Raw genomic sequence first — 57,671 nt, forward strand, 5'->3', positions numbered from 1 at the left:
CCTCCAACGTGAAGTGCGACGGCGCCAAGGGCCAGCTCCTGGCCTCCGGCTCCTCCGCGCAGAAGAACGCCATGGACCTCTGGGTCAAGAACTACATGGCGGCGTGCAAGGACGCGCAGGTCAACTACAAGTCGTCGTCCTCCGGTGAGGGCATCGTCGCCTTCACCCAGGGCACGGTCGGCTTCGCGGGCTCCGACTCGCCGCTCAACGCCCAGCAGGTCGCGGACTCCAAGAAGGTCTGCACCGGCGGCGGCCAGGGCATCGACCTGCCGATGGTCGGCGGCCCGATCGCGATCGGCTTCCACGTCGAAGGCGTGGACAGCCTCGTCCTGGATGCCCCGACCATCGCCAAGATCTTCAACGGCAAGATCACCAAGTGGAACGACGAGGCCATCGCCAAGCTGAACCCGGGCGCCAAGCTCCCGGACCTGGCGATCCAGGCCTTCCACCGCTCCGAGGACTCCGGCACCACCGAGAACCTCACGAAGTACCTCAGCGCCACCGCCAAGTCCGACTGGACGTACGCGCCCGCCAAGAAGTGGGCCGCGCCCGGCGGTCAGGCCGCGTCCGGCTCGGCCGGCGTCGCCGCCCAGGTCAAGCAGACCAACGGCGCGATCGGCTACTTCGAGCTCTCCTACGCCTCCTCCCAGTCGATCAAGACCGTCGACATCAACACCGGCGCCTCCGCCCCGGTCAAGGCCAGCTCCGCGAACGCCTCCACCGCCATCGCCGCCGCGAAGATCGCCGGCACCGGCAAGGACCTGGCGCTGAAGCTGGACTACACGACCAAGGCCGACAACGCCTACCCGATCGTCCTCGTGACGTACGAGATCGCCTGCGACAAGGGCAACAAGCCCGCCACCCTCAGCGCGGTCAAGTCCTTCCTCTCCTACGCCGCCAGCGCCGACGGGCAGAAGCTGCTCACCGACGCCAGCTACGCGCCGATCCCGGCCGAGATCAACTCCAAGGTCGTCGAGACGGTCAACTCCCTCTCGTAGCACGACAGTTGAGCCGCCCGGCCGAAGACCCGGCGGCTCGCGTGGGGCGGGGGCCCCGATCCGGCCCCCGCCACACACCATCCGGTGCACCGCCGCCAGGGGACCCGCCCGGTCCCCGCCCACAGACCGGAAAGACCATGGCTTCTTCCATAGCAACGGACACCCCACCACCGCCCGCTCCCGCCTCCCCGGCCCGCCGCAGGCAGTCCACCGGCCGCGCGGGCGACAAGATCTTCCTCGGACTCTCCCGGGGATCCGGCATCTTCCTGCTGGCGGTCATGGCGGCCATCGCCATCTTCCTCAGCGTCCGGGCCGGCATAGCGATCTCGAAGGACCAGGGCAACTTCCTCACCACCTTCGACTGGAATCCGGCCGGCTCCCCGCCGGCGTTCGGCATCGCGGTGCTGCTGTTCGGCACGGTCGTCAGCTCGGTCATCGCGATGGCCATCGCCGTGCCGATCGCGGTCGGCATCGCCCTGTTCATCTCGCACTACGCGCCGCGCAAGCTGGCCGCGTCCCTCGCGTACGTCGTCGACCTGCTCGCCGCGGTCCCGTCGATCGTCTACGGCATCTGGGGCGCCCTGTTCCTGGTGCCCTACCTCGGCGGCCTCAACGACTGGCTCGACAAGTACATGGGCTGGACCTACGTCTTCGAGAAGACCGAGATCGGCGTCGCCCGCTCGATGTTCACCGTCGGCATCCTGCTCGCGATCATGATCCTTCCGATCGTGACCAGCGTCAGCCGCGAGGTCTTCCTCCAGGTCCCGCGCATGAACGAGGAAGCCGCGCTCGCCCTGGGCGCGACCCGCTGGGAAGTCATCCGCCTCTCGGTGCTGCCCTTCGGCCGCTCCGGCGTGATCTCCGCGTCGATGCTGGGCCTGGGCCGCGCGCTCGGCGAGACGATGGCCGTCGCCACGGTCCTCTCCCCGAGCTACGTCCTCTCGCTGCACGTGCTCAACCCGGGCGGCGGCACCTTCGCGCAGAACATCGCCGCGAAGTTCGACGAGGCCAACGAGCTCGGGCGCGACGCCCTGATCGCCTCGGGCCTCGTCCTGTTCGTCCTCACCCTGCTGGTGAACGGCGCGGCCCGCATGATCATCGCGCGCCGCAAGGAGTACTCGGGGGCCAACGCATGACCGCCCCGCTGCCCCAGCCGACGCCCCCCGGACCCCACCTCGACCACCGCCCCGCACGCCGAGCCCCGGAAGGGAGCCCCGCATGAGCCACACCGCCGTACAAGATGCACGGCCGGCCGCTCCGGCCCCCCACAAGGGCAGCCTCAGCGCACGGTCCCTGCCCCGCTGGGCGGGTGCCGGATTCGCGGTGGCCGCCGTCGCCCTCGGCATCGTCATCGGCCTCGTCTTCGACCTGCAGAGCAAGGTCCAGTGGGGCCTGATCGCCGCGCTCCTGTTCATCCTCATCTCGTACGCGGTCACCACGGCCGTCGAGAACAAGCGGCAGGCCAAGGACCGGGTGGCGACCTCCCTGGTCTGGGTCTGCTTCATCCTCGCGGTGATCCCGCTGTTCTCCCTGCTGTGGACGACGATCAGCCGCGGCATCAAGGTCCTCAACGGGTACTTCCTGTCCCACTCGATGGCCGGCGTCCCCGGTTTCGAGGCGGGCGGCGGTGTGTACCACGCGCTGATCGGCACCCTGGAGCAGGTGGGCCTGGCCACGCTGATCTCGGCACCGCTCGGCCTGCTGACCGCGGTCTACCTGGTGGAGTACGGCAAGGGCACGCTCGCCAAGGCCGTCACCTTCTTCGTGGACGTCATGACGGGCATCCCGTCCATCGTCGCCGGCCTGTTCATCCTGACGCTGATGCTGATGTTCCAGCTGGAGCCCTCCGGCTTCATGGGCTCGCTCGCGCTGTCGATCCTGATGATGCCGGTCGTGGTCCGCTCCACCGAGGAGATGCTCAAGCTCGTACCGAACGAGCTGCGCGAGGCCTCGCTGGCCCTTGGCGTGCCGAAGTGGCGCACGATCCTGAAGGTGGTCATCCCGACCGCGCTCGGCGGCATCACCACGGGCGTGATGCTCGCGATCGCCCGCATCGCCGGTGAGACCGCCCCGATCATGCTGCTCGTGTTCGGCAGCCAGCTGATCAACACCAACCCCTTCTCGGGCGCCCAGTCCTCGCTCCCCTTCTACATCTGGGAGCAGTACCGGGTGGGCAGCGACGCGTCGTACGACCGCGCGTGGGCGGCCGCCCTGGTCCTGATCGCCTTCGTCATGATCCTCAACCTGGTGGCTCGCGGCATCGCCCGCTGGAAGGCCCCCAAGCACGGTCGCTGACGCGGCCAACTCAGCGACCGAGTCCGTAACCCCGAAAGAAGCAGTGATCAGTGATGGCCAAGCGAATCGACGTAAGCGGACTGTCCGCCTACTACGGCGCCCACAAGGCGATCGACGACATCTCGATGACCGTCGAGCCGCGCTCCGTGACCGCCTTCATCGGCCCGTCCGGCTGCGGCAAGTCGACGTTCCTGCGCACCCTGAACCGCATGCACGAGGTCACCCCCGGCGGCCGCGTCGAGGGCAAGGTGCTCCTGGACGACGAGAACCTGTACGGCTCCAGCGTCGACCCGGTGGCGGTGCGCCGTACGGTCGGCATGGTCTTCCAGCGCCCCAACCCGTTCCCCACCATGTCGATCTTCGACAACGTGGCGGCGGGGCTGCGCCTGAACGGCAAGTTCAAGAAGAACGAGCTGTCCGACGTGGTGGAGAAGTCCCTCAAGGGCGCCAACCTCTGGAACGAGGTCAAGGACCGCCTCAACAAGCCCGGTTCGGGCCTCTCCGGCGGCCAGCAGCAGCGCCTGTGCATCGCGCGGGCGATCGCCGTGGAGCCGGACGTGCTGCTGATGGACGAGCCGTGCTCGGCCCTCGACCCGATCTCGACGCTCGCGATCGAGGACCTGATCGGGGAGTTGAAGGAGCGCTTCACGATCGTGATCGTGACGCACAACATGCAGCAGGCGGCGCGCGTCTCGGACCGTACGGCGTTCTTCAACCTGGCGGCGGTCGGTCAGCCCGGCAAGCTCATCGAGATCGACGAGACCGAGCGGATCTTCTCCAACCCGTCCGTGCAGGCCACGGAGGACTACATCTCGGGCCGCTTCGGATAACCGGCCCCCCTCGCACGTCTGCGGTGCTGCATGGCGGTGCCACCGCAAGACGAAGGGCCCGCCCCCTGGTTTCAGGGGGCGGGCCCGTTCACGTACGTACCGAAAGGACCGGCGCAGACCGGCCCGCCGGCGGTCAGCCGAAGAACAGCTGCACCACGAGGTAGCTGCCCGCCGCGACCAGCGCGGCCGCCGGCATCGTGATGAACCATCCCAGGACGATGTTCTTCGCGACCCCCCACCGCACCGCGTTGACCCGCTTCGTCGCCCCCACACCCATGATCGCCGAGGTGATCACATGCGTGGTGGAGATGGGCGCCTGGAACAGGAACGAGGACCCGAACATGATCGAGGCACCGGTCGTCTCCGCCGCGAACCCCTGCGGCGGATCCAGCTCGATGATCTTCCGCCCCAGCGTGCGCATGATGCGCCAGCCACCGGCGTACGTACCCAGCGACAGCATCGCGGCGCACGAGATCTTCACCCAGATCGGGATCGCGTCCCCGGCGGACTGAACGTTGGCGATGGTCAGCGCCATCACCACCACACCCATGGTCTTCTGCGCGTCCTGAAGACCGTGGCCGAGCGCCATGCCGGCCGCCGAGACGGTCTGCGCTATACGGAACCCGCGCTTGGCCTTGTGCGGGTTGGCCTTGCGGAACATCCACAGGATCACGCACATCACGAGGTAGCCGACGATCAGACCGACCACCGGCGAGACGAACATCGGGATGACGATCTTGTCGAGCACCCCGGACCAGTACACGGTGGTGCCGCCCGCGAGGGCCGCCCCGACCATGCCGCCGAACAGAGCGTGCGACGAGGACGACGGCAGCCCGAAGTACCAGGTGACGAGGTTCCAGATGATCGCGCCGATCAGCGCCGCGAACAGGATCCCCATCCCCTTGTTGCCCTCGGGCGTGGAGATGAGCCCCTCGCTCACGGTCTTGGCGACCCCGCTGCCGAGGAAGGCACCGGCGAGGTTCATGACGGCGGCCATCGCGAGCGCGGCCCGCGGCGTCAGGGCCCGCGTCGAGACCGAGGTGGCGATCGCGTTCGCGGAGTCGTGGAAGCCGTTGGTGTACGTGAATCCGAGCGCGACCGCGATGGTGACGATCAGTGCAAAGGTGTCCACGGAGGTCAGGACTCCTTGACGGCGATGGTCTCCACCGTGTTCGCCACGTGCTCGAACGCGTCCGCGGCCTCTTCGAGTACGTCCACGATCTGCTTGAGCTTCAGCACCTCGATGGCGTCGTACTTGCCGTTGAAGAGGTGGGCGAGCAGCTTGCGGTGGATCTGGTCGGCCTGGTTCTCCAGGCGGTTGACCTCGATCCAGTACTCGGTCAGATTGGACATCGTGCGCAGGTTGGGCATGGCCTCGGCGGTCAGCACGGCCGCCCGGTTGAGCACCTCGATCTGCTGCTCGACGCCCTTGGGCAGTTCCTCCACGTTGTAGAGGACGACCAGGTCGACGGCCTCCTCCATGAAGTCCATGATGTCGTCGAGGCAGGACGCGAGGTTGTAGATGTCCTCGCGGTCGAAGGGCGTGATGAACGAGGAGTTCAGCTGGTGGAAGATCGCGTGGGTGGCATCGTCCCCCGCGTGCTCCGCCGCCCGCATGCGCTCCGCGATCTCGGCCCGGGACGCGGAATCCGCTCCGAGCAGTTCCATGAGGAGCTTCGAGCCCGTGACGATGTTGTCCGCGGACGCGGAGAACATGTCGTAGAAGCTCGTCTCCCTGGGGGTCAGACGAAAGCGCACGTGGGGTCCTCGGAGTGCTTGGGATTCGGTCAGGCTGATGCTAGGCGCATCATCCGGCCACGGCTAACCGGCGTTCTTCAGTGTCGCCCATCAGGCACAGTGATCAGCACGGGCCCCCACCGGGGAATCCGCAAATTCGGTACCATATACCCACGAGGGGTATCAAGCCCCTTGCCAGGCTTGGCAGACCCGGACCTGGCGGACAACGGGAGGACGCGATGACCACCACCGAGGCGGCCGGCCCCCCGGTCGAGAACCCCGCGACCGATCACGACCACGGCGTGCACGGCTACCACAAACAGAAGGACGAGCACCTCAAGCGGCTGCGCCGCATCGAGGGCCAGATCCGCGGGCTGCAACGGATGGTGGACGAGGACGTCTACTGCATCGACATACTCACCCAGGTCTCCGCGTCCACCAAGGCCCTCCAGTCCTTCGCCCTCCAACTCCTGGAGGAACACCTGCGCCACTGCGTCGCGGACGCCGCGGTGAAGGGCGGCGACGAGATCGACGCGAAGGTGGAGGAAGCGACGAAGGCGATCGCGCGCATGATGCGCACGTGATGCCCACCTGTACGCGCATGTGAGGGTCGCACAGCGGTAGGGAGCGGCGGGGTCGGCAACCCGGCCCGCGCCAACGCCCCCGCAAGCGCCCGTGAACACCCGGGCCCGAGGGGCGCGGCCCGACGCCACCACCCCGGCAACGGCGGCCGGATGCTGAACATGGCGGTGTTCGGCGCCACCATGTCGTATGCCCTGATGGCGCTCTCACGCCCCGCGGCTCACCGCGAGCGGCCCCGCCAAGCGGTCGTCGGTACGCGGGCCCAACCGCCCCACGAACCCCGCCCAGCGCCAGGACCGGTCAGCCACCCCTCGGCCGTCGGCCCCGGGATCCCCGGGCGCGATCCGCTCAGCCGCCCGCAGGGGCCGCTTTCGCCCGGCCCGGCGGGACTTCGGCCAGCTGCACGACGTTCAGCACTTCGTCGATCAGGTCCGGGCTCAGCCGGTCCCCCTCCGCCGCCGACGCCGCGATCATCAATTCACCGCACAGCTCGATCTCGACGAGGGCCACGTGGTCCTGGACGGTCGCACCGCGAAGCGAAGCCACGCACATCACCCTTCCTCGACCTCTTCCCGCCGTGGTCCGCCGTGTCTGCTTGGTCTGCCCTGTCTGTTCTGCTCGTCGTTCTCTGCTCGGCCTCTGCTCTGCCCGGCCTCTGCTTGCTCTTCGCTGTCGGCTTCCTAGCGTAGGGAGCGGAACACGGACCGCGCATGGCACGGACGGACCATTTCCGCCACCGACAGCCCACCTGAGGGGGCCATTTCTGGCTGATTACGGCTGGATCTTCCCGTCGAAGATGTCCCGCCCGGCCGGCAGCCGTACGCTCACCGCCGCCCCGAACCCGTACAGCAGCGTGGTCGAGGCGACCGCGACCGGCCGCCCCTGGTTCACGTAACTGAACTGCTGCCGCAGTTTGCGCAGCCGCCCCTGCTCGTCGAGGTACGCGTCGAACGGAACCGCCCCCTTGGAGAACCCTTTCGTCACCTGTGCGGGAAGCGGCGCACTGCCCCGGTAGTGCCGCACCGTCGTACCCGCCAGGTTCTCCTCACCGACGTACGTCACGCCCTGGGCGCCGCGCAGGAGTCCGGCCGCGGTGTACGGATCGGTGACGCCGCCGGTGACGAGGTTCCCGTCGGCGAGCGCGGCGGTGTCGATTCGCACCCATTTGTTAGCGGGTACTCCGGCACCCCGGTTCTTCATGTACAGCGTGCCGGGCGCGAGGAGTTCGGTGATCGGCGGGTGCCCGGCCGCCCCGGAGGCCGAATTGGGCAGCATCACGGTCAACTGCCCGGTTCTGCGCCGGAAGTCGTACGTGCCCTCGCCGCGAATGGTGACCCGGGTGCCCCCGGTGGCCATCTCCATGGAGGTGGTGGCCCGCGAACTCCCCGCCGCCACCAGCCGGTCGGCGGCCGTCCGCACCGCCGCGGCCGGGTCCTCCGCGGCCCCGCGCGCGACCTTCGTGTCGGCTCCCCCGCAGCCGGCCGCAGTCGCGATCACCCCGCCCACCAGGGCGGCGGCCACCACCGCACCGGCTCGCCCGGATCCATGTTGTCGCATCACCATTGCCGCCAAACCCCCAACGCCCACCTGGCTTTGCCCACTGGGCCTAACGAGCGCAGTACTGCCCCCGTCACGCCCGCAGTACGGTGGTGACGTGCCCCACCAGACCACCATCACGGAACGCGGCAGCTTCGCCGTAGCCCGGTGCACCTGCGGCTGGACGGGCCCGGCCCGAAGAAGCCGGGACAGGGCCCGTACCGACGCGGACATCCACCTCACGCCCGCCCCCACCAGCCCCTCGTGGGAGCCCCTCCCCGGTTCTTGAGGCCTTCGGGAAGGTTGCGGAGCGGGCTGGGCCCGTCAGCGGCTCCGCGGCGCCCCGGTTCGCGACGGGGCGGGGCGGGGAATAAGCCCGCGCAGCCCACCCACCCCCCGGGAGCCCCCATTGCGCCGCCGCACCCTGCTCACCGCAACCGCAGCCGCCCCGGCCGCCCTCACCACCGCGTGCAGCGGCAAGAGCACCGAAGAACACCGACCGTCCCCCACCTCACCCGCCCCCACCCGGACCAGCACGGCACCCCCCGACTGGGCCGCCCTCGCCCGCTCCCTGGACGGCAAGCTCGTCCGCCCCGGCGACGGCGATTACGCGAGCGCCCGCCAGCTCTACAACACCCGCTTCGACAGCCAGAAGCCCGACGCCGTCGCCTATGTCTCCCACGAGGCGGACGTGCAGGAGTGCCTCGCCTACGCCCGCGCCCACCGCGCCCCGGTCGCCATACGCAGCGGCGGTCACGACTATGCCGGGTGGTCCTCCGGCACCGGCCGCCTCGTCATCGACGTCTCCCGCCTGAACCACGTGGGCTCCGACGGCACCATCGGCGCCGGCGCCCGCCTGGTCGACGTCTACACCGCCCTCGCCAAGAGCGGCCGCACCATCCCGGGCGGCTCCTGCCCCACCGTCGCCGTCTCGGGCCTAGCCCTCGGCGGCGGACACGGCGTCACGGCCCGCGCCTACGGGCTGACCTGCGACAACCTGACCTCCGTTACCCTCGTCACCGCCGATGGCCGAAAGCTGACGGCCAGCGAGAAGCAGTACCCGGATCTCTTCTGGGCCCTGCGCGGCGCGGGCAACGGCAACTTCGGGGTGGTCACCGGCTTCGGCTTCCGTACGCACGAGGCCCCGCAGGGTGTCATCGCGTACCTGACCTGGCCGTGGCGGCAGGCGCAGGGGGTGATCGAGGCCTGGCAGGCGTGGGGGCCGGACCAGGACGACGAGATCTGGTCGGCCGCGCATCTGGCCGGGGCGGCGGGCGGCGGCAACCCGACCGTGAACATCGCCGCGTTCTCGATCGGCTCGTACGGCGATCTTCAGAACGCGCTCGACCGCCTCGCCGACCGCGCGGGCGCCCCCGCCGCCTCGGTGTCCCTGCACCGCACCGGCTTCCAGGACGCGATGCTGCTGTACGCGGGCTGCTCGACGTTCAGCCAGTCCCAGTGCCACCTGCCCGGCCCCACCCCGGGACGCACCCCGCAGGGAGTGCTGCAACGGGAGACGTACGCGGCCGCCTCCGACTTCTACACCACGCCGCTTCCCCCTGACGGCATACGTCAACTCCTCACCCGCGCCGAGCAGTTCACCCGCGTCGCCGCATCGGACAACGGGGGCGGCGGCACCATCGTGCTGACCGCGCTGGGCGGCGCGATCAACCGGGTCGCCCCGGACGCCACCGCGTTCGTGCACCGCACCTCGCGGGTGCTCGCCCAGTACATCGCCTCGTGGCGACCGGGCACCTCGGGCGCCACCCAGCAGTCCTGGCTCGCCCGCACCCACGAGGCGATGCGCCCCTACGCCTCGGGGGCGGCGTACCAGAACTACGCCGATCCGTCCCTGGCCGACTGGCGTACGGCCTACTACGGCACGGCCGCACCGCGCCTGGCCCAGCTCAAGAAGCAGTACGACCCGGCCCGGCTGTTCGACTTCCCGCAGGCACTGTGAGCGGGCGGGTCACGTTCCCGCAGGACTGTGACCGCCGCTCACTTTCCCGCAGGTTCGTGACCGGGCCACTCCCGTCCCTGTAGGCACGTTGACCGGGACGGTCACGCCGCGAGGTCGCGCTCCTCGGACTCCGGGCGCTCGACCGCGCCGGGCGCGGCCGCGACCACCGTCAGCGCTTTGCGCGAGTGCACCAGCAGGCCGAGCCGCGGCGAACGGGCGACGGCCGCGACGACCGGGGTGAGCAACAGCTGTGCGAGCGGGGCGAGCAGCAGCACGACGGCGGTGCCGAGCGCGAAGCCGCCGACGACGTCGGTCGGGTAGTGCACGCCCATGTAGACCCGGCAGAACCCTTCGAGCAGGGCGAGCCCGAGGGCGATGAGGCCGAACTTCCGGTTGGCGACGAAGAGTCCGGCGCCGATGGCCATGGCGATGGTGGAGTGGTCGCTGACGAACGAGAAGTCGGACTTGCCGGCGATCAGGACGTCGAGTCCCTTGTGGTCGACGAAGGGCCGCGGCCGCTGCACGAAGCCGCGGATGGGGATGTTGACGAGGACGGCGATGGCGGCGGCCAGCGGCGCCCAGACGATCCCGGCGACGGACGCGACCGCCGAGCGCCGGTCCTCCCCGCGCCGCACGCTCCACCAGCACCACAGGACCACGAGCACGAGGCCGAGCAGAATCCCGTACTCACCGATGAATTCCATGGCGCGGTCGAACCACGACGGGGCGTCCTTGGCGAGCCCGTTGATGTCGTAGAGCAGGCTGACATCGGGATTCGCTCCGTCGAATGCGAGTCCAGCCATGCTGCGGCCCCTTGCCTTGTTCCGTTCTGCTACCAACCCCCGTGGTCAGTACGTACATCAGTCACTGTCCAGGAAACGCCTTCGATGGCCGCCGCGTTCCACTCTCCACTGAATGATCACGCCGACGTTATCGAAGAGTGACTCATCGTCGCAGCTCAGGGCCTTGGCTTCACGGAGAGTTCCAGCCATCGGCAGACCTTGTTCACGCCCCCGGTTTGAACGTCGGCAGCGCTGCCGCGCCGTCCTTGGTGACCCGGGTGGCGCCGAAGTAGTCGGGCGCGTCGATCTTGTCGAAGCGGATGACGGCGCCGGTGTAAGGGGCGTTGATCATGTATCCGCCGCCGACGTACAGGCCCACGTGGTGGATGGCCCGCGAATTGCCGAGGTCGGTCGAGAAGAACACCAGGTCGCCGGGGAGGAGTTCGTTCCGCGCGGGGTGCGGGCCCGCGTTGTACTGGTCGTTGGCGACGCGCGGAAGCGTGATCCCGACGCTCTGGTACGCGGCCTGCGTCAACCCCGAGCAGTCGAACCGCCCGCCCTGCTCGGGCGTTCCCTCCCCGCCCCAGAGGTAGGGCGTCCCGAGCTTCTGCTGAGCGAAGTAGATGGCCCCCGCCGCCTGCTGAGACGGCTGCACCCGCCCAACGGGCCGAGCGAAGCTCTTTTCCAGGGAGCGGATGGTCTTTACGTAGCCCTGGGTCTCCGGATAGGGCGGAACGCCCTGGTACTTGATGACGGCGTAGGCACCGGCGTTGTACGCCGCCAACATGTTGGAGCTCGTGTCGCCGGGCACGTCCTTGACGTATTTGGCCAATTCGCAGTCGTAGGAGGCGGCTGACGGAATGGCATCCGCGGGGTCCCAGATGTCCCGTTTGCCGTCCCCGTTCCCGTCGATGCCATGGGTCTCCCAAGTCGCCGGCATGAATTGGGCGATGCCCTGCGCGTTGACGGGACTGACGGCATTGGGCTTCCAGCCGCTCTCGGAGTACAACTGGGCAGCGAGCATCGCGGGATTGAGACCGGGGCAGAGGTTGCCCCACTTCTCCACGAGCGGCTGGTAGAGGGCCGGAACCGCCCCCTTGGCGAGTTGGACCGCCCCGCCACCCGCCGAGGAAGCCAAGCCGGCTGCGGCCGAGTACGTACCGACGACGAGCAGCGCAACGAAGCTCAGGCACACCCCGAACCCGACCCCGACGACCACCCAGACTCTGCGCACCCCTCAACCCTCCCCCATCGAGGACCGGTTCACCGCTACTTCCCCCGCACTCGTGTCGGGCCCCGGCTCATCCGGCCATGAATCCGTCGCACACGATGCTCTTGTAGTCCTTGACCGCTGTCACATGGCGGTACGTCACCGTCCACTCGCCGGGATCCCGAGTCAGGGGGATCGCGGCCAGCGTCTTGTCACCGGTCCGGTAGGTGAAGTCGTCGGGGTAGGTGAAGTACTTCCAGTCCGTCTGTCCCGGGGCGTACATGTTGGTCACCTTGCTCATGAACCCGAGCTGGCGGTTGTTGCCCCGTGCCGTGGGCCGACCCTGCGCGTCGAGCTCGTGAGGAGGCTTGACCGCCACCGAGACGTAGTACGGGTCCAGCCCGGGGTCCTCGTCCTTGAGCCGGTATCCGATGCGCGCCTTGCCCGGCGGTACATCGTCGTCGGGGTACTCGTCGCCGGTCGTGACCGAATACTGGAACTGCAGATGCGCCGTCTCCTCCGGCGGAAGGTTGCACCGGTGCGCGAGGCCCGACCAGAAGTCGCCCGACGGCGCGGTCTGCTCGATGAACTGCGGCGGGCCCTGCGGCGTCGGCTTTCCGGCACCGGCCGGCTGCGCACTCCCCATCGCCCCTGGCGACGTACTGGCGCCAGGCGTCAACACGGCGCCGGATCCTCCAGCGCCACCACCCTGCGCCCGCCCCCCACCCCCGTCGTCCCGCATCGCGCGCAGTGCCACCGCCGCCGTCACCCCCAGTACCGCCGCCACCGCGATCGTCACCAGCCACAGCGTGCGCGGGGAACGGCGGGCAGGGGCGGCCGTCGGTCCCTGCGGGGCCAGCGTCGGGACGTAACCGGGGTGCGACGGGGCCGGAGCGGCGTAACCAGGGCCCTGGGTGGGCAGTTCGTGCGGGGCTCGCAGCGCGGTGGCGGGGACCTCCTCGGCGAGGCTCGCCAGCGACTGGTAGTGCGGGTCCTCGACCAGCGCGGAGCTCACCGCACAGCGCACGATGACCTCAGCGGGGGCCGGCCGCTCGGCCGGGTCCTTGGCCGCACACGCCCGGATCAACCCCGCGAGCCCCGTCTCGACCCCCTCGGTGTCGATATCCCCATGCACCGCCCGGTACGACACCGCGTCCATCGGTCCCGACCCGAACGGCGCCCGCCCGGTCGCCGCGAACGCGATCGTCGCGCCCAGGGCGAAGACGTCGGCCGCCGCACCGACCTGATTGCTCATCAGGACCTCCGGCGCCGTGAAGCCCGGCGTGCCGGGGGCCAGGCCCGTCTGGGTCAGGGCGGTGTCCGTGGCGCCCTTCGCTATGCCGAAGTCGATCAGCTGCGGGCCCTGGGGCGACAGGATCACGTTCTGGGGCTTGAGGTCGCGGTGGGTGACCCCGTACGCGTGGACGCTCGCAAGGCCCTCCGCCAGCGCCGCGAACAGGCGGCGGCACGTGTCGGCGGGGAACGCGCCCTGCTCGCGCACCGCCTGAGAGAGCGTCGGCCCGGCGACGTACTCCGTGGCCAGCCAGTACGGCGCCGTCTCCAGGGACGCGTCGATGAGGTTCGCGGTGTACGCCCCGCGCACCGCCCGCACGGTCTCCGCCTCGCGCCGGAAGCGCGCCAGGGCCTCCGGATGGTCCGTGATCTCGTCCTTGATCACCTTGATGGCGACGAGCCGGCCGCCCGGCGAACGCCCGAGGTAGACCATCCCCATCCCACCCGCTCCGAGCCGGGCGAGCACCGCATACGTACCGATCCGTTCCGGATCCTGCCGAGGCCTGAGCGCTTCCACCGCTCAACCCTGTCATGGGACGGTGCTCCGTCACATCCGGGTATCAGTTTGTGATCACGGAAGCAGGCACGCGCAGGTGATGGCCTGATCCGACGTCACGTCACCGCCCGCAGCGGCCGGTTCGGGAGCCGCCGCTGGCGTCGGGGACGGCTCGGGCGCCACGGGCCTCGGGTCGCCCGCCGACTCCGCGAGCTTGTACAGCGACTTGGTGTGCTGGCCGAAGACGATGCTGTACGAGACGTCCGGGTCGTCGCCGCCGAACTCGTACCCGCCGATCACCCCCGCGACCGCCCCGCCGTCGACGGCCCACGGGCTGCCGCTGGTGCCGCCGGGGAAGTCCGGGCAGTCGATGCGCTGCTGCTTGTCGCCGTAGGCGTCCGCCGTGTTCGTGCAGACCTGCGGGTACTCGGTGTCGCCCGGGTACCCGGTGACGGTGACCGGCTTGCCGGTCATGCGGCCCGCGAACAGCGGGGCGCCGCCCACCACGTCCTCGACCTTCTTGCCGTCGTCCGAGCCGGGCCCGAGCACCGCGAAGGCGACGTCACTGTCCTGGTCGCCGTCCTCGTTCCACGCGTCGTCCGCGTACACCGTCTCCACCGGCCAAGTCCCGTACGGCGCGGTCCCGTCCCGGTAGGCCGGCACGAACACGGCCTTGCCGCCCTCCGACTCGTCCGGGGGCAGGCAGTGCGCGGCGGTGACGATGAGGTCGCGTCCCGAACTCTGAACGACCGACGCGGTGCAGAAGTGCCCGCCGTCGAGATCCCCCTTGAACAGCGCGCCCACCCGGGCGTTGGCCGCGCTGGCAGGCGCCATGGTGGTCAGGTCCCGCGCGCCCGCGTCGCGGTCCCCGTACATCGGTATGACCATGAGGACCGCCACGGCGGACAGCGCGCCGAATCTTCCGCGCTGGGGCGAGAACTTCATCCCGGAGATGCCAGTGCGCTTCATCGGGGCGGCTCCTGGTGGTCGGCGGGCCAGCGGCGGACTGCGAACACTCTGAACTCTCGCGGGCCCGGCTGAGAACGACCATGAACCTTTTCTGAGAACTTTCTATGAACCGGCCCGTCGCACCCCGCCCCGCCATCAGCTCCGTACCCCATCACGGGCCGCCGACACGACAAGCGCCCCAAGGGTGCAACAACGACAGTCATTGCCCGGAGTCACCCTGCGTGATACACAGAGTGACCATACGCGTTTTCGCATTCAACCGGTTCACCGCAGGTCAGGGCGGTGGTACCGGTTCAGCCGTGCGGGGGCGGGTAAAGAGAGGCGCCAAGGCGTCCTACGCCGACGGTTTCATCAGCGAAGATAGAGCCTGACCCATGCCGTGCGGCAGGGGCTTCGAACTACCCGACAGGGGCGGTGAGTTACATGTACCTGGCAGCCGGAAAAGGCGACATCACCACCATCATCGGCGGAATCGCCCCCAACTGGGGGCCGTTCGGGACGCTCGGCAACGAGGCCCGCATCATGGTCGAGGTGGTGATGGCGGTGGCCATCCTCCTCTGCCTCGGGATCGCGGTCTGGGGCGCGGCCAAACAGCGGATCGGGGCGACGGCGCTGCGTGACACCTTCAGCGCCGAACAGGGCAAGGGCCTGATCGTGGCCGGCCTGACCGGAGTCTTCATCATCGGCTCGCTCGGCACCCTCTTCACCATCGTGTACGGAATGGCCGTCTGACCTCCCATCAGCCGGCCTTCCGCTTCCCTTACCTCCCTCACACCATCCGTCCGTCGCGCCCAACGGCAGAGGTTGCGTCTCCCTGATGTCGAGTCACCACACCGCGCCCGCGCGGGAACCAGCACGGCTACCGTCGTACTACTACTTCGCGGATCCGCACACGGTCGAGGGGGCGCAGACGGCATGAGTTTCGACGACGATCCGGGCCGCGGCGGCGGCGACCCGGCCGACGACCGCTTCAGCACGCTCGGCGGCACGCGCCAGACCCGTACCCGTCTCCCCGAGGGCACCGGCGACCCGTACGGCAGCACCCGCCGCCCCCAGCGCGGCTCCCGCTCCCTGGTGATGGCCGTCGGCGTCGTGGTCCTCCTGGTGGCCGCGATCGCCTTCGCGAACCGGGGCGGCGATTCCGGCTCCTCCACGGACGGCCAGAGCCCGAAGAAGCCGGACGCCCAGTCGACGGCGCCAAGCGGAACGAAGCCGGTGGGGGGGAAGCAGGGGGGGATCGCGTCGGGGTTCGCACAGACGGAGCAGGGCGCGCAGTCGGCGGCCGTCAACTATCTGGTGGCGCTGGGTTCCGACGGCATGTACAACACCGGCCGTCGGCACGAAATTGTGGCCACCGTGTACGCCCCCGACGTCGCTGCGGCCCGACAGGGCGACCTCGACAGGGCGTACTCGGGGAAGGACTTCCTGACCCGCGTCGGCCTCAACCCGGACGGCACGGCACCGGCTGGGCAGGCGTTCATCTCCCGGTTCAACCCAGTCGGCTCCAAGGCGGACAAGTTCGACGGTGCCACCGCGACGGTGTCGGTCTGGTACTCAGCGCTGTTCGGGCTTGCGGGCGAGGGCTCCAAGAACCCGGTGTCCGAGAGCTGGTTCACGAACACGTTCCAGCTCAAGTGGACCGGCGGGGACTGGAAGATCACCGACTTCACGCAGAAGGACGGCCCGGCACCCGTCGGCCGTGACCAGGCCGCCGCTCCGGCCAAGGACATGTCCGACGCCGTGGAGCAGTACGGAGGGTTCACGTATGCCCGGTAAGCCGCCCCGCCGCGCTTTCTCGATCGCTGCCGCGTTCACGGCCGTCCAGACAGCGGCCATCCTGCTCGCCAGCAGGGCGTACGCCGCCCCGTCACCCACGCCGAGCGGAACACCGGGCGGCAGTCCGAGCCCCAGCCCCAGCAACAACGCCTGCGACCTCATTCGTGGCCCCGCCAGGGACTACTGCGAGTCCGGCGCCAGCAAGGGCGGCACCACCCCACCCCCCGGCACCACCGACCCCGCCGACCCCCTGACCTCCCTGGCAAAGGGATGTGCCGATGCCGCCGCCTGGATCATCGGCAAGCTCTCCGACGCGGTGAAGTCGACGGCAACCGTGGACTTCACCAACTCCAGCTTCCGCACCCAGTACGCCGTCGTCTTCGCCGCCGCCACCTTCCTCACCCTCGTGCTGTGGCTCCTGGCCGTGGCCAAGCGCGCCATCCGCGGGGTGCCGCTGTCCACCGCGATCTCCGAAGCCGTCGGTTTCCTCTGGCTGACCGTGCTCGCCTCCGCCTTCACCCCGCTGATCCTCTACACCGTCGTATCGGCGACAGACGCGGTCACCGAGGCCATCGCCAACGCGACCGGCAACCAGTCGGACGTCTTCTTCGGCTCGTTCTCCGCCGCGCTCAAAAAGGGCACCGACATCGGCGGCGGACCCATCATGCTGATCGTCGTCGCCCTGGTCTCGATCCTTGCCGCGGGCGTGCTCTTCCTCGAACTGGTCGTCCGCGCCGCCCTGTTGTACGTCGGCGCCCTGCTCGGCACCGTCGTGTACGCGGGACTCGTCGACAAGAACATGTGGGGCCACGTCCGGCGCTGGGCGGGCATCATGATCGCCGTGATCATGGTGAAACCCGTCATCGTGATCGTGCTCGGGCTCGCCGGAGCTCTCTCCTCCGGCAAGGGCCCGGACTCGTTCTCGGCCGTCGTCTCGGGCCTCGCGATCATCCTGCTCGCCATCTTCGCCTCGGCGATGATCTACCGCTTCGTGCCCGGCTTCGGCGACGAGATCGCCTCGGCCCGCACCAACCGGAAACAGGCCACCGACGGCTCGCAGGCCGCCGCCCTCATCTCCTCGCCCGCGGCCCTCGTCTCGCAGGGCATCAAGACCCACAGCGGCCGGGGCAACCAGGGGGGCGGGTCCGAAGCCCGCCCCGCGAACGCCGTGTCCGGTGGCATGGCCGCCCACAGCAGCCGGGGCTCCGGCGGCGGCGGAGCTGTCTCCTCCGCCGCGCCTCCGCCACGCAGCGGCTCCGGCCCGACCTCCGGCACACCGCACACCCACCGCCGCAACTCCGGCGGCAGCGCAGGTAACAAGAACAGTGGAGGTGGAGGGCGTTGACGACCCAGTCCCAACCGGTCGCGCCCCGCCGTACGTATCTGATCGGCCGCGCCCGGCCGTCGGCCGTCGTCGGCAAGAACCGCGAGACCGGCGAGATCGTACTGATCATCGGCGGCGCCTTCCTCGGCATGATGTGCGGGCTGCTCGTGCCCGTGCTCTCCCTGCGGATCGTGCTCCTGATGGGCTTCCCCTTCCTGGCCCTGGCCGCCGTGTACCTCCCCTACCGGCGCCGCACCTTCTACAAGTGGTTTGAAATCAACCGCAGTTACAAGCGTTCGCTGCGCCGCGGCACCGCCTACCGCTCCAGCGCGGCGGAAGCGGGCGTCGGTCTCGACGGGCGCGAGGTCGAGGTCGGACCGCCGCCCGGCATCGGCCACATCAACTGGCTCGCCGCCCCCTTCGGCCCGGACGAGATCGCGGTCCTGCTGCACGCGGACCGGCGTACGGTGACCGCCGCCATCGAGATCGAGGGCCCCGGCGTCGGCCTGCGCGACAGCGAGGACCAGGAAGCCCTCGTCGACCGGTTCGGCACGCTGCTCAAGCACGTGGCCAACGGCGACGGCTTCGTGACCCGGCTCCAGATGCTGGCCCGTACCCTGCCCGCCGACCCCGACGCCCACGCCAAGGACGTCGCCCAGCGCGGCGACACCAAGGCACCCGGCTGGCTGATGGAGTCCTACGACCAGCTCCAGTCCATGGTGTCCACGTCCAGCGAGCAGCACCGCGCCTACCTCGTGGCCTGCATGCAGTACAGCCGCGAACTCGCCGCCGAGGCCCACGCGATGGCCCGCGCCGCCCACCCGCAGGCGGGCCGCAAGCTCGACCGCGACGCGGGGCTCGCGGTCGTCATGGCCCGCGAACTGACCGATATCTGCGCCCGGTTGGCGGAGGCGGACATCCGCGTACGCCAGCCGCTCGGCCAGAGCCGGCTCGCCTCGCTCGTGCACTCCATGTACGACCCGGACCACCCCATCGACCACATCCAGGCGATGACCAAGCGCAACGCCTGGCCGGCCGAGCTCGACGCCGTGGAGCCCACCTACCTCCAGGCCAAGACCCGCGAGTCCTCGACCCGGGCGCCCTGGTGCCACTCCACGGCGTGGGTGAAGGAGTGGCCGATGACCCCGGTCGGCGTCAACTTCCTGGCCCCCCTCCTCGTGCACACCCCGGACGTCATCCGTACGGTCGCCGTCTGCATGGACCTCGAACCGACCGAAGTCGCGATCGAGCGCATGCTCACGGAGAAGACCAACGACGAGGCGGAGGCATCGCGCGCGGCCAAGATGAACCGCACCGTCGACCCCCGCGACATCGCCGCCCACGGCCGCCTCGACCAGCGCGGCGAGGACCTCGCGAGCGGGGCGGCGGGCGTCAACCTGGTCGGCTACATCACGGTGTCGTCGCGCTCCCCCGAGGCGCTGGCCCGCGACAAGCGGACCATCAGAGCCTCCGCCGGCAAGTCCTACCTGAAGCTGGAGTGGTGCGACCGCGAGCACCACCGGGCCTTCGTCAACACCTTGCCGTTCGCGACCGGCATCCGCCGCTAGTTGAGAGGCAGTACCCGCCATGCGAGATCCGCTGTCTCTCGTCACCGACGCCTTCACCGCCCTGCTGTTCGGCAAGGTGGAGACCACCCGGCTGCCCGTCCGCACCTCCACGGGCCAGGCCCAGGCCGTCTACCTGCCGACCGCCGCCCCCGGCCTCGGCGACTCCGGCGTGATCATCGGGCGCGAGGTGTACAGCGGCAAGGGCTACATCTACGACCCCTTCCAGTTGTACGGACAACAGCTTCCGGCCCCGCACTGGCTGGTCCTCGGCGAGTCGGGAAACGGCAAGTCGGCGCTCGAAAAGACCTATGTCCTGCGTCAGTTGAGGTTCCGTGACCGCCAGGTGGTCGTGCTCGACGCCCAGGGTGAGGACGGCGTCGGCGAATGGAACCTCATCGCGCGCGAGCTGGGGATAACCCCTATCCGGCTCGACCCGATGACGGCCATGGACGGCGGCATCCGGCTCAACCCCCTGGACCCGGCGATCACGACGACGGGCCAGCTCGCCCTGCTTCGAACGATCATCGAAGTTGCGATGGGCCACGGCCTGGACGAACGATCAGGCTTCGCCCTCAAGGTCGCGCACGCCTACGTCAACGCCACGATCACGGACCGCCAGCCGGTCCTGACCGACATCGTGGAACAGCTCCGCCACCCCGAGCCCGAGTCGGCGGAAGCGATGAACGTCGACATAGACGATGTACGCGCCTGGGGCCTGGACGTCGCCCTGGTGCTCGACCGCCTGGTCGACGGCGACCTGCGCGGCATGTTCGACGGCCCCACCACGGTGGGCATCGACCTGGACGCCCCCCTGATCGTCTTCGACCTTTCGCACATCGATCGAAACTCGATCGCGATGCCGATCCTGATGGCCATCGTCGGCGTATGGCTGGAGCACACCTGGATCCGCCCCGACCGGAAGAAGCGCATCTTCCTGGTCGAGGAGGCCTGGCACATCATCAACAGCCCGTTCGTGGCCCAGCTCTTCCAGCGCCTGCTGAAGTTCGGCCGCCGCCTCGGCCTGTCGTTCGTGGCGGTCGTCCACCACCTGTCCGACGTCGTGGACGGCGCGGCGGCGCGGGAAGCGGCAGCGATCCTGAAGATGGCCTCGACCAGGACGATCTACGCGCAGAAGGCGGACGAGGCGAGGGCGACGGGCAGGGTCCTCGGCCTACCGCGCTGGGCCGTGGAAATCATCCCGACGCTGACACCCGGCATCGCGGTGTGGGACGTGAACGGCAACGTCCAGGTGGTCAAACACCTGATCACGGAACGCGAACGCCCCCTGGTCTTCACCGACCGTGCCATGACGGAGTCCGCGGCGACGGACGACATCCTGGCCGCGGAACTGGACTCCCAACTCGAATCGGAGACGGAACGCCGAGCGGCACTGGTCGAACAGCAACTGTCCGCCGCACCCGATTCGTCCGAGTCCACGGTGGCCTGAAATGAGCGGACCCGGCGCCCCCCGGGGCAACCAGCGCGGTATCCCGGACTCGCTTCTGGTCGGCCTCCTGGCCTTCCTGCTCGGCCTTACGGTCCTGGTGTGGACGGCCACGGGTCTGGGTGGCCTCTTCACCCACGGCGCGTGGCCTCCCGGCGTATCGTTCACCCACAGCCCGATGGCGCTGCGCGCCCTGGTCACGGCCCCCCACGACCTCCCCGCCGCCTGGCCCGACACCCCAGCGAACGCCCTGTCGGGCTACGGCTTGTTCTGGGGCCTCCTCATCGGCGAGCTGATGGCCCTGGTGGTCCTGACGGTGTTCGTCCTGGGAACGTTCACCCGGTGGAGAGCGGTAAGAGCGAGAGCCCGGGAGGCTACGCCCCCAACTACCCCCATTTCGGGACTCGTTGAGAGCTCCGCCGCCCCCACCCAGGCTGCGAGAAGCCCCTCACCCCCCGCTGTGGACGCCGCGACACCGCCCCACACCGTGGGCATCGCCCCCGCGCCAACCTCCGCTCCAACCTCCGCGCCGACACGAACCCCGCTCGCCGCGCCGCACCCCGAGCAACCGGTCACCCCCCAGCCGGCACCCGCGCCGGCCACGCCGGTGGAGCAATTCCCCACCCCCCGGGCAGAAAGCCCAGCCCCCCGCCTGCTGTTCGGCCCCCCGGAATCCCGCCGCCCCCCGGCACGGCAGGCGATCCAGGACGCGGCGGGCCCCACCCTGGTGGTCACCTCGGACCCCACCCTGTGGGCAGAGACCAAGGACGCCCGAGCAAAGCTCGGCCCCGTACACCTCTACGACCCAGCCCACCGCTGCGACACCCCCGCGCGCCTCCACTGGGCGCCCACCACCGGCTGCGAAGACCCCGACACCGCGGCCGCGAGAGCTGTCGCCCTCCTGGCCCCCGTCCGCCCCCACGCCCGCATGGACACCGCCATGGCGGACACCGCGGAAACGCTCCTCCGCTGCTGGCTGCACGCCGCCGCGCTGGAGAGCCGCGACAGCAAGGCCACGAAGCAGCTGCACCGCTGGTCCCAGGGAACGGCCGCCCATGAGGCCGTACGCATCCTCCGCACCCACCCCAAGGCGCAGAGCGGCGCCGCCGGCCTCCTGGAGTCCGCGCTCACCGCGTACCCCGAACGCCGGGAAATCGCCCAGCAGTTGACGGCCCGAGCGCTGGCCTGCCTCTCCTCGATCCACATCCGCGACGCCTGCACACCAAACCGAGCGGATTCGCTCGCGCTGGAATCTTTCGTGAACGAGGGGGGCACCCTTTATCTGGTGGGTGAAGCGATCGAGAACCCCCGGTCCGATCCCGCCGCGATGCCCCTGCTCACGGCACTCGCCTCCGACGTGGTCGAGCGCGGCCGCCGCATGGCCGAACGGTCATCTGACGGTCGCCTCGACCCACCAATGACGCTCGTCCTGGACGACATCGCGGCCGTGGCGCCGCTCCCCCAGCTACCGGAGCTGCTGTCGACCGGCCGGGACCGGGGCCTGCCGACCCTGGTCCTGCTCCGCTCCCCCGAACAGGCACGGGCCCGCTGGACCGAAGCCCTTACCTGAGGGCTCCACGACCAAGGCACACACCTCACGGCAGCCGCAGCGCTAGGGCCGCACGACTTCCATCTCCCAGTCGAGGCCGCCGGCCTCGCCCTCGATCGGAGCCGAAACCCCGGTCGATACGAATCCGATCTTCCGGTAGAAGCCCTGCGCGCGGGGGTTCTCCTCGTGGACGTAGAGCCGGATCCGTTCGACGGCCGGCTCCTCCAGCGCCCAGGCCCACTCCATGGCAGCCTCGAAGAGCCGCTCGGTCAGGCCGAGCCCACGGTGCTCGACCCGTACGAACACACCCACCAAGTGCGCCTGCGGGGCAGTGATCTCCCGCCCGAAGATGTCCTTCGCCCCAGGCTGCTCCACCAGCACGACAACCGTGCCGACCAACTCTCCGTCCGGGCCCTCGGCCACGAACTGCCGGGCCGAAGTACCGTGTGAAACCCTCGCCGTACGCTCCTGCCAGAACGCGTCGGGGCGCTCCAGCGCCTGTTCAGTGGTCTCAAGGAAGGCGACGGGCGCGGCCGGATCGGCCAGCGCGACCAGGCGCAGTTCCTTCATCCGGAGCCATTCGTCGGCGCGCACAGGGCGAATCACATAGTCCATGCGCTCATGCTGGCCAGCCGCCCGACCCCCCGCAACGTGTTTTGCCACACGACCCCGGGCGCCCCGGGCGTCCGACCCTCCTGTAAACGCAGAAAAGCCCCGCACCGTGATCCCGAAGGACCATGATGCGGGGCTTTCCCCAAAAATTGTTCGGCGGCGTCCTACTCTCCCACAGGGTCCCCCCTGCAGTACCATCGGCGCTGAAAGGCTTAGCTTCCGGGTTCGGAATGTAACCGGGCGTTTCCCTAACGCTATGACCACCGAAACACTATGAAGTTGAACACCGGAACCCCAAGCAGGGGCTCTGACAGCTGTTCATTGCTTCAGAACAAACACAGTGGACGCGAGCAACTGAGGACAAGCCCTCGGCCTATTAGTACCAGTCAGCTCCACCCCTTACGAGGCTTCCACATCTGGCCTATCAACCCAGTCGTCTACTGGGAGCCTTACCCTCTCAAGGAGGTGGGAACACTCATCTCGAAGCAGGCTTCCCGCTTAGATGCTTTCAGCGGTTATCCTTTCCGAACGTAGCCAACCAGCCATGCCCTTGGCAGGACAACTGGCACACCAGAGGTTCGTCCGTCCCGGTCCTCTCGTACTAGGGACAGCCCTTCTCAATGTTCCTGCGCGCGCAGCGGATAGGGACCGAACTGTCTCACGACGTTCTAAACCCAGCTCGCGTACCGCTTTAATGGGCGAACAGCCCAACCCTTGGGACCGACTCCAGCCCCAGGATGCGACGAGCCGACATCGAGGTGCCAAACCATCCCGTCGATATGGACTCTTGGGGAAGATCAGCCTGTTATCCCCGGGGTACCTTTTATCCGTTGAGCGACGGCGCTTCCACAAGCCACCGCCGGATCACTAGTCCCGACTTTCGTCCCTGCTCGACCCGTCGGTCTCACAGTCAAGCTCCCTTGTGCACTTACACTCAACACCTGATTGCCAACCAGGCTGAGGGAACCTTTGGGCGCCTCCGTTACTCTTTAGGAGGCAACCGCCCCAGTTAAACTACCCATCAGACACTGTCCCTGATCCGGATCACGGACCGAGGTTAGACATCCAGCACGACCAGAGTGGTATTTCAACGACGACTCCACAACCACTGGCGTGGCCGCTTCAAAGTCTCCCACCTATCCTACACAAGCCGAACCGAACACCAATATCAAACTGTAGTAAAGGTCCCGGGGTCTTTCCGTCCTGCTGCGCGAAACGAGCATCTTTACTCGTAGTGCAATTTCACCGGGCCTATGGTTGAGACAGTCGAGAAGTCGTTACGCCATTCGTGCAGGTCGGAACTTACCCGACAAGGAATTTCGCTACCTTAGGATGGTTATAGTTACCACCGCCGTTTACTGGCGCTTAAGTTCTCAGCTTCGCAACCCCGAAAGATCACTAACCGGTCCCCTTAACGTTCCAGCACCGGGCAGGCGTCAGTCCGTATACATCGCCTTACGGCTTCGCACGGACCTGTGTTTTTAGTAAACAGTCGCTTCTCGCTGGTCTCTGCGGCCACCCCCAGCTCACCGAGTAAATCGGATCACCAGTGATGGCCCCCCTTCTCCCGAAGTTACGGGGGCATTTTGCCGAGTTCCTTAACCATAGTTCACCCGAACGCCTCGGTATTCTCTACCTGACCACCTGAGTCGGTTTAGGGTACGGGCCGCCATGAAACTCGCTAGAGGCTTTTCTCGACAGCATAGGATCATCCACTTCACCACAATCGGCTCGGCATCAGGTCTCAGACTATGTGTTGTCCGGATTTGCCTAGACAACGTCCTACACCCTTACCCCGGGACAACCACCGCCCGGGCTGGACTACCTTCCTGCGTCACCCCATCGCTTACCTACTACAGATCCGGGTCACCGGCTCCACCACTCCCCTCAACTCCGAAGAGATCAGGGCGGCTTCACGGGCTTAGCATCGTCTGATTCGATATTGGGCGTTTCAAAGCGGGTACCGGAATATCAACCGGTTGTCCATCGACTACGCCTGTCGGCCTCGCCTTAGGTCCCGACTTACCCTGGGCAGATCAGCTTGACCCAGGAACCCTTAGTCAATCGGCGCACACGTTTCTCACGTGTGTATCGCTACTCATGCCTGCATTCTCACTCGTGAACCGTCCACCACTAGCTTCCGCTGCAGCTTCACCCGGCACACGACGCTCCCCTACCCATCCATACAGGCGTTGGCCCTATACGTATGAATGACACGACTTCGGCGGTACGCTTGAGCCCCGCTACATTGTCGGCGCGGAATCACTTGACCAGTGAGCTATTACGCACTCTTTCAAGGGTGGCTGCTTCTAAGCCAACCTCCTGGTTGTCTCTGCGACTCCACATCCTTTCCCACTTAGCGTACGCTTAGGGGCCTTAGTCGATGCTCTGGGCTGTTTCCCTCTCGACCATGGAGCTTATCCCCCACAGTCTCACTGCCGCGCTCTCACTTACCGGCATTCGGAGTTTGGCTAAGGTCAGTAACCCGGTAGGGCCCATCGCCTATCCAGTGCTCTACCTCCGGCAAGAAACACACGACGCTGCACCTAAATGCATTTCGGGGAGAACCAGCTATCACGGAGTTTGATTGGCCTTTCACCCCTAACCACAGGTCATCCCCCAGGTTTTCAACCCTGGTGGGTTCGGTCCTCCACGACCTCTTACAGCCGCTTCAACCTGCCCATGGCTAGATCACTCCGCTTCGGGTCTAGAGCGTGCAACTCAAACGCCCTATTCGGACTCGCTTTCGCTACGGCTTCCCCACACGGGTTAACCTCGCTACACACCGCTAACTCGCAGGCTCATTCTTCAAAAGGCACGCAGTCACGACTGCATGTGCAAGCACATACAGCGACGCTCCCACGGCTTGTAGGCACACGGTTTCAGGTACTATTTCACTCCGCTCCCGCGGTACTTTTCACCATTCCCTCACGGTACTATCCGCTATCGGTCACCAGGGAATATTTAGGCTTAGCGGGTGGTCCCGCCAGATTCACACGGGATTTCTCGGGCCCCGTGCTACTTGGGTGTCTCTCAAACGAGCCGTTGATGTTTCAGCTACGGGGGTCTTACCCTCTACGCCGGACCTTTCGCATGTCCTTCGCCTACACCAACGGTTTCTGACTCGCCTCACAGCCGGCAGACTGTGAAAGAGAGATCCCACAACCCCGCATGCGCAACCCCTGCCGGGTATCACACGCATACGGTTTGGCCTCATCCGGTTTCGCTCGCCACTACTCCCGGAATCACGGTTGTTTTCTCTTCCTGAGGGTACTGAGATGTTTCACTTCCCCTCGTTCCCTCCACATACCCTATGTGTTCAGGTATGGGTGACAGCCCATGACGACTGCCGGGTTTCCCCATTCGGAAACCCCCGGATCAAAGCCTGGTTGACGGCTCCCCGGGGACTATCGTGGCCTCCCACGTCCTTCATCGGTTCCTGGTGCCAAGGCATCCACCGTGCGCCCTTAAAAACTTGGCCACAGATGCTCGCGTCCACTGTGCAGTTCTCAAACAACGACCAGCCACCCATCACCCCGAACCAACCGGTTCGAGTGCACTGGGGCCGGCGACCGAAGACCAACAGGCAAAGCCCGTGCCTTCAGATACCCAACAGCGTGCCCGGCCCTCTCCATCGCCTCGTTCCGTGTTCCACGCTCCGAAGAGCAGTACTAGCGGCCCGAGTTGACCAAGAGCGCCGAATAGTCAACGTTCCACCCATGAGCTGACCGTGCAGAACATTTGTCTGCAGACGGTGCTGTGCTCCTTAGAAAGGAGGTGATCCAGCCGCACCTTCCGGTACGGCTACCTTGTTACGACTTCGTCCCAATCGCCAGTCCCACCTTCGACAGCTCCCTCCCACAAGGGGTTGGGCCACCGGCTTCGGGTGTTACCGACTTTCGTGACGTGACGGGCGGTGTGTACAAGGCCCGGGAACGTATTCACCGCAGCAATGCTGATCTGCGATTACTAGCAACTCCGACTTCATGGGGTCGAGTTGCAGACCCCAATCCGAACTGAGACCGGCTTTTTGAGATTCGCTCCGCCTCACGGCATCGCAGCTCTTTGTACCGGCCATTGTAGCACGTGTGCAGCCCAAGACATAAGGGGCATGATGACTTGACGTCGTCCCCACCTTCCTCCGAGTTGACCCCGGCAGTCTCCTGTGAGTCCCCATCACCCCGAAGGGCATGCTGGCAACACAGAACAAGGGTTGCGCTCGTTGCGGGACTTAACCCAACATCTCACGACACGAGCTGACGACAGCCATGCACCACCTGTATACCGACCACAAGGGGGCGACTATCTCTAGCCGTTTCCGGTATATGTCAAGCCTTGGTAAGGTTCTTCGCGTTGCGTCGAATTAAGCCACATGCTCCGCTGCTTGTGCGGGCCCCCGTCAATTCCTTTGAGTTTTAGCCTTGCGGCCGTACTCCCCAGGCGGGGAACTTAATGCGTTAGCTGCGGCACCGACGACGTGGAATGTCGCCAACACCTAGTTCCCAACGTTTACGGCGTGGACTACCAGGGTATCTAATCCTGTTCGCTCCCCACGCTTTCGCTCCTCAGCGTCAGTAATGGCCCAGAGATCCGCCTTCGCCACCGGTGTTCCTCCTGATATCTGCGCATTTCACCGCTACACCAGGAATTCCGATCTCCCCTACCACACTCTAGCTAGCCCGTATCGAATGCAGACCCGGGGTTAAGCCCCGGGCTTTCACATCCGACGTGACAAGCCGCCTACGAGCTCTTTACGCCCAATAATTCCGGACAACGCTTGCGCCCTACGTATTACCGCGGCTGCTGGCACGTAGTTAGCCGGCGCTTCTTCTGCAGGTACCGTCACTTTCGCTTCTTCCCTGCTGAAAGAGGTTTACAACCCGAAGGCCGTCATCCCTCACGCGGCGTCGCTGCATCAGGCTTTCGCCCATTGTGCAATATTCCCCACTGCTGCCTCCCGTAGGAGTCTGGGCCGTGTCTCAGTCCCAGTGTGGCCGGTCGCCCTCTCAGGCCGGCTACCCGTCGTCGCCTTGGTAGGCCATCACCCCACCAACAAGCTGATAGGCCGCGGGCTCATCCTTCACCGCCGGAGCTTTTAACCCCCCAAGATGCCCTGAGGAGTGTTATCCGGTATTAGACCCCGTTTCCAGGGCTTGTCCCAGAGTGAAGGGCAGATTGCCCACGTGTTACTCACCCGTTCGCCACTAATCCACCCCGAAGGGCTTCATCGTTCGACTTGCATGTGTTAAGCACGCCGCCAGCGTTCGTCCTGAGCCAGGATCAAACTCTCCATGAATGTTTACCCGCTATCGGGTGCACACATCACGTAAGAGCGGGACGACCAAGCCGGAATAAGGCTAGTCGTCCACAGCGTCCTCGCTGTGTTGTTGCCTGCCCACCACAAGAGCGGAACAGGACTTTTCAAAGGAACCTCGATCCGCCGAAACGGATACGGGGTTGTCAATCTGGCGTTGACTTTTGGCACGCTGTTGAGTTCTCAAGGAACGGACGCTTCCTTTGTACTCACCCTCTCGGGCTTTCCTCCGGGCGCTTCCCTTCGGTATTTCGTGTTCCCGACTCTATCAGACGCTTTCGTGTCCGACTTCCTCGGTGCCTTTCCGGTTCCCCCTCTCGGGTTTCCCTTTCCGGCGGTTCCGACTCTATCAGATCCTTTCGGGCCTGATTCCCGGTCTCCCGGGGCCAAGTCGGCTTGCCTTCCCGGCCGTTGGGCCGTTCCGACTCCCGAACTCTAGCGGACTTTCCCGGTGACTCGTAATCGAGGGTTCCGGGCCCAATCGAATTTGAATTCGGCATGCCGAATTCAACCCCGGTCGAGGGATCGTGCTGAGTTGGGTTGCCGCAGAATCTGCGGCGGACGGTTGTTGCAGAACCGTACCGGCTCCGCGACAACTCGAAGAACCTTACGGACCGAGGGAGACCGTGTCAACCCGGCCCCGGTCGGCCTCAGTCGAGGTCGGTGAGGCGTCCGCCCGCGTCCGGCTGGGCGTGCTCCACGCGGCGGAGCAGGCGGATCAGCATCTCGCCGAGCACGCCGCGCTCCTCGGAGGAGAGGTCCTGGAGAAGGTCCTCCTCGAAGTCGCTGGCCATGCGCATGGCCTCAAGCCACTTCGTGCGGCCCTCGTCGGTCAGCTCGACGATGACGCGCACCCGGTTGTTCTCGTCACGGTCCCGGGTGACCAGGCCCTCGCCGGCCATGCGGTCGATGCGGTGGGTCATGGCGGCCGGGGTGAGGCCGAGGCGCTTGGCGAGTTCGCCGGGGCCCAGGCGGTAGGGCTCGCCCGCCAGGAGCAGCGTCTTGAGGACCTCCCACTCGGCGTTGCTGATGCCGAGGGCGGCGACCTGGCGGCCGTACGCCACGTTCATCCGGCGGTTCAGGCGGCCCAGTGCCGAGACGACCTTTTCCACCTGGGGGTCGAGGTCGCGGTACTCCCGCTGGTACGCGGCGATCTGCTCGTCGAGGGTCGGCTCCTGGGGGCCGTCGGGCTCGCAGGGCTCGGTGGTCTCAGGCATGTCGCGAGTATGGCACGGGGGTCGTTGGCATCTAAGTCCTTGAGTGTGTATTGTTAAGCATCTAATTTTAGTGTTGAAGTCTTCAGATCTGAGCCCTTGACGTTCGAGCCCTCCGCTCACGTCCTCGGCTACGGGTTCTCCAAGCTTCCAGACCCCCAAGGTGGTGAGTGTGACCAAGGCGATGGGTGCAGCGATGCGCCGGATCCAGGCAGGTAACGCGCTGAGCGCGTTTGGACTCGGGTTCACCGTTCCGTACCTCTATGTGTACGTGGCTCAGGTGCGGGATCTGGGTGCGACCACGGCCGGTGTCGTGCTCGCCGTCTTCGCCATGGCCGCGCTCGTCGTGCTGCCGTTCACCGGCCGCGTCATCGACCGGCGCGGGCCGCTGCCGGTGCTGGTCGGCGCCGCGGTGCTCGCCTCGCTCGGCGCGCTGAGCATGGGCTTCGCCTCCAGCGTCCCGGCCGCCGTGGCCTCGGCCGCGCTGCTCGGCGCGGGCACCGCCGTGATGCAGCCCGCGCTCGCCACGATGATCGTCTGGTGCTCCGGTCCCAAGACGCGCACCCGCGCCTTCGCCATGCAGTTCTTCCTTCAGAACCTCGGTCTGGGCATCGGTGGACTCATCGGCGGACAGATCGTGGACCTGAGCCGCCCCGCCAGCTTCACCCTGCTCTTCTCCATCGAAGCGGCGATGTTCCTGGTGCTCGCCGGGATCGCCGCGTCCGTGAGGATGCCCCACTCGGCGGTCCTCTCGGACCCGCGTCCCAAGGGTGAGCAGGGCGCCGGCGGCGGAATCCGGGCCCTCCTCGGGCACCGGGCGATGGTGCAGCTGTGCGTGCTCGGGTTCGTGCTGTTCTTCGCCTGCTACGGGCAGTTCGAGTCGGGTCTTGCCGCGTACGGCACCGAGGCCGCCGGGATTCAGCCCTCGACGCTCGGAATCGCGCTGGCCGCCAACACGGCCGTCATCGTGGTCGCGCAGTTCCTGGTGCTGAAGTTCGTCGAGCGCCGGCGCCGCAGCCGTGTCATCGCGTCCGTCGGTCTGATCTGGGCCGTGGCGTGGATCGCGGCCGGTTACGCCGGGCTCGGGCACGGCAGCCAGGCGATGGCGACCGCCGCGTTCATCTCGACGTACGGGCTCTTCGGGCTCGGTGAGGCGATGCTGTCGCCGACCGTGGCGCCGCTGGTCGCCGACCTCGCCCCCGAGTCGATGGTCGGGCAGTACAACTCGGCGTTCGCGCTGGTCAAGCAGTTGGCGTTGGCGGTCGGCCCCGCGGTGGGCGGGCCGATGGGGGCCGCGCTGCACGGCCCGTACATCGTGACGTTCGTGCTGTTCTCGCTCGGCATCACGGTGCTCGCGCTGCGGCTCGGCAAGAAGCTGACGCCCGCGCAGGACCAGCCGTTGCACTCGGCCGCCTCGCGTGTGGTGGCCGTGCACAAGCCCGAGCAGGCGCCCGCCAACGCCTAACCGGGCAGGGCGAACTCGCACCACACCGCTTTGCCGCCGCCCGGTGTGCGGCGCGAACCCCAGGACGAGGCGATCGTCGCGACGATCGAGATGCCTCGTCCTGCTTCGTCCGCGGGGTCGGCGCGGCGGCGGCGCGGCAGGTGGTCGTCGCCGTCCGTCACCTCGATGATCAGGCGGCGGTCGGTGCGGCGCAGTCTCAGGCGCATCGGCGGGGTGCCGTGCTGGAGGGAGTTGGCCACGAGCTCGCTGGTGGCCAACACGCCGAGGTCGCGCAGTTCCACCGGGAAGCGCCAGGAGGCGAGGACGCCGGAGGCGAAGGCGCGGGCGCGCGGGGCCGCTTCGATACCGCCGAGCAGGTCGAGCGCCGCGTTGTGGAAGAGCTCGGCGGCAGGTCCCGTACGGGCCGGATGCTGGCAGACCAGGACGGCGACGTCGTCGTCGTGTTCGGCGGTGACGCCCAGCGAGCGGATCAGGCGGTCGCACACCACTTGCGGGGTGCCGACGGCGCCCGACAGTGCCCGCTCCAGGGCGGCCACGCCCTCGTCGATGTCCTCACCCCTGCGTTCGACCAGTCCGTCCGTATAGAGGACGGCGGTCGCGCCGGGCGGCAGCGCGATGGTGCCGGAGGTGTGCAGCCAGCCGCCGGTGCCGAGCGGCGGGCCGGTCGGGTCCTCGGCGCAGTGGACGGTGCCGTCCTCATGGCGTACCAGAACGGGCAGGTGGCCCGCGGACGCGTACACCAGATGACCCTCGTTGGGGTCGTGCACTGCGTAGACGCAGGTGGCGATCTGGCTGGCGTCGATCTCGGCGGCCAGGCCGTCCAGGAGCTGGAGCACTTCGTGCGGCGGCAGGTCCAGGCGCGCGTACGCCCTGACCGCGGTGCGCAGTTGGCCCATCACGGCGGCCGCACGGACCCCTCGTCCCATCACGTCGCCGATGACCAGGGCGGTGCGGCCGGCGCCCAGGGTGATCACGTCGTACCAGTCGCCGCCGACCGCCGCGTCCGTGCCGCCGGGCTGGTAGGTGCAGGCCACGCGCAGGTCGTCGGGCTGTTCCAGTTCTTGCGGGAGCAGCGAGCGCTGGAGAGTGACGGCGGTTTCGCGATGGCGCCGTTCGCTGGCGCGCAGCCGCTCGGCGGCTTCGGCGTGGTCGGTGACGTCGGCGGCGAAGACGAGCACACCGCCCTCGCTTTGGCCCGGGATCTCCACCGGGGTGCACGTCACCGTGTACGACCCGCCGCCCTGGATCTTGCGGGATTTGACCGTACGCGGCTTGCCGCTGCGCAGCACCTGGTCCATCAGCGGGGGCAGGCCGAGCTCGGTGAGCTCGGGCAGCGCCTTGGCGGCCGGGGCGCCGAGCGGCCGGGTGCCGAAGGCCGCCGCGTAGGCGTCGTTGACGTACGCGATGCGGTGCTCGGGGCCGTGGAGCAGGACGACCAGGGCGGGAAGCTGGCCCAGGATGTCGCGCACGGAGAGGTCGTCCAGGGCCGGTGGCTGGGCGTCGTCGTCCGGCCAGGGATCCGGCTGCGCGCCGGATTCACCGCGGGCGGCGGGCACGGAGCCCCGGTCGGCGCGGTCGGTCCGTGCTGCGGAGCGGCGCGGCGTACCGGGGAGCCGGGCGCTCCAACGCGTGAAGTTCACGGTGTTCCAAGCCTCGTGTGTTGCTGCGGTTGCTGTGCTGCCGGTGCTGGTGCGGTGCTGGTGGTCGCGGATCACTCTGTGCAGGTGTGGGCCCACCTATGGTCACACGTCCAGTGTGACCGACCGCACTGACAACCGTCAGTTCTGCTGGGGGGAGGGGCCCTTGGCGGGCGGGCCGCCGCCGGCCGCGATCTCGAATTCGGCGCGCGGGTGTTCCAGCGAGCCGAGCGAGACGATCTCGCGTTTGAACAGTCCGGCCAGGGCCCATTCGGCCAGGACGCGGGCTTTGCGGTTGAACGTCGGGACGCGGCTCAAGTGGTAGACGCGGTGCATGAACCAGGCCGGGTAGCCCTTGAGTTTGCGTCCGTAGACGTGGGCGACGCCCTTGTGGAGGCCGAGGGAGGCGACCGAGCCCACGTAGGCGTGGCGGTACTCCTTGAGCGGGGCGCCGGCCAGGGCCGCGGCGACGTTCTCGGCGAGCACCCTCGCCTGGCGCACGGCGTGCTGGGCGTTGGGCGCGCACTCCTTGGCCTTCTCCTGCGACGTGAGGTCGGGGATGGCGGCGGCGTCGCCGGCCGCCCAGGCGTGATCGACGCCCTCGATCCGCAGGTCGGCGGCGCACCGGAGCCGACCGTGCTCGTTCAGGGGCAGGTCGGTGGCGGCGAGGATCGGGGCGGGCTTGACGCCGGCGGTCCACACGACGGTACGGGTGGGGAAGCGGGAGCCGTCGCTGAGGACGGCGACCCGGTTCTCGCACGTGTCGAGCCGGGTCTCCAGGCGTACGTCGATGTTGCGCGCGCGCAGCTCGCGGATCGCGTACCGGCCCATCTCCGCGCCGACCTCGGGCAGGATCTTGTCGCTGGCCTCGACCAGGATCCACTTCAGGTCCTCGGGCTTGATGTTGTGGTAGTACCGCGCGGTGTAGCGGGCCATGTCCTCCAGTTCGGCGAGCGCCTCGACGCCCGCGTAGCCGCCGCCGACGAAGACGAAGGTGAGCGCGGCGTCGCGGATCGCGGGGTCGCGCGTGGAGGAGGCGATGTCCATCTGCTCGATGACGTGGTTGCGCAGGCCGATGGCCTCCTCGACGGTCTTGAAGCCGATGGCGTGGTCGGCGAGACCGGGGATCGGCAGGGTGCGGGAGACCGAACCGGGTGCGATGACGAGTTCGTCGTACGCCAACTGGACGCCTCCGGTGCCGTCCTCGGGCGAGGCGAGGGTGGTGACGGTCGCGGTGCGTCCGGCGTGGTCGATCCGGTCGGCCCGGCCGATGACGATGCGGCACTTGTCCAGGACCCGGCGCAGCGGTACCACGACGTGGCGCGGGGAGATGTTTCCGGCCGCCGCCTCGGGCAGGAACGGCTGGTACGTCATGTAGGGATCGGGGGCGACCACGGTGATCTCGACGGTGCCGCTCTTCAGCCCGGCTCTCAGCTTCCGTTGCAGGCGCAGCGCTGTGTACATCCCGACGTATCCGCCGCCGACCACGAGAATGCGCGCAGGTTCTGTCACTACACCATGACGCAACGGGCCCCGGGCTTTGTCCACAGGCCCGACAGATTGTGTGACTGGAAGGCGTTGGTGCGGCGGCCGGGCCGTTCTCCCCGTCGACGGGAGATATGTGCAGGTCAGGGAGTGAGTGACACGTGATGTGTGGGGTCCGATTCCGTCAGGTTTCGGTCCTTGGTCCGATCGGGGGGCACACCGTGCGGAAGAACCCCTTCTGAATTGAGTCCGGCTCAACTATGTTCGTATCTCGTCGGGGTGTGGGTCACGGACCGGTCCTCGACTGTCAGGGCGGGGAGTCTCCGGGGGGAGACGTTATTACCGGGGGATAAATGCACATTCAGGACTCTCATTGGCAGACCGCCGTCGCGGCTTCCGACGGCAACGGCCGGATGGCCACTGGTCTGGGTGCGGGCGGATCGCGTTCCGCGCCGCTGCGGGTGGACGCCCAGCGCAATCTCGAACACGTGCTGCGCGCCGCGCGCGAGGTGTTCGGCGAGCTCGGTTACGGGGCGCCCATGGAGGACGTGGCTCGCCGGGCCAGGGTCGGTGTGGGCACCGTCTACCGGCGGTTCCCGAGCAAGGACGTGCTGGTGCGCCGGATAGCCGAGGAGGAGACCTCGCGGCTGACCGACCAGGCGCGCACGGCGCTCGGCCAGGAGGAGGAGCCGTGGTCGGCGCTCTCCCGGTTCCTGCGCACGTCGGTGGCCTCGGGCGCCGGGCGGCTGCTTCCGCCGCAGGTGCTGCGGGTCGGCGTCGACGCGGATGAGGTCGAGGCCGTACCGGACGGTGCCGACGAGGCGCGGGTGCCGCAGCAGCGCCAGGTCGGTTCGGCCGGACCGGTGATCGAGCAGGGGCCCGGCTGGGGCCGGATGATCGAGCCGCGTACGTCGCCCGAGCAGGAGCTCGACGACGCGGGTTCGGCCGAACTGCTCGAAGTGGTGGGCCAGTTGGTGGACCGTGCGCGGTCGGCCGGGGAGCTGCGCGGCGATGTGACCGTCGCCGATGTGCTCCTGGTGATAGCCACGGCGGCGCCCTCGCTGCCGGACGCCGCCCAGCAGGCCGCCGCGTCGTCGCGACTCCTCGACATCCTGCTGGAGGGGCTGCGATCGCGTCCGTCCTGATCCACCGACCGCGGTTCTGATCACCAACTTCCGTGTGGGACAAGGGAGTTGAGGACGGGGACGGGCGTCGGCGCCATCGTTGGCCGAGCCTTCGAACCTTCCCCGAAAGAGTGACGGCTAGCGCTCCGGTGCGGTAAGTCTCCCCGGATGAGTGGTTGCCGAGCCCGAGGGCTCGGCTCCGCTTGCGCTCTGTGGCACGCTTGCCCGGTGGTCGGGTCTGAGCGTGCTTACGGGAGCTTCCGCTATGGGCGTTGAAGAGCGGGACGAGTCGCGCTCAGACGGCGGCGGTCCGGAATCCGGCGGGCCGGGCGGTGCGCAACCGCCGTTCCGGCAGGTGCCGAACCAGGGCGGCCCCAGCGGCTCCCCGGGTGGTCCCGCGCCCATTCCCGGGCCGAGCTCCGGAGATTCCGCTTCCGCCGCAGGGGACGATGCCGAGCTGGGCGGGACCGTGCTGCCGGGGCCCTGGGGGCCCATGGACGGCATCGGCGATCCGGCCGCGAGCGTGCCGCCGCAGCGCGAGGGCGGGTTGCGCGAGGGCGCGGTCATCGAGATCGCGGAGGTCGGGAAGTCCGACGCCGATCTGATCCACGCGATGCGGACCGGTGACGACAGCGCGTACGAGGAGTTGTTCAGGCGCCACTCGGCCGCGGTGCGGCGCTACGCCCGCAGCTGCTGCCGGGACGCGCACACCGCGGACGACCTGACGGCGGAGGTCTTCGCGCGCACGCTCCAGGCGGTGCGCGGCGGGGCCGGGCCCGAACAGTCGGTGCGCGCCTACCTGATGACGACCGTGCGGCGGGTCGCGGCCTCCTGGACGCGGACCGCCAAGCGGGAGCAGTTGGTCGAGGACTTCGCGGTCTTCGCGCAGGAGGCCGCGCGCTCCTCGGAAGTGGCCGACGACGACACCATCGATCTCGGCGCCGATGTGCGGGCCATGCACGAGGCCGAGCAGACGCTGGCCATGCAGGCGTTCCGCTCGCTGCCGGAGCGCTGGCAGGCGGTGCTGTGGCACACCACCGTCGAGGAGGAGTCGCCGAGCGAGATCGCGCCGCTGTTCGGGCTCACCGCCAACGCCACGGCGGTCCTGGCCAGCCGGGCCAGGGAAGGCCTCAAGCAGGCCTACCTCCAGGCACATGTGTCGACAGCGCTGACCTCCGGCGGGGACTGCGCGCGCTATGCCGACCGGCTCGGCGCGTATGCGCGCGGCGGGCTGCGGATGCGGGCCGAGCGCGGGCTGAGCAAGCATCTGGAGGAGTGCGCGAACTGCCGGGTGGCGGTCGTGGAGCTCAAAGACGTCAACGCCGGGATTCCCGCGCTGCTTCCGGTCGCGGTCATCGGCTGGTTCGCCGCCGGGTTCTCGCTCAAGGCCGCGGGAGTCGTGGCGGGTGGCGCCGCCGGGGCCGCGGGTGCCGGTGCCGCGGCAGCCGCGACCGGCGGCGGTTCGTCCGGCGGTACGGCGGGGGGCGCCGCGGCCTCCGAGGGGCTCGGCGCCCCGGCCAAGGCCGGTATCGCGGCGGCGACCGCCGTCGCGGTGGCGGCGGGTGTCGTGTTCGCGCTGAGCGGCCACCACTCGGCGCCGCCGAAGCCCGACGCGAAGCCGCCCGCAGTGGTGCCGGTCGTGCCGCGGAAGCCGCCGCCCACGCCCGAGCCGCCCGCCCCGACCGCGCCGGCACCCACCCCACCGCCCAGGCCGGTGCACAAGCCGTCACCCCGGCCCACGCCGCCGAAGCCCGCCCCGCCCAAGCCGGCGCCGCCCCGCCCGACGCCGACTCCCAAGCCCACCCCGCCTCCCCCGCCGCCCGCCCCGACCGTGTACCGGGTGAACCGCCTGGCGTACGGGGTGTTCGGCGACGGCACCAAGCCGGAGGTGCGGCTCGGCGAGTCGAGCTGGCTGTGGCAGCGTTCGGGCGTGCGGATCGGCGACACGAGGTATCCGCACGGGGTGACCGTGCACGGCCGGTCCTCGGTGACCATCGACCTGAACCGCCAGTGCCGTACGTACGACGCCTACGCGGGCCTGGACCATCTCACGATGGAGCTCGGGGCGGTGCGGTTCTCGGTGTACGGGGACGGCACCAGGCTGTGGCAGTCGCCGGTCCTGCACGGCGGCGACCCGGCGGTACCGGTGCACGCCGACATCACGGGCCGCAGGACGATCCGGCTCGTCGCCGAACCGCAGGACGGTTTCAGCGGGGCGGCGCTGGCGGATTGGGCACGGTCGGAGATCAGCTGCCGGTGAGCAGGGCCCCGGGGGCGGGGCTGGGGGGCGGCCTTGACCGCAAGCTTGAGGGAAAGCTGCCGTCCCTGACGGCGAGGTGCCGGTCAAGGGGCCGGGGATGCCGCCGGGATCGCCGCCTCCAGGAGGGGTGGGATTTCCGGCGGGGTCAGCGCGGTGCCGGTGGCGTGCTCGGTTTCGTATGTCTCGGGGCTGAGCGCGCGGCGAGCTCGTACCGTGACGGATTCCTCCATCGCCAGCTCCGGTGCGGACCGCGGGATTCCGGCGCGCCAGGCAGTGGCCGCGGCCAGCACCCGTACTGCGCGGGCGTGTTCACCGAGGTCGCCGAGGAGCCGGGCCGCGCACTCGGCCAGGTGGGCGAGGACTCCTTCCGGGCACTCGGCGTCGGCCGCCGTGCGCAGAACTTCGGTTAGTTCCCGCAGACCCGCCGCGGGGCCGGACTCGGGCGGCGATGACGCGGGCGTTCAGGGCGCCGAGGGACGCGGTGAAGTGCGCGTGGACCGGGCCGCCCCGGCCGGCGTTACGGGCCCGGTCGCTCAGGGCGCGGGCGGTGGGGGTGTGGCCCCGGTCCAGGGCGATGGCGGCGAGCACGGAGTGGATGTACGGCAGGGCGTCGGGCGTCCGGTACCGCTCCGCCTCCGCCTCCGCTTCGGCGAGTGCCTTCTCGGCGGACTCCATGTCGCCGGTGCGGTAGGCGAGTTCGCCGAGGCGGGTGGTGAGGAACGGGGTCTCGTGGTGGGCGCCCACCTCGCGGGCGAGGTGCAGCGCCTCCTCATACGCGGAGCGCGCCTGCTCGGGCCGGCCGCGCAGCATCGCGGCCTCTGCGGTGGCGCCGGCGACCTGGGCGCGTACCCAGCGGTCTCCGACGCGGTGGCCCAGTTCGCGCAGTTCGGCCAGGTCTGCGTCGATGCCGTCGAGGCCGCCCGGGGTGTCGACGGTGAGGTGGACGCGGAACATCAGCGCCACGCTGAGCGCCCAGTCGTCACCGTGGCGGCGGCAGTTGGCGATGACGGCGTCGACCAGCTCGCGCAGGCCGTACGGGGTGTCGGTGAGGAAGGCCGTGAACGGCCACAGCAGCCCCGGAAAGTGGGACGCCTGCGGTCCGCCTGCCTCGAAGACCGCCCGCAGCTGCCCGAGCCGGGCCTTCGCGGCCGGCGTTTCGAGCTCCTCGGCGGAGGCGGTTTCGGCGAGCAGGAAGTAGTGGAGCAGGTCGAGGTGCAGCCGGGGCCAGTAGCGGGGGTCGCGCTCGTCGGAGGGGGCGGGCGAGAGCGAGGCAATGGCCCGCGTCCAGGCGACGCCCTCGGCCCGGTAGTCCCGCAGCCACCAGAACCACCCCATGGCGAGGGCGAGTTCGGTGGCGACGAGTTCGTCCGGGAAGGGTTCGTCGCGGGCCGGTTCGGAAGGGGCGCGTCCGTCGGGGGCGCGTCCGTCGGGGGGCGACGTGGGGGTGGGAGCGGCGGGCGGCAGCGGGGAAGCGGCCGGGGCGGATGGAGCGGGTGGGGTGGCTGAGGCCGGGCCCGTACCCACGGCGGCCGATGCCCCACTGGCCGGGGCCACCGCCGTGGTTGTTCGGCGCAGGACGGCGCGGATGTTGTCCAGGTCCGTCTCCAGGCGGCGGATCCACGGGAGTTGCTCGTGCGCACGGATGTGGGGTTCGGCGCGGAGGGCCAGTTCACGGTAGTAGGCCGCGTGGGCGTCGGCCGCCTCGCGCAGCGTCTCGGGGGTCTGGTCGGCCCGCTCGGCGGCGTACTCGTGGATCGTCTCCAGCATGCGGTAGCGCATGCCGCTGCCGTCGTCCGCGGGGACCGCGATGACCAGGGACTTGTCGACCAGGGCCGCGAGATCGTCGGTGCTGCCGCAGACCGCCTGCGCGGCGGCGAGGTCCCAACCGCCCGCGAAGACGGAGGCGCGGCGCAGGACGGTGCGTTCGGGTTCTTCCAGCAGGTCCCAGGACCAGTCCACGACGGCCCGCAGGGTTTGCTGGCGGGGCAGTACGGTGCGGCTGCCGCCGGTGAGCAGGCGGAATCGGTCATCGAGGCGGTCGGCTATCTGACGCGCGGTCAGCATCCGGAGCCGGGCGGCGGCCAGTTCGATGGCGAGCGGGAGCCCGTCGAGGCGTCCGCAGATTTCGGCGACGGCCTCGGGGTCGGCGCCGGGATCGAAGCCTGGGCGTACGGTGCGGGCGCGTTCGGCGAAGAGCCGGTGGGCCGGAGCGGGCGGCAGCGGCCCGACCGGGCGGACCGCCTCGCCGGGTACGCCGAGGGGCTCGCGGCTGGTGGCGAGGATGCGGAGGTTCGGACAGTGGGTGAGCAGCGTCTCGGCGAGCCGGGCGGCGGCGTCGATGACGTGCTCGCAGTTGTCGAGGACGAGCAGGGTGCTCGGGCGCCGCGAGAGGTCGTCGATGAGGCGGGCGGTCGGGTCGTCGGGCGCGGCCCCCTGGCCTTCCCGCACCAGCAGGGTCGTCTCGCGCAGCCCGAGCGCGGAGACAACGGCACCGGGCACGGCCTGGGGCTGCTCCAGGGAGGCGAGCTCCACCAGCCAGGCGGAGGTCACGAGGGCGCGCCTGGGTCGACCCGCGTCGATGCGGTCGCGTTCGTTCGTTGTCAGGGTTTCGGACGCCGCGCGTTCCGCCAAGCGGGTCTTTCCCGTGCCGCCGGGACCGGTCAGGGTGACCAGGCGGGATGCGCTCAACTCTTCCTGAATCCATGCCAGTTCGGGCTCTCGGCCCACGAACGAGGTCAGGCGGGGGCGGATGTTGCCCGTGGCGGTCGGCGGGGCGGGGGCGGCGGGCGACTCCTCCAGCAACTCGGCGTGCAGTGCCGTCAGTTCGGGGCCCGGGTCGGTGCCGAGGGAGTCGGCCAGGGTGCGGCGGGTCGTCTCGTACGCGGCGAGGGCGTCCGCCCGGCGGCCCTCGGCCCGCAGCGTACGGATCAGCTGGGCGTGCAGCGTTTCGTCGTACGGGTGCGAGGCGAGCAGTTCCGTCAGCTCGGCGAGCAGCGGTGCGGTGGCCCCGCGCCTGAGGTCGGCCTCGATGCGGTTGCGCAGGGCGGCTCGGCGCTGGGCCTCGGGGCGTGCGGCGGCGTCGCGTTCGGGGAGGTCCGCGAGGGCCGGGCCGCGCCACAGCGCGAGGGCGGCACGCAGGGTGCGGGCCGCGGACTCGGGGTCGCCCGCGGCGAGCTGGGCGGCCCCCTCGGCGGCCCGCTCCTCGAACGCGTACAGGTCGATCTCGTGCGGCGCCGCGGCCAGTTGGTAGCCCGCCGGGCCGGACTCGACGGCCGCCCTGCCCAGGACGCGGCGGAGCCGGCCGACGAGGGCCTGAAGGGCCGCGGGCGCGTCCTGCGGCGGATCGTTTGCCCATATGTCGTCGATCAGCGCGGATACGGGGACGGGGCGCGCGGGGTGGAGCGCGAGCGCGGCCAGCAGGGCGCGCACGCGGGGCCCGCCGAGGGGGACGGCGGTGCCGGTGTCGTCTCGCGCCTCGGTGACGCCCAGGATCAGGTACCGCACCCACCCATTGTGACGTGGGCGGGGCGCGTCCGGCGTGGGCTTTCCCCTCCGCGACACCCGCCATGCCTGCGGGAACTTGCCCGCGCCCCTCTCAAGACCGCAGCGTAGGCCGCCTCGGTGGGGTCACCCCGCCCGCCACCGCGCGCTGCCGCGGCGCTGCCGTGCCCGTCCAGCAGGTGCCGCGGCGGGACAGCAGACGGCGGAGCCAGAGCTCTGTGGAGATCAGGTCGGCCAGGCCGTCCAGGGGAAGCGGGTCGCCCGCGGCCGCGGAGCGGACGGCCCGGCGGACCGTGCGGGCCTCGATCAGGCCCGCGTCCGCGAGCAGCGGGGCTTCGAAGAGGGCGACCAGCGGGTCGGCGGCCAGGCGCAGGCCCGCTCGGGCGGCGGCCGCCGAAGGGGCATGGGAAGGGGCGCCCCAGCCGGGCGGCAGGTCACGCACCCCGGATGCCGAAAGCACCGTACGCAGGATCGTGGCGCGGGCGCCCGGCTGGACGCGCAGGGATTCGGGCAGTGCGCGGCAGGCGCGGACGACCTGGTTGTCGAGGAAGGGCGCGTGCAGGCGCTGGCTGCGCACCTCGGCGGCCTGTTCCAGGATGCGGTGGTCGGCGGCGTAGCGGGCGAGGGCCGCCGAGGCGCGGGCTTCGCCGGGGCGCTGCGAGGGGGCCGGGCGGGTCGCCGAGGCCATCAGGCGAACCGATACTTCGGCGAGTGCTTCCCCGGTGAGCCAGCGGGCCGCCGGGCCGGGGCGGGTCCACGACAGTGCGGCCAGGGAGATCGACAGGGGGCTTCCCGGGTCGTCGAACTGGGGCTCGCGCAGGGCGTCGGCGGCCGATTCGATGCCGGTGCGGTAGGGCGTACGGGCCAGGCGGCGGGCGGCGCGGTAGACCGTGAGCGGGACGAAGAGGGAGTTCGCCGAGGGGCCGCCCGCCTTCGCCAGAGCGGTGGCGGGCCGGAGCAGATGACGTCTTTGACGGTCCATCAAAAGATCGGCCAGGCGCGCCGGATGGGCGTCCAGGACCTGGCGTGCGCCGCTGCCGGTGAAGTGGTCGGCGCTGCCCGCGAGCAGGCGGCGCCGGTGGCGGGCGGCGGTGATCAGCGAGGGACCGGGCTCGTCGGTGAGCGGACCCTCCAACTCGGCGTACGGGAGCGAGTCTTCGGAGCCGGTGACGACGACGTGGTGCAGGCGCGGGTTGGCGGCCATCGCGCCGGCCCGCTCCAGTTCGGCCTGGCGGCCCGCGCCCGGCACGGCGAGGTCGTTGAAGGTGACGGCGAGCAGCCGCTCGCCCGCCCCGGTGCCGTGGCCGAGGACCGTGCCGGGTACGCCGGGCAGTCCGGCGGCGAGCAGGGCGAGAGTGGCGGAGGCGGGCCCGCCGGAGAGGTCGGACCCTATGCCGGGCGCCGGGCCCCCGCGGGCCGCGCGCCGCTCGGCCGGGCCCATGCCGGGGACCGGGCCGGGGTCGGGCGGCAGGGTCTCGGGGGCGTGCCGGGGCGCGGTGAGTCTGGCCCGTACCGCCGACACCAGCGCGTCGCGTACGCCCTCCACGGCGGCGGCGGGCGCCAGTTGGGGCGCGGCCACCGCGAGCGAGGCGAACGGCTCGTACCCGGTGATCTCGCGTGAGCCCTCGCGCAGGACGAGAGCGTGGCCGGGCGGGATCCGCCGGACCCCCGCGTACGGGGTGGAGTCGCCGAGCGCCTCGGGCACGTCGGGGCAGGCGAGCAGGGCGGCGAGGTGTCCGATGTCGAGCTGGGCCTCGATGAGGTCGGCGAGCGGAAGTGCCGCCGTTCCGTAGGCGGTTCCGCCCGCCCAGGGCGTGTAGAAGACGGGCCGGGCCCCGGCGAGGTCGCCGACGACGGTGACGCGACGGGCGACTTGGGCGACGGCCGTGTAGCTGCCGGGCCAGGCGGAGAGGTGGCGCAGTGCGCCCCCGCGCGCGGCGAACAGGCCGACCCTGAGCTCCTCGTCGGTGGCGGCGCAGCAGCCGAGGACCGCGAGGCGGGTGTCGGCGCCGACGCTGACCACCCTGATCTCGTCGGGGCGCCAGTCCCCCACCGCCCACAGCGGATCCGGGTCGCCCCACAGGAGTTGGGCGCCGACGGGGTGGACGGTGCGGCCCTCCTCGGGCTCGCCGATGGAACCGGCCGTACCGTAGCCGGACGGTCCGTGGGCGGCCGTTCCATAGCCGGACGGCCCGTCGGCGGCTGTTCCGTACGCGGCCGTACCGTGGGCGGCCGATCCGTACGCAGCCGTACCGTGGGCGGAGCCCGTGCGGAAACTCGCGGCGACGCTGCTCCACCCCACCAACCACCGCATCGCCGCCTCCACAGGCTGTGGACAACTCGTGGACAACATTCAGCACGGACCAAACGGGTCCGGGACCCCATGCTGCCACGACAACGGCGCCCGGGAGGGGCCCCGGGGAGCGCCCGCACCAAGTCAATTCGCCCTGCCGGGTGGCCGATTGATGTCGCTGCCGGGGCGCACGGGGCAGCGCCCGGGTGATGGCGGGCGCCCTCGCAAGGCATGGAGCGACGGTCGATATCCAGCCATTCTCGGGCGGCTGGAGCTTCGCCGCCACCGGCTTCGGGGACACAGAAAACAACAGTCCGGGAGGCGCTGTCCGCCTCCCGGACCGGTCCGCCGCCCGCGGGGATTGAGGCGGCGGTGTCCCCCAGCCCGCTGGATCCAGTGCAGCGGGCCGACCCACGCACCACACATGGAAGCGCTCCCTTGGTGGACCAGCGAGAGCGCACGGCCGGGCGCACGGCCACACGGCGGGAGCGCGACGGCGGTCGGCCCCGCCGCACCACCGGCGCAACACCGGCCGCGATCCGACCCCGGCCACAGGTGTCGGCGGCCGTTCGTACGGAAAGCAATCTCGCCATACGGAAGACCGCCTCTTAACGGTAGGGATGCGGCGAACTACGCTGTGTTTACTGCTGTTCTCCACGGGTGGCATATTCCCGGGGGCTCGGCCACATGCTTTTGCGGCCGACGAACCGGACACCACACCGCCCGGGGGACGCCGTCTGTGTCGAGGGGTGGCGCATGTCCAGGGAGCAACGCGGGCCGAACGAGAAGCTCGGCACCGTTCTCGCCCTCGCGGGAATCAGCAACGCGGGCCTCGCGCGTCGGGTCAACGACCTCGGCGCGCAACGCGGTCTGACCCTTCGCTACGACAAGACCTCCGTGGCCCGGTGGGTCTCCAAGGGCATGGTGCCTCAGGGCGCCGCGCCCCATCTGATCGCGGCGGCGATCGGCGCCAAGCTGGGCCGGCCCGTCCCACTGCACGAAATCGGCCTCGCGGACGCGGACCCGGCCCCCGAGGTCGGCCTCGCCTTTCCGCGCGACGTGTCCGAGGCTGTGCGCTCGGCGACCGACCTGTACCGGCTGGATCTGGCCGGGCGGCGGGCCGGCAGCGGCGGCATCTGGCAGTCACTGGCCGGTTCCTTCGCGGTCAGCGCGTACGCGACGCCCGCCTCCCGGTGGCTCATAACCCCCGCCGACTCCTCGGTGGCCCGCGGCGCCGAACCGGGCGATCTGCCACCACTGAAAGTCGGCCACAGCGATGTCGCCAAGCTGCGCGAGGCGGCCGAGGACGCGCGCAGGTGGGACTCCAAGTACGGCGGGGGCGACTGGCGTTCGTCCATGGTCCCCGAATGCTTACGCGTCGACGCCGCCCCGCTGCTGCTCGGCTCCTACAGCGACGAGGTGGGGCGCGGCCTGTTCGGCGCGACCGCCGAACTGACCAGGCTCGCCGGGTGGATGGCCTTCGACACCGGCCAGCAGGAAGCCGCCCAGCGCTACTACATCCAGGCGCTGCGCCTCGCCCGCGCCGCGGCCGACGTACCGCTCGGCGGATACGTACTGGCCTCGATGTCGCTCCAGGCCACCTACCGCGGCTTCGCCGACGAGGGCGTCGACCTCGCGCAGGCTGCCGTCGAACGCAACCGGGGCCTCGCCACCGCCCGCACCATGTCCTTCTTCCGCCTGGTGGAGGCGCGCGCCCACGCCAAGGCCGGCGACGGGCACCCGGCGGAGGCCGCGCTGAAGGCGGCCGAGTCCTGGCTCGAGCGCTCACGGGACGGCGACTGCGACCCGTCCTGGCTCGGCTTCTACTCCTACGACCGCTTCGCGGCGGACGCGGCCGAGTGCTACCGCGACCTGAAGGCGCCCCGGCAGGTGCGCCGCTTCACCGAGCAGGCGCTTTCGCGGCCCACCGAGGAGTTCGTCCGCTCGCACGGGCTGCGCCTGGTGGTGAGCGCGGTCGCCGAGCTGGAGTCGGGGAACCTGGACGCGGCGTGCGCGGCGGGCACCCGGGCGGTGGAGGTGGCGGGCCGCATCTCCTCGGCCCGCACCACCGAGTACGTACGCGATCTGCTGCACCGCCTGGAGCCGTACGGGGACGAGCCGCGGGTGGCCGAGCTGCGCGAGCGGGCCAGGCCCCTCCTGGTGACCCCGGCTTAGATCACTTCCACCGGGCGTTTACCGGGATTGTCAGTGGGTCAGTGCAGTATGTGGAGGAGGAGGTCCGGGGCGGTCCCCCGGACAGGACGCGGCCGGGGCGGGAGGTGTGTGGGTGACGACGTACGACTGCGACGTGCTGGTGGTCGGCGGCGGAATCGTCGGCCTGTCGACGGCCTACGCGCTCAGCCAGGCCTCACCCGGCACCCGGGTGGTGGTCCTGGAGAAGGAGAGCGGCCCCGCCCGGCACCAGACCGGGCGCAACAGCGGCGTCATCCACAGCGGCATCTACTACCGGCCGGGCTCGCTCAAGGCGCGCTTCGCGGTGCGGGGCGCGGCCGAGATGGTGGAGTTCTGCGCGCGGCACGGCATCGCGCACGAGGTCACCGGCAAGCTGATCGTGGCGACCGAGCGCGCCGAACTGCCGCGGCTGCACGCCTTGGTCCAGCGCGGCCGCGAGCACGGCATCCCGGTGCGGGAGCTGGGCCCGGCGCAGATAGCGGAGTACGAGTCGGAGGTCCGTGGCCTCGCCGCGATCCATGTCGGCACGACCGGGGTGTGCGACTACCGGGCGGTGGCGGCCCGCCTCGCCGAGCTCTCGGGCGCCGAGGTGCGGTACGGGGCGGAGGTCGTCCGGATCGCACGGCGCCCCTCGCACGGCGTCGCGTTGCGCACGGCGGACGGCACGGTGCTGCGCGCGCGGACCCTGGTGAACTGCGCGGGTCTGCACAGCGACCGGGTGGCCCGGCTCGCGGGTGACGAGCCGGGGGTGCGGATCGTGCCGTTCCGCGGCGAGTACTACGAGCTGGCCCGGCCCGGCCTGGTCAAGGGGCTCGTGTACCCGGTGCCCGACCCGGCGTTCCCGTTCCTCGGCGTCCACCTCACGCGGGGTGTGGACGGCTCGGTCCACGTCGGCCCCAACGCCGTGCCGGCCGCGGCCCGCGAGGGCTACGACTGGCGGACGGTGCGCCCCGGCGACCTCGCCGGCACCCTCGCATGGCCCGGCACCTGGCACATAGCCCGCAGACACTGGCGGTACGGCGCGGGCGAGCTGCACCGCTCGCTCTCCAAGCGCGCCTTCACCGACGCGGTACGCCGACTGCTCCCCGCCGTCGAGGAATCCGACCTGCGCACGGCCCCGGCCGGCGTCCGAGCCCAGGCGGTCCTGCGCGACGGCACCCTGGTGGACGACTTCCTGATCCGCGAAGCCCCCCGCACAGTCCACATCCTGAACGCCCCAAGCCCAGCGGCAACAGCCTCCCTCCCGATCGGAAGAGAAGTAGCGAAGAGAATCCTGGCAACGCTGGACGCCGTATAAACCCCGCGCACAGACGGCCCGCCCAATCAGGGGCGCGGGGAACTGCGCGACCAACCACCAACGGCCCGCACCCAACGCAGACGGTCAAGCACAACAGGGGCGCGGGGAACTGCGCGACCAGCCACAGACGGCCCGCACCCGACCGAACAGACGCGGAAGCGGCTCGCGGTCCGGGGTCCGGGGTCCGGGGCAGAGCACCGAAAGGGGTGCGGGGGTGCAGCCCCGCATGGTCTGGGGCGGGCGGGCCCGGGGCTCAGCCGATCCAACCCCCGTCACGGGCGGGCGGGTGAGAGAACCGCCCCCGGGTCACGCCAGCGCCCCGAGCACCCCCGCCCACGTAGAATCGGCCGCATTGTGTCTGAGCAGCCCCGCACCCCAGAATCCCCCGCCCCGGCCCCGGCAGCCGAAAAGGTCCTGCCGCGCGACAAAGCGCCCCGCTTCCCCGGCGGCCCCGCCGCAGACCCGGCCGGCTCGCACCACGAACGCCGCATCCGCAGCTTCCAGCCCCGCCGCAGCCGCGTCACCACCGGCCAGGGTGAGTACCTGGAGCGGCTCTGGCCCGTGTGGGGCTTCGACATCGACGGCATGCGGAAGATCGACCCGGCCGCGCTGTTCGACGGGCTTCCCGTCGTCCTCGAAATCGGCTTCGGCATGGGTGAGGCCACCGCGCAGATGGCTGCGGAGGACCCGTCGACCGGCATCCTCGCCGTGGACGTGCACACCCCCGGCCAGGGCAACCTCCTCGGCCTCGCCGAGCGGGCCGGCCTGACCAACATCCGCGTGGCCAACGGCGACGCGATCATCCTGCTGCGCGAGATGCTGGAGCCGGACGCCCTGGACGGGATGCGCGTGTACTTCCCGGACCCCTGGCCCAAGAAGCGCCATCACAAGCGCCGCCTGATCCAGCCCGAGTTCCTCTCGCTCGCCGCGACCCGGATGAAGCCCGGCGCCGTACTGCACTGCGCGACGGACTGGGAGGAGTACGCCGAGCAGATGCTCGACGTGCTGAGCGCGCACCCGGACTTCGAGAACACCGTGGAGGGCGGCGGCTACGCGCCGCGGCCCGCGTTCCGGCCGCTGACCCGGTTCGAGGGCCAGGGGCTCGACAAGGGGCACGTGGTGCACGACCTCCTGTTCCGCCGGGTCGGGCGCAGCGCGTAGTGCAGGCACCGTCGCGGATTGTCAGTGACCCTCGTTAGGGTCGTCTGGTGTCCTTCGAGCCGCTACCGCATCGCCCGTACCCCGGGCAGCCGCCCCAACAGGCCGACCCGGCCTTTCCGGGACGGCCGGTTCCGGCGTGCGCGGACGAGCCACGGTTCGACGCGGTGCCCGACCGGGCGAAGTGGCGCTACCGGCCGCGCCGGGACTTCTGGCGCTCCAAGGCGGTCCGCGCGGGCGCGCTGATCACCCTGCTCGCGCTGTGCGGTCTGGTCATCCTCGCGCTCGTCCGGGCACAGACCGGCACGGAGGGCTTCCTGGTGGGGCTCGGCCTCGCGGTTTTGCCGGTGCCGCTGCTCGGCGCCGCGTTCCGCTGGCTGGACCGGGTGGACCCGGGCCCTTGGCGCAACCTGTTCTTCGCCCTGGCGTGGGGCGCCTGCGCCGCCGCGCTGGTGGCGATCATCGCCAACTCGTTCGCGACGCGCTGGATAGCCACGGCCACCGCCGACCCCTCATCGGCCGATCACCTGGGCGCGAGCGTCATAGCCCCGATCGTCGAGGAGAGCGCGAAGGCGGCGGCCGTCCTGCTGCTGTTCCTGTTCCGCAGACGGGACTTCACGGGGATCGTCGACGGCGTGGTCTTCGCCGGTTTCACCGCGACCGGCTTCGCCTTCACCGAGAACATCCTGTACCTGGGCAACGCCTTCGGCGAGGACCAGGCGAGCCACACCGGGGGTTCGACCACAGCGGCGACCTTCTTCGTACGGGTCGTCATGTCGCCCTTCGCGCATCCCCTGTTCACCGTGCTCACCGGCATCGGCTTCGGCGTGGCCGCGCTGTCGCCGCCCGGCAGACGGCTGCGCCGCATCATGTTCCCGATGCTCGGTCTGCTGCTGGCGATGGGCATGCACGCCCTGTGGAACAGCTCGACGCTGTTCGGGCCGTACGGCTTCTACATCGTGTACGGGGCCTTCATGGTGCCGGTGTTCGGGCTGCTCACCTGGCTCGCGATATGGAGCCGACAGCGCGAGTTGCGTACGGTCGCCGCCGAGCTGCCCGCGTACGCGGCGGCCGGCTGGCTGGGGCCCGCTGAGCCGCTCGCGCTGTCCTCGATGCGGGCGCGCGCGACCGCGCGGGACTTCGCGCACCGGACTTTCGGCGGGAAGCCGGCGGCTCGGACGGTCGCCGAGTACGAGGCGTTCGCGACCTCGCTCGCCTTCTTGCGGCACCGCGCCTACCGGAGTCCGGGCGCGATGGGCCCGGCCCCGGATTTCACGGCCCGCGAGCAGGAGCTCCTCCACCATCTGTGGGAGCGCAAGCCGGTCGCGGCCCCGGCGCTGCTGTACGCGGCGGGGGCGACGGGCCGCATCTGGATACCGCCGCAGTTCGCCCCGCCGCACCCCTACGTCCAGCACGCGCAGTACGCGCAGTACGCGCAGTACGCGCCGTACGGACAGCAGGCCCCGCTGCCGGGTCCGGCGCAGTACAACCCCTACCTACGCTGAGGCGCGCACCGCCGCATCGGACCCACGCCTACGCGGAGGCGACCGTCAGCGCCGAGACCTCGGCGTCGGTGAGCTCAAGGTCGGCGACCGCGAGCAGCGCGGGCAGCTGCTCGACCGTACGGGCCGAGGCGATGGGGGCGGCGACGGTGGGCCGGGCGGCCAGCCAGGCCAGTGCGACGGTGGCGATCTCGGCGCCGCGCTCCTGCGCGATCCTGTCGAGCGCGGCGAGCACCTTGCGGCCCCGCTCGGTCTGAAGGTGCTTGCCCGCGCCCTCGGCGCGGGCGCTGTCCACCCGCTGGCCCGGCCGGTACTTGCCGGTGAGGAAGCCGGACGCCAGCGCGTAGTAGGGGACGGCGGCCAGGCCCGCGCGGGACGCGGTCTCCTGGAGGGCGCCCTCGTAGGTGTCGCGGGAGACCAGGTTGTAGTGCGGCTGGAGTGCCACGTACTTGGCGAGGCCCTCGCGGTCGGAGAAGTCCAGGAACTCCTGGAGCCGCGCCGGGGTGATGTTGGAGGCGGCGATCGCGCGGACCTTGCCGTCCCGGACCAGCTGGTCGAGGGCGGTGATGATCTCCTCGACGGACACGGTGGGGTCGTCGTAGTGCGTGTAGTACAGGTCGATGTGGTCGGTGCCGAGGCGGCGCAGCGACTCCTCGGCGGCCGCCTTGATGGTGCTTGCGGACAGCCCCTTGTACTCGGGGTGGGCGCCGACCTTGGTGGCGATCACCACGTCGTCCCGGTTGCCGCGGGCCGCCGTCCACTTCCCGATGATCGTCTCGGATTCGCCGCCGGACAGGCCGGGGGCCCAGTACGAGTAGGCGTCGGCGGTGTCGATGAAGTTGCCGCCGCCCGAGGTGTAGGCGTCGAGCACGGCGAACGACTGGTCCTCGTCGGCCGTCCAGCCGAAGACGTTGCCGCCGAGGGCGAGCGGGAAGACGGAGAGGTCGGAACTGCCTAGCGCACGGAGAGAAGTCATGGGTTGATCAACTCCCGTGCGCCGTGCGGTATTCCGAACCCCGCACGGATCAGGAGTTGAGGCTCTTTGGATTCCCAACCCCGCACGGTCAGGGATTGAGACCCTTTGGATTCCCAACCCCGCACGGATCAGGGATTGAGGCCCTTGGACTGGAGCCATGTCATCGGGTCGATGCCCGTGCCGTCCGGGGTGTGGACCTCCAGGTGGAGGTGCGGCCCCGTGACGTTGCCGGTCGCGCCGACCCGCCCGATGACGTCCCCGGTCGCCACCTTCTGCCCCGCGCTGACCGCGATCGACGACTGGTGGCAGAACCAGAGCTCGCTGCCGTCGTCGAGCGTGATCACCGTGCGGTAGCCGTACGCACCAGCCCAGGCCGCCGACTTGACCGTCCCGGAGTGAACCGCCTTGATCGGCGTGCCCGTCGGGGCCGCGAAGTCGAGGCCGGTGTGGTGGCCCGAGGCCCACATCGAGCCGGCCTCGCCGAACGTGGAGGTGATCGTGTACGAGCCGACCGGCAGCGAGTAGCTGGCGGCCAGCTTGGCCAGCCGCTCCTCTTCGGCCTTCTTCGCCGCGGCCTCCGCCGCCGCCTTCTTGTCCGCCGCGGCCTTGGCCGCCGCCGCGTCCTGCTTGGCCTTGGCCTCCGCGGCCGCCTTTTCCGCGGCGGCCTTCTGGGCGGCGGCCTTGGCCTCGGCCACGGCGCCCGCCTTCTGCTGCTCGGCCTGCTGGAGGATGCGGGCGCGCAGCGCCTCACCGGCGTCGGTGGCGCCCTGCTCGGCCTCGGCGGTGGAGAGCCCGGTCATGGTCAGCGGGGAGGCCGCGATCTTCTGGTCGGCCCGCGCCGCCTCGGTCTTCGGGGTGCTCGGGGCGTCGTGCGAGACGAGCTCGCCGACGCCGGGCAGCGACCCGAGGTCCGGCAGGTTCTTGGTGAGCGAGTCGGGCAGCGAGATGGAGACCGGCGGCTTGGTCTGCGCGGTGGCCATGCCGCCCGCGCCGACCGCGGCGATGACGCCGACGCCGAGCACGGTGGAGCTGCGTGCGAGTCCGCCGCGCTGCTTGGCCACCCGGTGCCGGCCGCGTACCGGGCGTATGGACTCCGCGGTCGGGTCCCACTCCTCCCACGTCTCGCTCTGGTCCGGCGCATCGCCGTACAGGGAATCGGGAGAAATCGGGGTGTCGAGGGCAGGCTCGTTGGACGCCACGAGGGCGCGCTCCTTTCCTTCCTTCTCGCCTACCGGGTTAGCTGACGGGTTCGGAGCAGGAAGGTCTCCTACGAGCGCCCGCGAAGGCGCCCGATTCACCCCAAGTTGGTGGTTCCCCGGTTCCCTTGCGGGATTCGGCGCATGCGCGCGGTGCCGCCGTTGCGGCGGCTGGGCCGACCGCGCTGCGTTATCGAACGTTAATAGACACCCGGTCCGGATTCCAAGCCGTTCTCACTGATCGTTAACGGCCGCGGCCTGGACTTAGTACCCACAGCCGGGTCAAACCGGGCGAGTTGACGGCGATTCAGCGCGGCTCGCGTCACCCGGCATTCCTGACGGTGTGTCAAATGTTATGCGGAGGGATACCCCACGGGCACCCACGGTGACCGGCTCTCGCCGCACTCATTTCACGATCCTGACGGTGCGGCGCCGGTCGGGCTGGCCCTCGATGGGCCGGTTCACCGCGAGCAGCGCCATGTCGTCGTTGGTGCCCCCGCCGGTGTAGCGCCGTACGTCGTCCACGAGCGCGTCCAGAACCTCGTCCGGACCGGGGAAGATCGCTCCGAGCAGCCGGGCGCGGGGGTCGTAGAAGACGCCTTCGGCGTCGCGCGCCTCGGACAGGCCGTCCGTATAGAACAGCAGCGTCGACCCCGCCGGGAACGACCGTTCGTCGGACCGGTCCGGCCACACCCCCAGGTCCGCCATGCCGAGCGGCAGCGCGGGTTCCGCCGGGACGAGCACGTCAAGGGCCCCGTCCGCGTGCAGCATCAACGGCTCGGGGTGCCCCCGGTTCACCAGGCGTACGGTGCCGTCGCCGCGCGGGATCTCGCCGAGCAGCGCGGTGGTGAACCCCTCGAACGCGTCGAGCCGGTCACGCCGGGTGCCCTCGCGGGCCAGCGCCCGCTCCAGCCGCCGGGCCACCGCCTCCAGGGAGGACTCCTGTTCGGCAGCCTCGCGGAAGGCGCCGATCACCACGGCGACGGCCTCCACCGCCTGGAGCCCCTTTCCCCGTACGTCCCCGACGATCAGCCGCACCCCGTGGGGGGTGTCCTGCACGGCGAACAGGTCCCCGCCGATGAAGGCGTCGGCCTGCGCCGCCTCGTACCGCGCGGCGACGTGGAGGCCGCCGATGCGGGAGGCGGGCGTGGGCAGCACGGCGCGCTGCGCGGTCTCCGCGATGACGCGGGCGGACGCCAGTTGTTCGTCGCTGCGGCGCAGGATGCGGTTGATGACGAGCGCCAGGCCGCCCACCGTGAGCACGGTGAACAGCTCGCTGGCGCCTTCGCCAAGGTTGGGGAGGTCCTGTATGAACCAGAGCCCGACGACCGCGACCAGCGAGCCCGCCCCGATGGCGGCGGTCGCGCGGCCCGAGTAGAACGGGGCGGCGATCAACGGGGCGCCCGCGAACAGGGCGGCGGCGGTCAGTTCGGGCGGCGTCGAGGCGTCGAAGATAAAGCCGACGACGATGAGCAGTACGGGTAGCGCCCGTACCAGGCGCCTCTCGCCCTCTGTTCGCTGCCGCACCCGTCCAGCCTGCCCCGTCCCCCCGCCGAAGGCGACTCCGCCACACCCGAGCGGGTACCGGGCCGGGCAGGGAGGCGCCGCGTCACAACGGGCGCCGGGCCCCGGCCCGGGTACGGGGGCCGGCCAGAGCCGCGCCCTCACAACCGCCCCCCAAGCGGGCCCCGAACCCCAGGGGCACCGAGTCCGACCAGAGCCGCACCCCCACAACGGGCATCGCGCCCGACCGGAGCGCCGGGGGCGCAGCTGGGTTCACTGCCGGCGGCAGCGATGTGAGCCCGGTCGGCCGCGGGCGCAACTCCCCCTGGTGTGGCGATGGTCGGCCGCCCGGTCGGATCCGCACGGCGGCCCGGACCAGTCACCGGTGCCCAGTCGGCAACCGCGCCCAGGGCCGATCACAGCCGGAGCCACCACCACACCCTTCGCGGGACCCTCCTTCACGGGACGAGCCTCCCGCACCTGGTCACACCCGCCCAGCCCGACCACGCCGAGCACGAGGGCGAGCAGCACGGCGGTCCGTGCCCGCGTGCCTCTCCTCGGAACTACCGCACACTCACTCATGGCGCACGCAAAGCTACCCTCCGCATGCGCGCCGGGCGGCTCAGCCGTCCGAGAGGTGCCGCTGCGCGTACACCTTCAGGGCATCCCGTACGAATTCCGCCGTGCCCGCGCCGTGCTGGTCGTAGTTGGCGCCGAAGCGGGGGTCGTCGACGTACATCTGGCCGAGAGCGGCGACGTACGACCTGGTGGCGGTCTGGGTGTGCGACAGCCAGACGACATGGCGGCGGGCGATGTCCTGCGCCTGTTCGCCGTCGACGGGCAGGCCGGCCGCGTGCGCGCGGCCCCAGTCGCGCGCGATGTACTCGTGCTCCTCCCGGAATCCCTTCTTCTGCTCCTCGCTGAGCGAGCGCCACCAGCGGTCGCCCTTCTCGTAGGCGTCCCGACCCCAGCGACGGCTCACCTCCTCCTCGTACCGCGTGTGCTCGAAGCCGTCGAACACTTCCTCGGCCATGAGTTCTTCCCCTTCCTCGGTCTTGCGCAGGGTGGTCCGCACCGAGGCGATCTGCCGCGCGATACGCGCGCGCTCCTGTTCGAGGAGGTGCAGATGGGTCCGCAGCGCGGCGGCCGGATCGCGCTCGCCTTCGAGGACCTCACCGATCACCGGCAGCGAAAGGCCCAGCTCCCTCAGGAGCAGAATCCGCTGGAGGCGGACCAGGGCGTCCTGCCCGTAATAGCGGTAACCGTTGCTTCCGATCCGGCTCGGAACGAGCAGGCCGAGCTCTCCGTAGTGCCGAAGCGTGCGGCTCGTCGTCCCGGCCTTCTTGGCGATCTCCTGGATCGACCACTCCTTGCCGTTCACACCGATCACGCTAGATCTTGACGTTGCGTAAAGGTCAAGCACCGGATCGGGGAACGCGCCGGATCGGGAAACGCGCCGGTTCCGGGAACGCTCCGGATCATCCGGGAATGCGAAGAGGCCCGGCACTCGAAAGTGCCGGGCCTCTTCGGTCAGTAGCGGGGACAGGATTTGAACCTGCGACCTCTGGGTTATGAGCCCAGCGAGCTACCGAGCTGCTCCACCCCGCGTCGGTAAACACAACTGTACGTCATTCGGAGGGGTGCTCCGAACCATTTACGGCGCACCCCTCCCGACGGCCTCTCGCCCTGGCGTCCCCGGGGACGGACGAATGCCGTGACAGGGGCGGGCGAATCCGTGACAGCGGTCGCGCACGAGGCGTCCCGCTTCCCCGCGCTGCCCCCACCTGGTCGCCCTCATCGCCGCGGCGGAACCCCCCGCCACCGCCGGCCTCGCCGAACCGCGGGGCACTGAACACGCCTGAGGGGACCGGCAGTTGAAGCGCCGGGCCCCTCGGAGTCGCACTGCGTAGGGATCACATGCTCGAACCGCGGCGACGGCGCGCGCCCAGCCAGGCGAACGCTCCGCCGAGGGCGACGAGGGCGGCGGCGACACCGGCGTACAGACCGGTGCGGGAGTCGGCGCCGGTGTGGGCGAGGCTGCCGGTGGCCGAGGTGGTGCTGAGGGCGGCGTTGTTCGCGGTGACGGCCGGAGTGCTGGACGAGGCCGGCTCGGCGGGCTTCGTGGCGGGCGTGCCGGAGGGCTTCGCGGACGGCTTGCCGGTGGGCGCGGTGGGCTGCTCGACCGGGCCGAGCGAGAAGCGCGCCTGCGCGAAGTCGAACGGGTAGGTGTTGCCCGAGGCGAGCGAGACCCGGGCCTCCGCGGTGACCGGGGTGACCCTCTTGAGCTGCGTCCTGAGGCCCAGGTTGATCCGCAGCGGCAGGGTGCGTACGCCCTTCGCGGCGCCGAAGCCCTTCTCGATCGCGGGAACGGTGATGTTGGCGCCGTCGGTCTTCAGGTCCTGCCAGCGGCCGTCGATCAGCCCCTGTACCCGGAAGTCGGGGTGGTTCACCTGGGCGCCGGCGTACGACAGCGTCAGGATGGTGTTGAGCTCGGTGTTGAACACGCCCTCGCCGGTGGCCCGGTACTTCAGGTCCAGGTACTGGCGGGTGCCCGGGGCGTCCGTGGTGGCGCCGGGCTTCTTCTCGAACCAGGTCGTGAGGTGGCCCGTCTTGATCTGCGGGTCGGCCTTGAAGACGCGGGAGGCCTGGTGGCTCTGCGCCACCTCACCGTTGAGGCTGGCCGCCGTCAGCGTGAAGTCACCGTCGTTGGTGGGGTAGTTCGCGGCGAGGCCGATGGTGACCTTCCAGGTCAGCTTGCCGTTCGCCGGGACCTGGAAGCCATCGCCGACACCCTTGCCGGACGCCGGGTAGAACAGGCCCTGCCAGCCGCCGTCCTGGTGTCCGACGAAGGACTTGGTCGCCGGCGCGTCCACCGCGTCGACGTTGAAGACGATGTCCTCCTTCTGCACCGGGCTGGCCCCGGCCGCGTCGCCGAGCAGCCACGGGTGGAACGGCTGCGCCTTGTCCGTCGGGTTCCGCACGGTCAGCTCGAACGTCTCGGTCGCCCCGCCGCGGGTCAGCGGCCCGTTCGGCGCCGGGGTGCCCATCTCCATGAGCAGCGGGCGCTGGGCGTCGCCGGCGGTGGCGGCCTGCGCCGACATCGGCAGCAGTACGGTGCCGGCGACGGCGGCGACGACAGCGGCGGCCGCGGGACGGAAGGAGCGGTCGGTACGAGCGGACATGGCGGATCCCCCCAAGGATCGACAAGAGCGTTCTGCGCGGCGGCAGTCGGCGAAGACGAGAGAAGTTCGGACGAGCCTCGGCAGAGCGCCGGGCCGGTCCGGAGGTGGTGCGAAGTGATCGCCGCCTGGCCGGTACTGCATCCCCCCGGTTGCTGCGATGTGCCCATCTTCGCGCAGCATCGATCCCCAAATAACCTTCACTCTGTCACCGACGCGCAACAGAGATCAGGAACGTAAGTCGACGCAGAGGGAGGGCCGTTGTCAGGCCCAGCCGGGGGCCGGGGGAAGCGGCCAGGACGGCGGGGTCGGCAGCGGATGGTCCGCGTGGAGTCCGGCCGCCGTACCGCGGCCGGCGAGCCAGGCGAGGAGGTCCCGGCTCGGGCCCGCGGCGGTGGGGCCGCCCCGGCCGATCGGCCAGGACCGGCCGAGGTCGGTCGCCTCGATGCGGGCGACGGGGAAGCCGCGTACGGCCAGCGCCGCGACGGTGCCGTCGAGGGCCCAGGCGACGTAGTCGGCGGGCCAGTCGGCGACGGTGTGGCCGAGGTTCAGATCGACGTGGTGGGTTTCGAGTTCGCGCCGCGCCCGGTGGAGGGTGAACCAGGCGGGGTGCCGCCAGCCCGCGAGAGCGGCGACCAGGGTGTTCCACCGCCCGCCCGGCATCGCCGCGGCCTCGTCGAACAAGCCCTCCAGGCTGCCCCGCACGTCGGCCACCAGGGTCGCGGCATCGCGCCCGGCCCCCTCGCGCAGCGCGCGCTCCAGCGCGGGAGTGTCGGCACGCGGTCCGGGCTCGGCGCCGGTACGCGCCAGGGCCAGCAGCCACCGGTAGACGTCGGCGCTGCGGGCGAGATGGGTGAGGACGTGCCCACGACTCCATCCGGCCAGCGCGGACGGCTCGCGGGCCTGCTGGTCGGTGAGCCCGTCGAGGGTGTCACCGAGCCGCGCGGCGGACCCGCGAACGGCATCGAGGAGAACGGCGAGTTCGGCCGGTCCGAGTCCGGTGGTGTCGGTCACGTGCCGGTACTTTACGACGCCGCCGGGCTGGTGGCCTGGCTGCCGATCGCACCCCGGGCAACCTGACGGCGCGACGATGCCCGCCCCCGAAACGGTGCTTCCCGCAGGTGCTTCCCGCGAACGGCGCCGCGCCCGGCCGGTGCCGCGGCTGCGGATCGCGCCCTGGGCAACCTGGCAGCGAGGCCCGCGTCACGGGCACGCGGCAGCCCGCACCAGCACCAGCACCAGCACCAGCACCAGCACCAGCACCAGCACCAGCAGCCGACCCTGCCTACGGGCTGCTGTTACCGGCTCCGCCGAGGAGTCCGAGCGCGGTGAGAACGGTGACGGAGAGCGTCATCCAGAGGATGAAAGCGCCACCGCCGTAGAGCACCGAGCCCGCGATGTCCGTACCGGCGG

42 protein-coding genes, 1 tRNA gene, 3 rRNA genes and 1 riboswitch (2 of these 47 only partly in view) are annotated in these 57,671 nt (G+C 70.0%); of the genes, 20 read left to right on the top strand and 26 right to left on the bottom strand.

Annotated features, from left to right (window positions below):
* The 4 genes from pstS to pstB all read left to right on the top strand — a co-directional run.
* Positions 1-998: the 3' portion of a phosphate ABC transporter substrate-binding protein PstS gene (gene pstS, locus OG522_RS17630; protein WP_329463934.1), read on the top strand. 145 nt of this gene lie to the left of the window's left edge; the window shows 998 of its 1,143 coding nt (coding positions 146-1,143); its start codon lies beyond the left edge, outside the window; the stop codon is at positions 996-998.
* A gap of 137 nt (positions 999-1,135) precedes the next feature.
* Entirely contained in the window at positions 1,136-2,134 is a 999-nt protein-coding gene (gene pstC / locus OG522_RS17635; protein WP_329463935.1) for a phosphate ABC transporter permease subunit PstC, read from the top strand.
* Positions 2,135-2,216: 82 nt separating this feature from the next.
* Positions 2,217-3,293 (top strand): phosphate ABC transporter permease PstA, encoded by a 1,077-nt coding sequence (pstA, locus tag OG522_RS17640; RefSeq protein WP_329463936.1) that lies wholly within the window; start codon positions 2,217-2,219, stop codon positions 3,291-3,293.
* Between the two features lie 53 nt (positions 3,294-3,346).
* Positions 3,347-4,123, top strand: a complete 777-nt coding sequence (pstB, locus tag OG522_RS17645; RefSeq protein WP_329463937.1) for a phosphate ABC transporter ATP-binding protein PstB — start codon at positions 3,347-3,349, stop codon at positions 4,121-4,123.
* 133 nt (positions 4,124-4,256) lie between these two features.
* Here pstB and OG522_RS17650 read toward each other — a convergent pair whose 3' ends face one another.
* Together OG522_RS17650 and OG522_RS17655 are read right to left on the bottom strand one after the other, a co-directional pair.
* Entirely contained in the window at positions 4,257-5,255 is a 999-nt protein-coding gene (locus OG522_RS17650; RefSeq protein WP_329463938.1) for an inorganic phosphate transporter, read from the bottom strand.
* 5 nt (positions 5,256-5,260) lie between these two features.
* On the bottom strand, positions 5,261-5,881 hold the full coding sequence (locus OG522_RS17655; protein ID WP_053729022.1) for a DUF47 domain-containing protein: 621 nt from the start codon (positions 5,879-5,881) through the stop codon (positions 5,261-5,263).
* A gap of 218 nt (positions 5,882-6,099) precedes the next feature.
* Between OG522_RS17655 and OG522_RS17660 the strand changes: the two genes are divergently transcribed.
* The gene (locus tag OG522_RS17660; RefSeq protein ID WP_329463939.1) at positions 6,100-6,444 is read left to right on the top strand and encodes a metal-sensitive transcriptional regulator; all 345 of its coding nucleotides are present in this window, start codon (positions 6,100-6,102) and stop codon (positions 6,442-6,444) included.
* Positions 6,445-6,790: 346 nt separating this feature from the next.
* Here OG522_RS17660 and OG522_RS17665 read toward each other — a convergent pair whose 3' ends face one another.
* Both OG522_RS17665 and OG522_RS17670 read right to left on the bottom strand, forming a co-directional pair.
* Positions 6,791-6,994 carry a hypothetical protein gene (locus OG522_RS17665; protein ID WP_329463940.1) on the bottom strand — a complete coding sequence of 68 codons (204 nt, stop codon included), beginning with the start codon at positions 6,992-6,994 and terminating at the stop codon, positions 6,791-6,793.
* 219 nt (positions 6,995-7,213) lie between these two features.
* Positions 7,214-8,005: a hypothetical protein gene (locus OG522_RS17670; protein WP_329463941.1), complete on the bottom strand. Its 792-nt coding sequence runs from the start codon at positions 8,003-8,005 to the stop codon at positions 7,214-7,216.
* 58 nt (positions 8,006-8,063) lie between these two features.
* On the opposite strand from OG522_RS17670, the gene OG522_RS17675 reads away from it, so the two are divergent.
* Complete coding sequence (locus OG522_RS17675) at positions 8,064-8,267, top strand: hypothetical protein (RefSeq protein ID WP_329467635.1); 204 nt, start codon at positions 8,064-8,066, stop codon at positions 8,265-8,267.
* Positions 8,268-8,387: 120 nt separating this feature from the next.
* Positions 8,388-9,938 (top strand): FAD-binding oxidoreductase, encoded by a 1,551-nt coding sequence (locus OG522_RS17680; protein WP_329463942.1) that lies wholly within the window; start codon positions 8,388-8,390, stop codon positions 9,936-9,938.
* Positions 9,939-10,039: 101 nt separating this feature from the next.
* On the opposite strand, the gene OG522_RS17685 is transcribed toward OG522_RS17680, so the two are convergent.
* The 4 genes from OG522_RS17685 to OG522_RS17700 all read right to left on the bottom strand — a co-directional run bounded on the left by OG522_RS17685 (position 10,040) and on the right by OG522_RS17700 (position 14,688).
* The gene (locus OG522_RS17685) at positions 10,040-10,741 is read right to left on the bottom strand and encodes a phosphatase PAP2 family protein (protein ID WP_329463943.1); all 702 of its coding nucleotides are present in this window, start codon (positions 10,739-10,741) and stop codon (positions 10,040-10,042) included.
* Between the two features lie 202 nt (positions 10,742-10,943).
* A complete protein-coding gene (locus tag OG522_RS17690) occupies positions 10,944-11,954 on the bottom strand; it encodes a bifunctional lytic transglycosylase/C40 family peptidase (RefSeq protein WP_329463944.1) in 1,011 nt (336 codons plus the stop codon).
* A gap of 67 nt (positions 11,955-12,021) precedes the next feature.
* Positions 12,022-13,740: a serine/threonine-protein kinase gene (locus OG522_RS17695; RefSeq protein WP_329463945.1), complete on the bottom strand. Its 1,719-nt coding sequence runs from the start codon at positions 13,738-13,740 to the stop codon at positions 12,022-12,024.
* A 54-nt stretch (positions 13,741-13,794) separates the two neighbouring features.
* Complete coding sequence (locus OG522_RS17700) at positions 13,795-14,688, bottom strand: trypsin-like serine peptidase (RefSeq protein ID WP_329463946.1); 894 nt, start codon at positions 14,686-14,688, stop codon at positions 13,795-13,797.
* A gap of 423 nt (positions 14,689-15,111) precedes the next feature.
* Here OG522_RS17700 and OG522_RS17705 point away from each other — a divergent pair, with 423 nt between their 5' ends.
* The 6 genes from OG522_RS17705 (at position 15,112) to OG522_RS17730 (ending at position 22,370) form a co-directional block, all read left to right on the top strand.
* Positions 15,112-15,420, top strand: coding sequence for a hypothetical protein (locus tag OG522_RS17705; RefSeq protein ID WP_053729027.1), 309 nt, complete (start codon positions 15,112-15,114; stop codon positions 15,418-15,420).
* Between the two features lie 183 nt (positions 15,421-15,603).
* Positions 15,604-16,464: a hypothetical protein gene (locus tag OG522_RS17710; protein ID WP_329463947.1), complete on the top strand. Its 861-nt coding sequence runs from the start codon at positions 15,604-15,606 to the stop codon at positions 16,462-16,464.
* Entirely contained in the window at positions 16,454-17,809 is a 1,356-nt protein-coding gene (locus tag OG522_RS17715; protein ID WP_329463948.1) for a hypothetical protein, read from the top strand. Before OG522_RS17710 ends, OG522_RS17715 begins: the two co-directional genes overlap by 11 nt.
* Positions 17,806-19,356 (top strand): SCO6880 family protein, encoded by a 1,551-nt coding sequence (locus tag OG522_RS17720; RefSeq protein WP_329463949.1) that lies wholly within the window; start codon positions 17,806-17,808, stop codon positions 19,354-19,356. The genes OG522_RS17715 and OG522_RS17720 overlap by 4 nt, the downstream gene beginning before the upstream one ends.
* A 19-nt stretch (positions 19,357-19,375) precedes the next feature.
* Complete coding sequence (locus OG522_RS17725; RefSeq protein WP_329463950.1) at positions 19,376-20,803, top strand: ATP-binding protein; 1,428 nt, start codon at positions 19,376-19,378, stop codon at positions 20,801-20,803.
* Position 20,804: 1 nt separating this feature from the next.
* Complete coding sequence (locus OG522_RS17730; protein ID WP_329463951.1) at positions 20,805-22,370, top strand: type IV secretory system conjugative DNA transfer family protein; 1,566 nt, start codon at positions 20,805-20,807, stop codon at positions 22,368-22,370.
* A 42-nt stretch (positions 22,371-22,412) separates the two neighbouring features.
* Here the strand turns inward: OG522_RS17730 and OG522_RS17735 are convergent, their stop codons facing one another.
* From OG522_RS17735 to OG522_RS17755, 5 genes are all read right to left on the bottom strand, one after another.
* Positions 22,413-22,964, bottom strand: coding sequence for a GNAT family N-acetyltransferase (locus OG522_RS17735; protein ID WP_329463952.1), 552 nt, complete (start codon positions 22,962-22,964; stop codon positions 22,413-22,415).
* Between the two features lie 148 nt (positions 22,965-23,112).
* Positions 23,113-23,229, bottom strand: a 5S ribosomal RNA gene (gene rrf / locus OG522_RS17740).
* Between the two features lie 88 nt (positions 23,230-23,317).
* Positions 23,318-26,442: ribosomal RNA gene (locus tag OG522_RS17745) — 23S ribosomal RNA — on the bottom strand.
* A gap of 289 nt (positions 26,443-26,731) precedes the next feature.
* A 16S ribosomal RNA gene (locus OG522_RS17750) occupies positions 26,732-28,257 on the bottom strand.
* The 16S, 23S and 5S rRNA genes sit together here, the layout of an rRNA operon.
* A 668-nt stretch (positions 28,258-28,925) precedes the next feature.
* Complete coding sequence (locus OG522_RS17755; protein ID WP_329463953.1) at positions 28,926-29,492, bottom strand: MarR family winged helix-turn-helix transcriptional regulator; 567 nt, start codon at positions 29,490-29,492, stop codon at positions 28,926-28,928.
* 181 nt (positions 29,493-29,673) lie between these two features.
* Between OG522_RS17755 and OG522_RS17760 the strand changes: the two genes are divergently transcribed.
* Positions 29,674-30,954, top strand: a complete 1,281-nt coding sequence (locus OG522_RS17760) for an MFS transporter (protein ID WP_329467636.1) — start codon at positions 29,674-29,676, stop codon at positions 30,952-30,954.
* Here the strand turns inward: OG522_RS17760 and OG522_RS17765 are convergent.
* A complete protein-coding gene (locus OG522_RS17765; protein WP_329463954.1) occupies positions 30,951-32,594 on the bottom strand; it encodes an ATP-binding SpoIIE family protein phosphatase in 1,644 nt (547 codons plus the stop codon). The two genes, OG522_RS17760 and OG522_RS17765, sit on opposite strands and share 4 nt — an antisense overlap.
* A 138-nt stretch (positions 32,595-32,732) precedes the next feature.
* Positions 32,733-34,103, bottom strand: a complete 1,371-nt coding sequence (locus OG522_RS17770; RefSeq protein WP_329463955.1) for an NAD(P)/FAD-dependent oxidoreductase — start codon at positions 34,101-34,103, stop codon at positions 32,733-32,735.
* Positions 34,104-34,429: 326 nt separating this feature from the next.
* On the opposite strand from OG522_RS17770, the gene OG522_RS17775 reads away from it, so the two are divergent.
* Together OG522_RS17775 and OG522_RS17780 are read left to right on the top strand one after the other, a co-directional pair.
* Complete coding sequence (locus tag OG522_RS17775) at positions 34,430-35,221, top strand: TetR/AcrR family transcriptional regulator (protein ID WP_329463956.1); 792 nt, start codon at positions 34,430-34,432, stop codon at positions 35,219-35,221.
* Between the two features lie 244 nt (positions 35,222-35,465).
* The gene (locus tag OG522_RS17780) at positions 35,466-37,460 is read left to right on the top strand and encodes a sigma-70 family RNA polymerase sigma factor (protein WP_329463957.1); all 1,995 of its coding nucleotides are present in this window, start codon (positions 35,466-35,468) and stop codon (positions 37,458-37,460) included.
* Positions 37,461-37,543: 83 nt separating this feature from the next.
* On the opposite strand, the gene OG522_RS17785 is transcribed toward OG522_RS17780, so the two are convergent.
* The 3 genes from OG522_RS17785 to OG522_RS17795 form a co-directional block, all read right to left on the bottom strand.
* Positions 37,544-37,690, bottom strand: coding sequence for a hypothetical protein (locus OG522_RS17785; protein ID WP_329463958.1), 147 nt, complete (start codon positions 37,688-37,690; stop codon positions 37,544-37,546).
* A 79-nt stretch (positions 37,691-37,769) separates the two neighbouring features.
* A complete protein-coding gene (locus OG522_RS17790; RefSeq protein WP_329463959.1) occupies positions 37,770-40,964 on the bottom strand; it encodes an ATP-binding protein in 3,195 nt (1,064 codons plus the stop codon).
* A 91-nt stretch (positions 40,965-41,055) separates the two neighbouring features.
* Positions 41,056-43,275: an asparagine synthase-related protein gene (locus tag OG522_RS17795; RefSeq protein WP_329463960.1), complete on the bottom strand. Its 2,220-nt coding sequence runs from the start codon at positions 43,273-43,275 to the stop codon at positions 41,056-41,058.
* A gap of 735 nt (positions 43,276-44,010) precedes the next feature.
* Here OG522_RS17795 and OG522_RS17800 point away from each other — a divergent pair.
* From OG522_RS17800 to OG522_RS17815, 4 genes are all read left to right on the top strand, one after another.
* Positions 44,011-45,429, top strand: coding sequence for an MFS transporter (locus OG522_RS17800; RefSeq protein WP_329463961.1), 1,419 nt, complete (start codon positions 44,011-44,013; stop codon positions 45,427-45,429).
* Positions 45,430-45,541: 112 nt separating this feature from the next.
* Positions 45,542-46,744 carry an L-2-hydroxyglutarate oxidase gene (gene lhgO, locus OG522_RS17805; RefSeq protein WP_329463962.1) on the top strand — a complete coding sequence of 401 codons (1,203 nt, stop codon included), beginning with the start codon at positions 45,542-45,544 and terminating at the stop codon, positions 46,742-46,744.
* Between the two features lie 414 nt (positions 46,745-47,158).
* The gene (gene trmB / locus OG522_RS17810) at positions 47,159-47,905 is read left to right on the top strand and encodes a tRNA (guanosine(46)-N7)-methyltransferase TrmB (protein ID WP_329467637.1); all 747 of its coding nucleotides are present in this window, start codon (positions 47,159-47,161) and stop codon (positions 47,903-47,905) included.
* A 47-nt stretch (positions 47,906-47,952) separates the two neighbouring features.
* Entirely contained in the window at positions 47,953-49,407 is a 1,455-nt protein-coding gene (locus OG522_RS17815; RefSeq protein ID WP_443074712.1) for a PrsW family intramembrane metalloprotease, read from the top strand.
* 28 nt (positions 49,408-49,435) lie between these two features.
* Here OG522_RS17815 and OG522_RS17820 read toward each other — a convergent pair whose 3' ends face one another.
* The 8 genes from OG522_RS17820 to OG522_RS17855 all read right to left on the bottom strand — a co-directional run.
* The gene (locus OG522_RS17820; protein ID WP_329463963.1) at positions 49,436-50,380 is read right to left on the bottom strand and encodes an aldo/keto reductase; all 945 of its coding nucleotides are present in this window, start codon (positions 50,378-50,380) and stop codon (positions 49,436-49,438) included.
* Between the two features lie 128 nt (positions 50,381-50,508).
* A complete protein-coding gene (locus OG522_RS17825) occupies positions 50,509-51,579 on the bottom strand; it encodes a M23 family metallopeptidase (RefSeq protein ID WP_329463964.1) in 1,071 nt (356 codons plus the stop codon).
* Positions 51,580-51,590: 11 nt separating this feature from the next.
* Positions 51,591-51,729: riboswitch (cyclic di-AMP (ydaO/yuaA leader) on the bottom strand.
* Between the two features lie 252 nt (positions 51,730-51,981).
* Positions 51,982-53,103, bottom strand: coding sequence for a PP2C family protein-serine/threonine phosphatase (locus tag OG522_RS17830; protein WP_329463965.1), 1,122 nt, complete (start codon positions 53,101-53,103; stop codon positions 51,982-51,984).
* Positions 53,104-53,701: 598 nt separating this feature from the next.
* Positions 53,702-54,460 carry a MerR family transcriptional regulator gene (locus tag OG522_RS17835; protein WP_329463966.1) on the bottom strand — a complete coding sequence of 253 codons (759 nt, stop codon included), beginning with the start codon at positions 54,458-54,460 and terminating at the stop codon, positions 53,702-53,704.
* 153 nt (positions 54,461-54,613) lie between these two features.
* A tRNA-Met gene (locus OG522_RS17840) sits at positions 54,614-54,687 on the bottom strand.
* A gap of 305 nt (positions 54,688-54,992) precedes the next feature.
* On the bottom strand, positions 54,993-56,261 hold the full coding sequence (locus tag OG522_RS17845) for a hypothetical protein (RefSeq protein WP_329463968.1): 1,269 nt from the start codon (positions 56,259-56,261) through the stop codon (positions 54,993-54,995).
* Positions 56,262-56,522: 261 nt separating this feature from the next.
* Positions 56,523-57,272: a maleylpyruvate isomerase family mycothiol-dependent enzyme gene (locus OG522_RS17850; protein ID WP_329463969.1), complete on the bottom strand. Its 750-nt coding sequence runs from the start codon at positions 57,270-57,272 to the stop codon at positions 56,523-56,525.
* A gap of 271 nt (positions 57,273-57,543) precedes the next feature.
* On the bottom strand, positions 57,544-57,671 hold the 3' portion of the coding sequence (locus tag OG522_RS17855) for a hypothetical protein (protein ID WP_329463970.1). The gene runs 97 nt beyond the window's last position; 128 of the gene's 225 nt are visible here — the last part of the coding sequence; its start codon lies off the right edge, out of view; it ends in the stop codon at positions 57,544-57,546.

Origin of the sequence: Streptomyces sp. NBC_01431 (assembly GCF_036231355.1) — a bacterium.
In the GTDB taxonomy this organism is placed as follows: domain Bacteria; phylum Actinomycetota; class Actinomycetes; order Streptomycetales; family Streptomycetaceae; genus Streptomyces.

Coding starts and splice junctions, on each gene's coding strand:
- pstB (WP_329463937.1), top strand. CDS start 3,347: ATGGCCAAGCGAATCGACGTAAGCGGACTGTCCGCCTACTACGGCGCC.
- OG522_RS17820 (WP_329463963.1), bottom strand. CDS start 50,380: ATGACTTCTCTCCGTGCGCTAGGCAGTTCCGACCTCTCCGTCTTCCCG.
- OG522_RS17665 (WP_329463940.1), bottom strand. CDS start 6,994: ATGTGCGTGGCTTCGCTTCGCGGTGCGACCGTCCAGGACCACGTGGCC.
- OG522_RS17845 (WP_329463968.1), bottom strand. CDS start 56,261: ATGTCCGCTCGTACCGACCGCTCCTTCCGTCCCGCGGCCGCCGCTGTC.
- OG522_RS17795 (WP_329463960.1), bottom strand. CDS start 43,275: ATGCGGTGGTTGGTGGGGTGGAGCAGCGTCGCCGCGAGTTTCCGCACG.
- OG522_RS17715 (WP_329463948.1), top strand. CDS start 16,454: ATGCCCGGTAAGCCGCCCCGCCGCGCTTTCTCGATCGCTGCCGCGTTC.
- OG522_RS17700 (WP_329463946.1), bottom strand. CDS start 14,688: ATGAAGCGCACTGGCATCTCCGGGATGAAGTTCTCGCCCCAGCGCGGA.
- OG522_RS17660 (WP_329463939.1), top strand. CDS start 6,100: ATGACCACCACCGAGGCGGCCGGCCCCCCGGTCGAGAACCCCGCGACC.
- OG522_RS17730 (WP_329463951.1), top strand. CDS start 20,805: ATGAGCGGACCCGGCGCCCCCCGGGGCAACCAGCGCGGTATCCCGGAC.
- OG522_RS17760 (WP_329467636.1), top strand. CDS start 29,674: ATGGGTGCAGCGATGCGCCGGATCCAGGCAGGTAACGCGCTGAGCGCG.
- OG522_RS17800 (WP_329463961.1), top strand. CDS start 44,011: ATGTCCAGGGAGCAACGCGGGCCGAACGAGAAGCTCGGCACCGTTCTC.
- OG522_RS17705 (WP_053729027.1), top strand. CDS start 15,112: ATGTACCTGGCAGCCGGAAAAGGCGACATCACCACCATCATCGGCGGA.
- pstC (WP_329463935.1), top strand. CDS start 1,136: ATGGCTTCTTCCATAGCAACGGACACCCCACCACCGCCCGCTCCCGCC.
- OG522_RS17685 (WP_329463943.1), bottom strand. CDS start 10,741: ATGGCTGGACTCGCATTCGACGGAGCGAATCCCGATGTCAGCCTGCTC.
- OG522_RS17725 (WP_329463950.1), top strand. CDS start 19,376: ATGCGAGATCCGCTGTCTCTCGTCACCGACGCCTTCACCGCCCTGCTG.
- OG522_RS17775 (WP_329463956.1), top strand. CDS start 34,430: ATGCACATTCAGGACTCTCATTGGCAGACCGCCGTCGCGGCTTCCGAC.
- pstA (WP_329463936.1), top strand. CDS start 2,217: ATGAGCCACACCGCCGTACAAGATGCACGGCCGGCCGCTCCGGCCCCC.
- OG522_RS17755 (WP_329463953.1), bottom strand. CDS start 29,492: ATGCCTGAGACCACCGAGCCCTGCGAGCCCGACGGCCCCCAGGAGCCG.
- OG522_RS17710 (WP_329463947.1), top strand. CDS start 15,604: ATGAGTTTCGACGACGATCCGGGCCGCGGCGGCGGCGACCCGGCCGAC.
- OG522_RS17670 (WP_329463941.1), bottom strand. CDS start 8,005: ATGGTGATGCGACAACATGGATCCGGGCGAGCCGGTGCGGTGGTGGCC.
- OG522_RS17780 (WP_329463957.1), top strand. CDS start 35,466: ATGGGCGTTGAAGAGCGGGACGAGTCGCGCTCAGACGGCGGCGGTCCG.
- OG522_RS17785 (WP_329463958.1), bottom strand. CDS start 37,690: ATGGAGGAATCCGTCACGGTACGAGCTCGCCGCGCGCTCAGCCCCGAG.
- OG522_RS17735 (WP_329463952.1), bottom strand. CDS start 22,964: ATGGACTATGTGATTCGCCCTGTGCGCGCCGACGAATGGCTCCGGATG.